The sequence below is a fragment of the Paenibacillus sp. FSL k6-2145 genome (genome assembly GCF_037976585.1).
Taxonomy (GTDB): Bacteria; Bacillota; Bacilli; order Paenibacillales; family Paenibacillaceae; genus Paenibacillus.
This window is the reverse complement of the sequence record NZ_CP150267.1, coordinates 5363219-5420889: the sequence shown is the minus strand read 5'-3', so window position 1 is coordinate 5420889 and position 57671 is coordinate 5363219. Positions and strand designations below refer to the sequence as shown.

The 57671-nt window shown below is 44.1% G+C and carries 51 protein-coding genes (2 of these 51 running past the window's edge); 14 read left to right on the top strand and 37 right to left on the bottom strand.

Features of this window, described 5'->3' with window-relative positions; genetic code table 11:
• From NZ043_RS24075 to NZ043_RS24060, 4 genes are all read right to left on the bottom strand, one after another.
• Nucleotides 1–137, bottom strand: the 5' portion of a protein-coding gene (locus NZ043_RS24075) for an ABC transporter substrate-binding protein (protein WP_339309417.1). 1558 nt of this gene lie to the left of the window's left edge; the window shows 137 of its 1695 coding nt (coding positions 1–137); the start codon lies at nucleotides 135–137; its stop codon lies off the left edge, out of view.
• A gap of 275 nt (nucleotides 138–412) precedes the next feature.
• On the bottom strand, nucleotides 413–688 hold the full coding sequence (locus NZ043_RS24070; RefSeq protein ID WP_091030540.1) for a barstar family protein: 276 nt from the start codon (nucleotides 686–688) through the stop codon (nucleotides 413–415).
• Between the two features lie 14 nt (nucleotides 689–702).
• Complete coding sequence (locus NZ043_RS24065; protein WP_091030542.1) at nucleotides 703–1137, bottom strand: ribonuclease domain-containing protein; 435 nt, start codon at nucleotides 1135–1137, stop codon at nucleotides 703–705.
• A 258-nt stretch (nucleotides 1138–1395) separates the two neighbouring features.
• A complete protein-coding gene (locus NZ043_RS24060) occupies nucleotides 1396–2157 on the bottom strand; it encodes an alpha/beta hydrolase (RefSeq protein WP_289392541.1) in 762 nt (253 codons plus the stop codon).
• A gap of 138 nt (nucleotides 2158–2295) precedes the next feature.
• On the opposite strand from NZ043_RS24060, the gene NZ043_RS24055 reads away from it, so the two are divergent.
• The 3 genes from NZ043_RS24055 to NZ043_RS24045 all read left to right on the top strand — a co-directional run bounded on the left by NZ043_RS24055 (nucleotide 2296) and on the right by NZ043_RS24045 (nucleotide 5206).
• Nucleotides 2296–2907 carry a TetR/AcrR family transcriptional regulator gene (locus NZ043_RS24055; protein WP_133384760.1) on the top strand — a complete coding sequence of 204 codons (612 nt, stop codon included), beginning with the start codon at nucleotides 2296–2298 and terminating at the stop codon, nucleotides 2905–2907.
• A gap of 28 nt (nucleotides 2908–2935) precedes the next feature.
• A complete protein-coding gene (locus NZ043_RS24050; RefSeq protein ID WP_339309416.1) occupies nucleotides 2936–3817 on the top strand; it encodes an AraC family transcriptional regulator in 882 nt (293 codons plus the stop codon).
• Nucleotides 3818–3925: 108 nt separating this feature from the next.
• A complete protein-coding gene (locus NZ043_RS24045; RefSeq protein WP_339309415.1) occupies nucleotides 3926–5206 on the top strand; it encodes a glycoside hydrolase family 27 protein in 1281 nt (426 codons plus the stop codon).
• A gap of 67 nt (nucleotides 5207–5273) precedes the next feature.
• Here NZ043_RS24045 and NZ043_RS24040 read toward each other — a convergent pair whose 3' ends face one another.
• The 7 genes from NZ043_RS24040 to NZ043_RS24010 all read right to left on the bottom strand — a co-directional run bounded on the left by NZ043_RS24040 (nucleotide 5274) and on the right by NZ043_RS24010 (nucleotide 13710).
• On the bottom strand, nucleotides 5274–6644 hold the full coding sequence (locus NZ043_RS24040; protein ID WP_339312849.1) for an MFS transporter: 1371 nt from the start codon (nucleotides 6642–6644) through the stop codon (nucleotides 5274–5276).
• Between the two features lie 71 nt (nucleotides 6645–6715).
• Nucleotides 6716–7306 (bottom strand): TetR/AcrR family transcriptional regulator, encoded by a 591-nt coding sequence (locus tag NZ043_RS24035; protein WP_133385963.1) that lies wholly within the window; start codon nucleotides 7304–7306, stop codon nucleotides 6716–6718.
• Nucleotides 7307–7423: 117 nt separating this feature from the next.
• Nucleotides 7424–8458 (bottom strand): NAD(P)-dependent alcohol dehydrogenase, encoded by a 1035-nt coding sequence (locus NZ043_RS24030; RefSeq protein ID WP_339309414.1) that lies wholly within the window; start codon nucleotides 8456–8458, stop codon nucleotides 7424–7426.
• Nucleotides 8459–8589: 131 nt separating this feature from the next.
• Nucleotides 8590–8952, bottom strand: coding sequence for a hypothetical protein (locus tag NZ043_RS24025; RefSeq protein WP_339309413.1), 363 nt, complete (start codon nucleotides 8950–8952; stop codon nucleotides 8590–8592).
• 138 nt (nucleotides 8953–9090) lie between these two features.
• The gene (locus NZ043_RS24020) at nucleotides 9091–9819 is read right to left on the bottom strand and encodes an amino acid ABC transporter ATP-binding protein (protein WP_091030560.1); all 729 of its coding nucleotides are present in this window, start codon (nucleotides 9817–9819) and stop codon (nucleotides 9091–9093) included.
• Complete coding sequence (locus NZ043_RS24015) at nucleotides 9812–11260, bottom strand: amino acid ABC transporter substrate-binding protein/permease (protein WP_076327609.1); 1449 nt, start codon at nucleotides 11258–11260, stop codon at nucleotides 9812–9814. Before NZ043_RS24015 ends, NZ043_RS24020 begins: the two co-directional genes overlap by 8 nt.
• Before the next feature lie 344 nt (nucleotides 11261–11604).
• Complete coding sequence (locus NZ043_RS24010) at nucleotides 11605–13710, bottom strand: serine hydrolase domain-containing protein (protein ID WP_339309412.1); 2106 nt, start codon at nucleotides 13708–13710, stop codon at nucleotides 11605–11607.
• A 284-nt stretch (nucleotides 13711–13994) separates the two neighbouring features.
• Between NZ043_RS24010 and NZ043_RS24005 the strand changes: the two genes are divergently transcribed.
• Together NZ043_RS24005 and NZ043_RS24000 are read left to right on the top strand one after the other, a co-directional pair.
• Nucleotides 13995–15425 carry a PLP-dependent aminotransferase family protein gene (locus NZ043_RS24005; protein WP_339309411.1) on the top strand — a complete coding sequence of 477 codons (1431 nt, stop codon included), beginning with the start codon at nucleotides 13995–13997 and terminating at the stop codon, nucleotides 15423–15425.
• Between the two features lie 44 nt (nucleotides 15426–15469).
• Entirely contained in the window at nucleotides 15470–16090 is a 621-nt protein-coding gene (locus NZ043_RS24000; RefSeq protein WP_133384754.1) for an SDR family oxidoreductase, read from the top strand.
• Nucleotides 16091–16228: 138 nt separating this feature from the next.
• Here NZ043_RS24000 and glyA read toward each other — a convergent pair whose 3' ends face one another.
• From glyA to NZ043_RS23955, 9 genes are all read right to left on the bottom strand, one after another.
• Entirely contained in the window at nucleotides 16229–17473 is a 1245-nt protein-coding gene (glyA, locus tag NZ043_RS23995; RefSeq protein WP_339309410.1) for a serine hydroxymethyltransferase, read from the bottom strand.
• Between the two features lie 25 nt (nucleotides 17474–17498).
• Nucleotides 17499–18704 carry a benzoate/H(+) symporter BenE family transporter gene (locus NZ043_RS23990; protein ID WP_091030574.1) on the bottom strand — a complete coding sequence of 402 codons (1206 nt, stop codon included), beginning with the start codon at nucleotides 18702–18704 and terminating at the stop codon, nucleotides 17499–17501.
• A 19-nt stretch (nucleotides 18705–18723) separates the two neighbouring features.
• Entirely contained in the window at nucleotides 18724–19467 is a 744-nt protein-coding gene (locus NZ043_RS23985; RefSeq protein ID WP_339309409.1) for a YggS family pyridoxal phosphate-dependent enzyme, read from the bottom strand.
• A 323-nt stretch (nucleotides 19468–19790) separates the two neighbouring features.
• Nucleotides 19791–20723: a ribose ABC transporter substrate-binding protein RbsB gene (gene rbsB, locus NZ043_RS23980; RefSeq protein ID WP_249910715.1), complete on the bottom strand. Its 933-nt coding sequence runs from the start codon at nucleotides 20721–20723 to the stop codon at nucleotides 19791–19793.
• Nucleotides 20724–20737: 14 nt separating this feature from the next.
• Nucleotides 20738–21709, bottom strand: a complete 972-nt coding sequence (rbsC, locus tag NZ043_RS23975; RefSeq protein WP_036670913.1) for a ribose ABC transporter permease — start codon at nucleotides 21707–21709, stop codon at nucleotides 20738–20740.
• 1 nt (nucleotide 21710) lies between these two features.
• The gene (locus NZ043_RS23970; RefSeq protein WP_339309408.1) at nucleotides 21711–23192 is read right to left on the bottom strand and encodes a sugar ABC transporter ATP-binding protein; all 1482 of its coding nucleotides are present in this window, start codon (nucleotides 23190–23192) and stop codon (nucleotides 21711–21713) included.
• A 14-nt stretch (nucleotides 23193–23206) separates the two neighbouring features.
• Nucleotides 23207–23608, bottom strand: a complete 402-nt coding sequence (rbsD, locus tag NZ043_RS23965; RefSeq protein ID WP_133384748.1) for a D-ribose pyranase — start codon at nucleotides 23606–23608, stop codon at nucleotides 23207–23209.
• Entirely contained in the window at nucleotides 23608–24486 is an 879-nt protein-coding gene (gene rbsK, locus NZ043_RS23960) for a ribokinase (protein ID WP_091030586.1), read from the bottom strand. Before rbsK ends, rbsD begins: the two co-directional genes overlap by 1 nt.
• Nucleotides 24479–25468 (bottom strand): LacI family DNA-binding transcriptional regulator, encoded by a 990-nt coding sequence (locus NZ043_RS23955; RefSeq protein WP_339309407.1) that lies wholly within the window; start codon nucleotides 25466–25468, stop codon nucleotides 24479–24481. The genes rbsK and NZ043_RS23955 overlap by 8 nt, the downstream gene beginning before the upstream one ends.
• 259 nt (nucleotides 25469–25727) lie before the next feature.
• Here NZ043_RS23955 and NZ043_RS23950 point away from each other — a divergent pair, with 259 nt between their 5' ends.
• The gene (locus NZ043_RS23950) at nucleotides 25728–26696 is read left to right on the top strand and encodes a DMT family transporter (RefSeq protein WP_339309406.1); all 969 of its coding nucleotides are present in this window, start codon (nucleotides 25728–25730) and stop codon (nucleotides 26694–26696) included.
• A 98-nt stretch (nucleotides 26697–26794) separates the two neighbouring features.
• On the opposite strand, the gene NZ043_RS23945 is transcribed toward NZ043_RS23950, so the two are convergent.
• The 3 genes from NZ043_RS23945 to NZ043_RS23935 form a co-directional block, all read right to left on the bottom strand.
• Entirely contained in the window at nucleotides 26795–27937 is a 1143-nt protein-coding gene (locus NZ043_RS23945) for a DUF4309 domain-containing protein (RefSeq protein WP_339309405.1), read from the bottom strand.
• 305 nt (nucleotides 27938–28242) lie between these two features.
• Complete coding sequence (locus NZ043_RS23940) at nucleotides 28243–29376, bottom strand: serine hydrolase domain-containing protein (protein ID WP_339309404.1); 1134 nt, start codon at nucleotides 29374–29376, stop codon at nucleotides 28243–28245.
• 216 nt (nucleotides 29377–29592) lie between these two features.
• A complete protein-coding gene (locus NZ043_RS23935; RefSeq protein ID WP_017688524.1) occupies nucleotides 29593–29787 on the bottom strand; it encodes a hypothetical protein in 195 nt (64 codons plus the stop codon).
• A gap of 166 nt (nucleotides 29788–29953) precedes the next feature.
• Between NZ043_RS23935 and NZ043_RS23930 the strand changes: the two genes are divergently transcribed.
• Nucleotides 29954–30625, top strand: a complete 672-nt coding sequence (locus NZ043_RS23930; protein WP_133384743.1) for a cyclase family protein — start codon at nucleotides 29954–29956, stop codon at nucleotides 30623–30625.
• A 74-nt stretch (nucleotides 30626–30699) separates the two neighbouring features.
• Here the strand turns inward: NZ043_RS23930 and NZ043_RS23925 are convergent, their stop codons facing one another.
• Nucleotides 30700–31572, bottom strand: a complete 873-nt coding sequence (locus NZ043_RS23925; protein WP_036670902.1) for a YitT family protein — start codon at nucleotides 31570–31572, stop codon at nucleotides 30700–30702.
• A gap of 90 nt (nucleotides 31573–31662) precedes the next feature.
• The gene (locus NZ043_RS23920) at nucleotides 31663–32019 is read right to left on the bottom strand and encodes a MerR family transcriptional regulator (RefSeq protein WP_091030600.1); all 357 of its coding nucleotides are present in this window, start codon (nucleotides 32017–32019) and stop codon (nucleotides 31663–31665) included.
• 111 nt (nucleotides 32020–32130) lie between these two features.
• Between NZ043_RS23920 and NZ043_RS23915 the strand changes: the two genes are divergently transcribed.
• Nucleotides 32131–32904, top strand: a complete 774-nt coding sequence (locus NZ043_RS23915; RefSeq protein ID WP_133384742.1) for an SDR family NAD(P)-dependent oxidoreductase — start codon at nucleotides 32131–32133, stop codon at nucleotides 32902–32904.
• 184 nt (nucleotides 32905–33088) lie between these two features.
• Here NZ043_RS23915 and nspC read toward each other — a convergent pair whose 3' ends face one another.
• The 5 genes from nspC to NZ043_RS23890 all read right to left on the bottom strand — a co-directional run bounded on the left by nspC (nucleotide 33089) and on the right by NZ043_RS23890 (nucleotide 38765).
• Nucleotides 33089–34216 (bottom strand): carboxynorspermidine decarboxylase, encoded by a 1128-nt coding sequence (nspC, locus tag NZ043_RS23910; protein ID WP_339309403.1) that lies wholly within the window; start codon nucleotides 34214–34216, stop codon nucleotides 33089–33091.
• A gap of 1 nt (nucleotide 34217) precedes the next feature.
• The gene (locus tag NZ043_RS23905) at nucleotides 34218–35456 is read right to left on the bottom strand and encodes a saccharopine dehydrogenase family protein (RefSeq protein WP_017688530.1); all 1239 of its coding nucleotides are present in this window, start codon (nucleotides 35454–35456) and stop codon (nucleotides 34218–34220) included.
• Between the two features lie 689 nt (nucleotides 35457–36145).
• Entirely contained in the window at nucleotides 36146–36289 is a 144-nt protein-coding gene (locus NZ043_RS23900; RefSeq protein WP_339309402.1) for a hypothetical protein, read from the bottom strand.
• 106 nt (nucleotides 36290–36395) lie between these two features.
• Nucleotides 36396–37655: a cytochrome P450 gene (locus NZ043_RS23895; RefSeq protein WP_339309401.1), complete on the bottom strand. Its 1260-nt coding sequence runs from the start codon at nucleotides 37653–37655 to the stop codon at nucleotides 36396–36398.
• A gap of 216 nt (nucleotides 37656–37871) precedes the next feature.
• Nucleotides 37872–38765 carry a TetR/AcrR family transcriptional regulator gene (locus NZ043_RS23890; RefSeq protein ID WP_091030609.1) on the bottom strand — a complete coding sequence of 298 codons (894 nt, stop codon included), beginning with the start codon at nucleotides 38763–38765 and terminating at the stop codon, nucleotides 37872–37874.
• 236 nt (nucleotides 38766–39001) lie between these two features.
• On the opposite strand from NZ043_RS23890, the gene NZ043_RS23885 reads away from it, so the two are divergent.
• Together NZ043_RS23885 and NZ043_RS23880 are read left to right on the top strand one after the other, a co-directional pair.
• Nucleotides 39002–39649, top strand: coding sequence for a TetR/AcrR family transcriptional regulator (locus NZ043_RS23885; protein ID WP_091030612.1), 648 nt, complete (start codon nucleotides 39002–39004; stop codon nucleotides 39647–39649).
• A 20-nt stretch (nucleotides 39650–39669) separates the two neighbouring features.
• Nucleotides 39670–41994: an MMPL family transporter gene (locus NZ043_RS23880; RefSeq protein WP_339309400.1), complete on the top strand. Its 2325-nt coding sequence runs from the start codon at nucleotides 39670–39672 to the stop codon at nucleotides 41992–41994.
• Nucleotides 41995–42101: 107 nt separating this feature from the next.
• Here the strand turns inward: NZ043_RS23880 and NZ043_RS23875 are convergent, their stop codons facing one another.
• Both NZ043_RS23875 and NZ043_RS23870 read right to left on the bottom strand, forming a co-directional pair.
• Nucleotides 42102–42857, bottom strand: coding sequence for a gamma-glutamyl-gamma-aminobutyrate hydrolase family protein (locus NZ043_RS23875; protein WP_339309399.1), 756 nt, complete (start codon nucleotides 42855–42857; stop codon nucleotides 42102–42104).
• A gap of 216 nt (nucleotides 42858–43073) precedes the next feature.
• Nucleotides 43074–44273, bottom strand: coding sequence for an MFS transporter (locus tag NZ043_RS23870; protein ID WP_339309398.1), 1200 nt, complete (start codon nucleotides 44271–44273; stop codon nucleotides 43074–43076).
• A 245-nt stretch (nucleotides 44274–44518) separates the two neighbouring features.
• Here NZ043_RS23870 and NZ043_RS23865 point away from each other — a divergent pair, with 245 nt between their 5' ends.
• Nucleotides 44519–45391: an AraC family transcriptional regulator gene (locus NZ043_RS23865; RefSeq protein WP_339309397.1), complete on the top strand. Its 873-nt coding sequence runs from the start codon at nucleotides 44519–44521 to the stop codon at nucleotides 45389–45391.
• Nucleotides 45392–45494: 103 nt separating this feature from the next.
• On the opposite strand, the gene NZ043_RS23860 is transcribed toward NZ043_RS23865, so the two are convergent.
• The 3 genes from NZ043_RS23860 to NZ043_RS23850 form a co-directional block, all read right to left on the bottom strand.
• Entirely contained in the window at nucleotides 45495–47480 is a 1986-nt protein-coding gene (locus NZ043_RS23860; protein ID WP_339309396.1) for a methyl-accepting chemotaxis protein, read from the bottom strand.
• Between the two features lie 243 nt (nucleotides 47481–47723).
• Nucleotides 47724–49250, bottom strand: a complete 1527-nt coding sequence (locus NZ043_RS23855) for a response regulator (protein ID WP_339309395.1) — start codon at nucleotides 49248–49250, stop codon at nucleotides 47724–47726.
• A gap of 16 nt (nucleotides 49251–49266) precedes the next feature.
• Nucleotides 49267–51030: a histidine kinase gene (locus NZ043_RS23850; protein ID WP_339309394.1), complete on the bottom strand. Its 1764-nt coding sequence runs from the start codon at nucleotides 51028–51030 to the stop codon at nucleotides 49267–49269.
• 206 nt (nucleotides 51031–51236) lie between these two features.
• Here NZ043_RS23850 and NZ043_RS23845 point away from each other — a divergent pair, with 206 nt between their 5' ends.
• The 3 genes from NZ043_RS23845 to NZ043_RS23835 all read left to right on the top strand — a co-directional run bounded on the left by NZ043_RS23845 (nucleotide 51237) and on the right by NZ043_RS23835 (nucleotide 54323).
• Nucleotides 51237–52550, top strand: a complete 1314-nt coding sequence (locus NZ043_RS23845; protein ID WP_289392504.1) for an ABC transporter substrate-binding protein — start codon at nucleotides 51237–51239, stop codon at nucleotides 52548–52550.
• Nucleotides 52551–52618: 68 nt separating this feature from the next.
• Nucleotides 52619–53491: a sugar ABC transporter permease gene (locus NZ043_RS23840; protein ID WP_036670879.1), complete on the top strand. Its 873-nt coding sequence runs from the start codon at nucleotides 52619–52621 to the stop codon at nucleotides 53489–53491.
• A 1-nt stretch (nucleotide 53492) separates the two neighbouring features.
• Nucleotides 53493–54323, top strand: a complete 831-nt coding sequence (locus NZ043_RS23835) for a carbohydrate ABC transporter permease (RefSeq protein WP_017688542.1) — start codon at nucleotides 53493–53495, stop codon at nucleotides 54321–54323.
• Between the two features lie 118 nt (nucleotides 54324–54441).
• On the opposite strand, the gene NZ043_RS23830 is transcribed toward NZ043_RS23835, so the two are convergent.
• Both NZ043_RS23830 and helD read right to left on the bottom strand, forming a co-directional pair.
• Nucleotides 54442–55146, bottom strand: coding sequence for an SDR family oxidoreductase (locus NZ043_RS23830; protein WP_036670878.1), 705 nt, complete (start codon nucleotides 55144–55146; stop codon nucleotides 54442–54444).
• A 221-nt stretch (nucleotides 55147–55367) separates the two neighbouring features.
• Nucleotides 55368–57671: the 3' portion of an RNA polymerase recycling motor HelD gene (gene helD / locus NZ043_RS23825; RefSeq protein WP_339309393.1), read on the bottom strand. 111 nt of this gene lie beyond the right edge of the window; only the last 2304 of its 2415 coding nucleotides appear in the window; the start codon falls outside the window, past its right edge; the stop codon is at nucleotides 55368–55370.

The following is a 57671-nucleotide window of genomic DNA, read 5'->3' as shown; positions in this document are numbered from 1 at the left end:
AAGAATGTAAATGTGATCGGGCTGTTGGGGTCACTCGTATTTGATTCGGAATTCTCTCCAGCGTTTCCGCAACCGGCGGAAACTAACACAACACTTGTTACGAGACATGCTCCTAGCATTTTTGAAACGGCTCTCATTATTTTCCTGCCCCCTAAATGGTGTTAGTCGTAATAACCAATCCAGACATTACGATGGTTCACTTTGAAATAGTATACGCTTACATATTCGACCGTTAATAAACGATTACAATCCTGCCTACCCTATTCCATGTTTAAAGTATAAGGAAGTCTAATCACCCCAACCTTGATTATTAAGCCATGAAAATAGCATGATCTAGACATAAGTCTCAGTAAAAATGTGAAGACCAAAAAAGCGATGGTTGCCCATCGCCTCATAAAGCCAAACCTACATTTCAATAATATAATTCCAACGTAAATCCTTGGATCTCACCTTCCACATCCCGCAACAATTCCATGAGTTGGTCAGCGTAATCTCCAAGAATCTCTTTGCTTTTCTCAAAACCAATCCATTGAACAGTAAGCGGCATACTTACAGCCCCAGTCAAGACATCCCATAGTGCGTCCAAATTGCCTCCATAGCTCTCGTCTAACTCAAGCTGGTTCTGCAAAATTTGATGAAGCTCTTCCTTGCTGTGAAAGTCGTTTCCGTTAATCTGAATGATGCTCATATCATTTCCTCCGTTTATTTTAACTGTTCAAATGACTTGTAATGATCTGTCGTCTGGTAGATTAAACCGTCATTCGAGTATAGAATTCGGTCGCTTCCGCGCCGTCCTCCTGAGTAATTTATATCCGCTTCGTACCATATCCGGCCTTTTTTGTTGGGGAGTAATCCTTCCCGGTTCCTGAACACGTCGCCGCCGATGCTTTTGCCTGGAGCGACTTCATGTAAATTCCCTTCACTTGGTTCCCAGCCCAATTCTCTGGCCTCTTTCTTGGTAATGTAATTTGGCGGGAGTTCATTGTGCTCCGAGATATAATTGGCAACCTCATCAAATCCCATATCCTCCGAAACTTGAGGTGATCCGAGATCAAGCACAGACTCTGACGTACAACCCGAGAACAATAATGCAGCGAGGATGATCACTAATGTGTAAGCAAATTTTCTGAAAAACATAATCTTTTCTCCTTTTGATGTTCTTGCTCTTGCTGCCTTCCGTTTTGCTGCTATTTCGATGACAACGCTTCTAATGTTAACGATTTGTGGTAATTAAAGCAATTCTATAAGTCTATTATGGAGTTGAAATTCAATCATTAAAAGCTGTTATCCTGCTCCATTGAAGCATTACTCTTAATTCTACAACAAAAAAAGTCGCTAAAATAGCGACTTTAATCGTACCACGATCATTACCATTCAATACATTCATTGAATACATTATTTTAATTTGCCCATCCAGTTCGCAAGGGCTATAACTACCTCTTCCAACTGCTTTTCTTCGGTAATTGCAGGTTGATTATCTCCTTTTTGCATGCCATATGAGCCAAATTGACCGTGATTTCCACCCTCAATACTCACATATGTCGTGTCTTCCGGAAGATTTGCTTTGGAGTTCTCCCAGTCTTCCCTGTTAAGCACTCCGTCATCCGAGCCTGTAATCTGTAAGATAGACAAGTCCGTATTCTTCAAGCTACCTCCTTCATCTGCATAAGAAGCCAAGAAAAAGACGCCTTCCAACTTCTCATTGTGCTCCGCAGCATACCGTGATGCAAATGACCCTCCCAACGAATGGCCACCAATAACAAACGCTTCGTTAGGATGTTCCTCGATAAAGGAATCAGCCTTGTTTTGACCGAAAATCGCCAAGTTTATTGGCATGTTTGCGATATATACGCGGTGCCCCTGTTCTGCCATTTCTCTGGCAAGTGGAGAATAACTTTCAGGTTCAACCAGACCACCTGGATAAAAAATAATATTCGGTTTGGTTATCTCTGTACCCACGGGTTCAAATCGGTAACCGTCCTTTATCTTAGTGACATTAACCTGAGCATCACTTGTCATCGCCGTTTCCGCTTGTTCAGAAGGACTATACGTAACCGAATTGAGATATACGAAAACGCCGGCCACGATGATAACGATGGACAGGATCGTCCACATGATTATCTTTTTCCATTTGTTTGTACGTTGTGCTGTTTTCAACCTTAAAACCACCTTAGTATGAGGATAATGATATGTCTTTTTTAACTCTTCATAATTATACTTACCGGTAAGTATAATTACAAGTTGATTTTGCTTACTATCGTTATTTGTCATAAAATATTCATGGAGGGAAGTCCAATGACAGAAAAATCACACAAACGATTGCCTGGAAGACCCAAACATAGCAACGACGATATCTCAATTCAGCAAACCATTATTCAAACTGCTTCAAAGTTATTCATGGAGTATGGCTACGAAACAGTCACGCTTCAGCAGATTGGCAAAACATGTAGCGTATCAAAACCAACCATTTATTATCATTTCACCAGCAAACCAGAGCTTTTTAAGGTTGCTTTTACAACAATGCTACAGAATGTGAGCCGGTTAACCTCGCATATCCTTGATCAAGCCGAGAATCTGGAGTCGGGGCTTGTGCGATTGGCAGAGGCCAGACTGGGCAATCCACATGCGGAGATTGAAACCATGCTCAGAGAAGCTGAGCCTTTTCTTGAACCAGCTCAAATTCAGGATATACGCAACGCGGAGCATCAGATTCACGAAGTGTTAGCCTCCCATTTCCAACGGGCAATGGATGAAAACAGACTGCGGACGGACGATCCGTTTTTCCTGGCAGAGACCTTCTCGACTATGATGTTAATGGGGAATCGGGAAGATAACCTTCATAAATATGGTTCCAACTTTTCGCTTGGCCAGAAGCTAGTAGATATTTTCATTCGCGGAGCGCAGTAAAAATTTCAGGGCAACAAGGAGAGCTGACATGAATATCCCTAGAGGAACCTATGGGTTTCGATTCGCCGAAGACAAGGAGCTCCAACTGTGTGTACTGTACGCGGCTGGATGTGATTCAATAACCGATCCTTCTTATCATTGGGATGGACTCGAACGTTCGGACGGGCCTCTCCTGTTATTCCAATATACAATCTCGGGTGAAGGTGTATTTGAGTCGAACAATCGCATTCATCATGTTACCGCAGGACAAGCTTTTTTGGCAGAAATTCCAGGAGTTCATCGCTATTACTACCATTCAGCATCAAAAGAACCTTGGGCGTTTCTGTTCCTGCTGTTCAGGCCCACTCTTATTCTGCCCCATTGGCGAAAATTTCTTCGGGAAGCTGGAGAAGTTCCCTATCTTCCCGCTGATTGTACACCTATCCGACTGTTGCGGATGATCGTGACTGATGCGGCGGCAGGCAGAATCACCGATCCTCTGATCGCATCATCCAGCGTATATCAGTTCATGACAGAATTAACCCGATTACAGAAAACAACGTTGCGCAACAGGGAGAATTGGTCTGAAAACATTCAAATAGCCGTTGAATACATAGAAAACAACTACTCCAAGATGATCAGTATCGATCACCTTGCGGAGCATGTTTCCCTTTCCAAATATCACTTTATACGTCGCTTTTCCTTCAGTACAGGTTTGACGCCTGGTGCTTATCTGACCCGTGTACGTACCGAGAAAGCAATGGAACTGCTGCGCGGAACTACGCTTAGCATTGAAGTCATCGCCGACCAAGTCGGTTATTCCAGCGGAAGTTATTTTATCAAAGCCTTTCGCAGCATAACCGGCGTTACGCCAGGTGAATTTCGTAGTGGAGGAGAAAGCCTTGTGTACCGTAAATTGTTCTTCGACTAACCGCAATATTTTGCTATTTTATACTCAACATTACTGTAGATATTAATAAAATCCTTTATTATGATGAATTGAGCGAGAGCAATAATTAATCCATAAAGGAGCATTCCCATGAATCATACGCTTGCAGCATCAACTCCACCGCTTGGCTGGAACAGCTGGGATTGTTACGGCGCGGCCGTTACGGAAGACGAAATTCGTGGCAACGCCGAGTATATGGCAGAACATCTTAAAGACTTCGGCTGGAGTTATATTACGGTCGACATTCAATGGTACGAGCCTTTGGCTAATTCTTCGCAATATCGTCCGTTCGTCCCACTCATCATGGATGAATATTCGCGGCTTATGCCTGCCGAGAATCGGTTTCCCTCCGCTGCAGGTGGACAGGGATTTAAGCCATTAGCCGACTATGTTCATAGTCTTGGGCTGCAATTCGGCATTCACATCATGCGTGGTATTCCACGTCAAGCTGCACATGCCGGGGCTCCGATCCTGGGTACAACCGCCACTGCACGTGATATTGCTCACCCAAACTCCATCTGTCCGTGGAATACGGATATGTATGGTGTTGATAGCTCAAAAGAAGGCGCACAAGCCTACTACGATTCGCTTTTTGAATTGTATGCACAATGGGGCGTTGACTTGGTGAAGGTCGACGATATTGCTGCTTCAAGGCTCTATGACACCCATCAGCCTGAGATCGAAATGATAGCCAAAGCGATTGAGCGCTCCGGTCGCCCCATGGTACTAAGCCTCTCTCCTGGCCCTGCCCCGGTGGAATACTCAGAATTCTTAGCTGATCATGCCAACATGTGGCGTGTCACCGACGATTTCTGGGACCTTTGGCCGCTGTTATTGGATATGTTCGACCGCTGCCGGACGTGGCAGGGCGTTCCCCAAGCAGGCTGCTGGCCAGACTGTGATATGTTGCCTTTGGGTCATATCGGTATCCGTTCTGTAGACGGTGGTGGAGCAGATCGTTGGACTCGGTTCACGCCTGATGAGCAGTTGACGATGATGTCGCTGTGGAGCATCTTCCGTTCCCCGCTCATCTTTGGTGGTGAACTGCGAGATAACGATGACTGGACACTATCCCTGTTGACCAATCGTGAGGTTCTGCGAATGCATCGCGAGAGTTATGGAGCCAAAGAAGCCTTACGTAAAGAAGATCTTATTGTGTGGACTGCCCAGCATGCGGATGGTTCCTCTTACGTCGCTGTATTCAACATCGGTGAGAATTCTCTACCTGTGGATCTATCCATTGATGAGGTCGGACTGTCCAGCATTACCGAAGGTACCGAATTGTGGAGCCGAGAAGCAGCTGAATTTACAGAGAATTCCTTAGTTACTACTGTACCTGCGCACGGCGTGCGTCTCTATCGGTTTTCCTAAGTTTGCAAAAGAAAAAGAGAGGTCTGTCGTTCATTAGACAGGCCTCTCTCTCATTTCATGTTCATCGTTAAGATGCACTCGAATGATAAACAGTTTTGGACTTACGCCCAAATTGCAGCATATATAGCATGGTCATCGCAATAACAAACAAAGCGAGCACAATAAAAATATTACTGTACACAAAAGCTGTCTTATCTTGAATCAAAGGGTTCAGTTGAAGCGTGGTTTTTCCCCCGTCAAGCACCTTTCCTAGGGCAGCAGTAGACACAGACACTGCAATGAAGTTAAACATGGATAGCAACCCCATCCCGATTCCAATTTGCTCTTTGGGAAGCGTCTGAGCAATGGTATTTGAGATCGCAATTTGCATATAAGACTGACCCAGAACACCAAAAACAAGAAAAAAGGAAATCAAGACAGGTGTAGCACCTACAACTAATGATAGGCTTATGAAACCAACAACAAGTAGTGAAGATGCCGTATACAGTAGAAAAGGATTCCCTTTTTCATCCGCAAGCCTTCCACCTTTGCGTCCGAGGAGTGCAGCTACGAGCGCAGAAGGGAGCATAATGACACCTGTCAATGCTGGGGATAGACCATGTACTTCCGAGAGCAATTGTGGCGTAGTAAATGGAATAGCAGGACTGATTGCGATCAGAAGGAATGCAATTCCCATTCCAGCTGAATATGCTTTGTTTTGAAAAACAGCGGGTTTCACAAACGGCACTTCCGCATAACGAATGCGCATGATGAACAGTATTAATAAGACCATCCCGATTAATAGGAACCATGCATTAGATTGGGTTAATGCGAGCAAAAGTGTAGCAACCGTTCCTGCTAGTAACGCTCCGCCCAAATAATCCATTTTTTCACTGCCGCCTCTTTCATCATCCATGTATTTTCGATAAAAAGGTAGCGCAGCAAGAGAAAGCAATGGGATTACAAAAAGAAATTGCCAACTTAAAGCACTCGATACAAATCCGGCTACGATCGGAGCAAGAGCATTTCCAAGAGCGATACCAATGGCGGAGGTACCCAACGCTTGCCCGCGTTTCTCCGGTGCGAAGTATCGAACGGGAATAATCATGGCCAATGCAGGTATGACCGCTGCACCAGCAGCTTGTACGATCCGTGCAACAATAACCATCCAATACTCTGTAGCCACAATCCCCAGAAGAGAGCCTGCTGCCAATATCCAAAGACCAAATGAAATTAGACCCTTTATGCTGTATTTATCGGTAAGTTTCCCGTAAGTAACTGTACCTATCGCATATACAATCAAATACCCTGTAACGATCCAACTCGCTTGAGAAGCAGTAAGTTGGAACTCTTTGCCAATCACAGGTAATACAACATTAAACATCATTCCATTCATGACTGATATGATCAGTGTGAAAACAAGAACACGGAGCAATAACGCTTCTTTATTGGTGTTCATCATACTCTCCTCAATTCTTTTGAATATAAATTGTCTGTCAGTACTTACTGTCATTAAAAACTTTAAAAAAACTAGGGAGTTAATGCCCTAGTAAACGTCCACACACTCTCTGTAATGATGCCTTCCAATGAGAGCCCTGGAAAAAGCACATCTTCTTCGAGATTATTTATGAATACGCCATAATTCAATGACATGAATGAAAAAGCTTGCAGTTCAGGATTGATTTGAACCAACTTTCCTTTATCAAACATGATATTAAAGTAATTGGTTAGAATCTCCAAAAGTTGTTGAGGATGCTTTACCGTTCTCTCTCTATAACCGGGTAGATGCTCTACTTCCTTCAGGCTAATCATAAACAATTTGCGGTTACGGTTCATGATATTATGATATGTCTTGCTGATCAGCAACAAATCTGTATACAGATCCCATACGAGTTTTTCATTGAAGATCCTTGTCATCTCTTCTGCATAATGATATTGGTCAAAGGCAGTCTCTAACAAGTTTTGTTTGGTTCCAAAGTGCCGAAACAAGGTTTTTTCACTTAGTCCGGCTGTTGTAGCTATTTCCTGTGTCGTCACACTTTTATAGCCTTTTTTTGAAATTAAATCGATGGCCGTCAACATTAATTTTTCTTTACTGCTTAGATTGCTGCTAATGGACATGTCTATATCCCCTCCTTCCTGAATGTCAGTAACCACTGTCATTGATGCAATAATAACTAAAGAGTTTTTTGTTGTCAAGGTACGAATCGACAAGCTACCTTCATGATGCCCTTCTGTTCATACGTCCGTTTTCTTGATGGAGACGACGGCTTTTCCTTTCACACGACCTTCTCCAATATCCCGAATGGCTTGAGCCGCTTCACTTAATGCATACTCCCGATAAACAATCGGCACGACTTGGCCTGATTCAACAAGTTCTTTCCACACTTCTTGATCCTCATGATTCGGTTTATGAATGAGAAGTATTATTTGCTTATAATTAAGCCTGGCAACAATAGGAGCTGACATCAGATTGAGAAGAATTTGCCACATTGGACCTCCAATCATCACATATCTGCCCCCCTTAACTAATGCACGTTTCACAGCAAAAACCGAATGCTTGCCAATAACATCCAGAATCAGGTCGTATTGTACTCCTTTTGCAGTGAAATCAGTTTTCCTATAATCCAACACATAGTCAGCTCCCACAGCGAGTAACATATCGAGCTTTTCAGCACTGTCAACGCCAGTCACCTCAGCCCCAAGCAATTTGGCATATTGGATGGCAAATGTTCCGACTCCGCCACCGGCGCCATTAATCAGAACACGCTGTCCCTTTTGCAGCTCCCCCCGATCACGTAGACCTTGCAAAGCCAGAACGGCTGCCTGAGGAATAGCTGCTGCCTGCACATAGTTGATACCCGCAGGTTTGGGTGTCAAGGCATTCTCAGCCGCACATACATATTCCGCGAATCCACCCCACCCGCAACCGGAAAGATCTCCGAACACCTTGTCTCCTGGTTTGAACCGTGTAACTGAAGCTCCAACGGCGATTACACGCCCTGCGACATCTGCGCCAAGAATTCGATAACGAGGCTGTCGGACCGCGCCGATGCGGTTAACGAATGGCTTCCCATGAAGGAGATCCCAGTCCCAGGAGTTTACCGAAGTGGCATGGACCTCAATTAACACTTCATGATCCTTGGGCATAGGGATGGCTAATTTCTCTAATCGAAGGACTTCTGGTGTTCCGTAGGTATCATATACCAATGCATTCATGGTATTATTTCCCCGTTCTTGGGGTAATCCAGCATTATTCGTTTTTTCGCCCATGATCAGTCTCCATTCGATAGACATATGTGTATCCAAGGTCCATTACGCATACCCAATCTTCCTGTCAAACAACGGATACGTTGAATATACTCAGCGGTTCCATTTGTTGAAGATTTAGAATGTTGAAATGATTAAATTGCGAGATCATCCATGGCTTGAACAGCTAGGCGGAAGGCTTTAATTCTTCTCTCCAGTAGAGTCTTTTGAGGGCTACCTTCTTTGGACTTGACATACATGCTCTCAAGGGATGGAAACAATCCAATCAAGACAAGACGGGCTTCTGCTATATCTTCCTTGGTGTATGAATGAGCTTTTTGATTCCAGTGTTTATCCAACAGTGCTAGACCGATGTAAAAAGCTTGGAGGCGTTTCTGTAACAATGTTGTGTTATTACTTTTCTGAGTCATATGCACTAAGGCATTTTCCGATTTGCAGATAGTTGATTGAAAGGCTTTAATGGATTCCAGTTGATCTTCTTGGGAAACGTTTTCCATGGAGTAATGACCTCTCTTTCTTCGCTTAGTTGGTTGGTCTTTCAAAGAAGGAGCGCTACCTATAATATCACCTCATAAATATAACAAAAAAAGCCGCTTAAAATAGCGACTTTCAATGTGTTCATTCTCGATTCAGTGCTAGAGTACCTTCTCCAAAAAGCTGATCGTCCGTTCATTCTTCGGATTTCCAAATATCTCTTCCGGAGTGCCCTGCTCGACGATATAACCACCGTCCATGAAGATCACACGATCAGCTACTTCGCGGGCAAAACCCATCTCATGGGTAACGATCATCATCGTCATGCCTTCGCTCGCGAGGTCTTTCATAACACCAAGCACTTCTCCTACCATCTCAGGGTCGAGCGCCGAAGTTGGTTCATCAAATAACATAACGTCCGGATTCATAGCAAGCGCACGAGCGATAGCTACACGTTGTTTTTGTCCACCTGACAGTTGAGTTGGGAAGCTCTCTGCTTTATCAGACAGACCCACACGCTCAAGTAATTTGAGTGCTGTATCACGTGCCTGCTGGGCATTTAATATCCCGAGTTCTCTGGGCGCAAACATGATGTTTTTAAGTACACTAAAATGAGGGAACAAGTTAAAATGTTGAAATACCATGCCAATATTTTCACGAGCCTTGTTCAGGTTGGTTTTAGGGTCATTCAGATCCTGATCATCCACGATAACCCGGCCTGCCGTAATGGCATCTAATTGATTGATGCAGCGCAAGAAGGTACTTTTTCCCGAACCGGAAGGCCCGATGACACAGACGACTTCTCCTTCGTTGACCGCCACATCAATTCCCTTGAGAACCTGATTTGTGCCGAAACTTTTCTTCAAACCTTCAACTTTTATTTTAGCCACGACGAACCTTCACCTCCAGATAATCAGCAATTTTGGTCAATGTGATGATAACAATCAGGTACATAACCGCAACCGTTAACCAAATATCAAAAGAGGAGAACGTTCTTGCAATAACAATTTTACCCGATTGTGTCAACTCTACGAGACCAATAACGGACAAGATTGACGTATCCTTCAACGTGATAACCATCTGGTTAATGAAGGACGGAATCATAACCCGCACTGCCTGCGGAATAACGATCTTTATCATCGCTTTGCGATAAGGAAGGCCCAATGAACGAGCAGCTTCCATCTGACCACGATCAATCGATTGAATCCCGCCTCGGATAATCTCGGTTACGTACGCCCCTGCATTCAGACTAAGTGTCAGAATAGCCGCCAGGAACAATGGCATCGTGAAGCCCATCGCCTGTGGAATCCCGAAATAAATAAAGAATGCCAGGACAATCAGCGGAATGCCGCGGAAGATATCTACAAATACAGTGGCAACACCACGAAGGAATTTGTTCTGTCCCACCTTCATAAATCCGAAAATCAGACCGATGATAAACGCGAAGAACAGGGACACAATCGTGTATAAAAGTGTGTTTCCCAGACCTTTAAAAAGTGCAGGAAGAGATTTCTGAATTAGCTCCCAGCGACCTTGATTAGCAACAGTCGGAGCGTTCTCACCAAGATATGTCTCGGTAATGCGTTTATACTCACCGTTAGCTTTGATATTGGCGAGACCTGTATTAAACATCTCCAGAAGCTCCTGGTTTTTCCCCTTGCTTACTGCAAAACCATAAGGAGCGCCATCTTCTTTGTCGGTAACAATTTTCAAACCGTTGTTCTGATTAACCCCATAGGCCAGTACAGGATAATCTTCAAAACAGGCTACGGAATTACCGGTTTTTACATCCTCATACATTTGGTATGACTCATCAAACGGAACGATCGTAAATCCATACTCTGAAGCAATGGACTCTGCAAAACTAAACCCTTCTGTTCCGGTTTTCACGGCTACCTTCTGCCCACGAAGGTCTTCATAACTCTTAATTGTGTCATTGTTGGCACTAACACCCATAACGACACCTGATTCAAAATAAGTATCAGAAAAATCAAATTTTGCTTTTCGCTCATCCGTAATACTCATCCCTGCGATCACACCATCGACTTGATTTGCCTCAAGTGCCTGTACAGCTGCGTTAAATCCCAGGGATTTGATTTGATACTTGAAATTTTGATCTTTGGCAATGGCATCCAGCAAATCCATGTCGATACCAACAAAATCACCATTCTCATCTTCATATTCGAATGGAGCAAATGTGACATCAGTTCCAATAACATAGGTTTTACCGGAATCGGACGCTGCTGCAGCGTTCCCTACCCATCCTGATAGACCGCTCACCAGGAGCAGCATCAGTGAAAGTATAAAAAATGAGATCTTCGTTGTTTTCATGTGTCCTCCCCGTCTCGGTGTTGTCCGAATAATCATTATTTTCTTTGGAATCGGTATTACTGTTATGCTTTTTGTCGTTCTTCTGCCCATTTGATTGTTATTATTTACTGTATATTAACAATCAATGCTTTGCCTTTCCACTTGCAACATTTTCCTCCATCATTTTTTTCCAACCAGTAAAAGTCCTCTTAATACTTACCCTTTAGGTAAGCTTTGCGAAACCCAATATTACATTGTGAATCTGAAAAAAGGTACATTTACTTTAAAACGTATTATTTAAAATTTAAAACTCAAAAAAAGCCGCGATTTCCGCGACTTTTTGTTATACAGTTTTTTATCATCCATTAATTTGATCTGGTTGTCAATACAATCTCGAACTTCGAACCAGCTTCACCCGCGAACACAATGGTTCCGTTCTCAGGCAGTACAATTTCGTTTTGTCCACTGACCACTGTATGATTCATGCCTACACCCGCTTGGTTGTATACAGAAAATGCGCTGTTTGCAGGCATCTTGACGGTCATTTCTTTACCTGCAGCTGATGCTGGAATCGAATACCATGTGGCATGACCATTCGCCTGAATCGTTGTCTTCGATTGTTTTCCCGCGTAGATCGGTTTGATGATGTCTTGAGCAGCATAAACGTTGCCTCCAGCTGTAACATATTCCACGCCATTTTCCTCATAGAAATTAAACTCCATCGTGTCACGGCCCGCTAATCCAGGAATTTGCAATTGGTTCACAGCTTGGTTAGCTCCAACGATTTTATTCGTGTAGACATAACCCGGTAGCTCATTAAAAGTATGAATGGGAATCATCGGCATCGCTGCGTTGTACAGTGTTGATGTGTATTTTTCATTGACCAACACGTAGGCTTTGCCTTCCCGTTTCTGCCATGCGGCCTTTACTTCTTCCGACAATTCATTGGTTTCAAGCTTTTCTGCCTTATATTCAGAGGAGGCAACTTGCCCAAGCCCAGGAACGGACTGATACGAGCGAGACCACAAATATGTGTTCCCGTTGACTTCCTGAACGAACTTCAGCTTTTCCGTACCTGAATCACTAACAAATGAGCCATCAGGGGTGTACGTATAGGTCTGATCAGGACTGTTAGGAGACGACAGATTAGATAGCGTTAATTGCCCATTATCTTTTACGTCCATCTTCATTAACATGTTTGCCCCACCAGCGTACATGCCTGTGTGCTGTGTAAGTTCCTTCGGCATGGTTGTTTTCCCCGGTGCATCATGTGACTTCTCCGGCTTACGCTCTGGAATGATATTTTTCTCCTCAAGCGCGCCAAGCAACAGCTCAGTTGCCAGCAATTGATCCGTTGAGCTATGACCACCCGAAGAGGTTACGGCAGCAGCCATATTATACTCCGGAAGTACAATCAAGGAGGAATGATAGGTTATTGTATTGCCGCCTTTGCTTACTGCCTGGATGCCGTAATCATTAAAAGGAAACAGGTTCACGCTTTCCCAGCCCAGGCCGTAACCAATAGACGAATCGCCTTCTTCCGGCCACATACCTCTCTTGTATTCTTCTTGCTCCATGGCCTCTACGGATTCCTCCGAAAGAACACCTTTAACCTCACCTGTAAAGATTTTCGAGAACTGAACCAGATCTTCAGCAGTGGAATAGATGCCTCCCGAGGCAATCATATTTGTAGTCTCTAATGGGAGTTGCTCCTCATGCAAAGGGGCATATGATGCTGCCATCTGGCTAAGGTCCACAATATCCTGCGGTGTTTTGGTATGCGCCATACCAAGAGGTTCGGTTATGTACCGGTGCATGAAAGTTGTGAAGCTCATGTCACTAACCCGCTCAACCAGAATCTCAGCTAATGTAAAACCGTCATTACTATACACCGAGTATGCGCCAGGATCGGCCTTCAGATGTTGCGTCGCCAATTGTTCCAGTAACGTATCATGCGCGTAGGTATCATTATCTCCAAACAGTATTGCACTGTTACTTGACGTTCCGAGAAGTCCGGATGAATGATTCAGTAACATGCGTGGTGTAATCTGTTGGTAACGCTTGTCTTTCATTTTAAAGTCTGGAATATACTTCACGACAGGCTCATCAAGATCGATCTTGCCCTGATCAACGAGCTTCATTACGGCGGTGGTGAGCACCATTTTACTGGTTGAACCAATGCCATACATGGTATCTGAAGAAAGCGGGATGTTGTTTTTCAGATCATTTTTGCCTGCCTGACCGGAGATCACAATCTCGCCATCATCCATCAGCGCGTACTGCACACTTGTCGTAGCGTATGATTCAGTGAGTACCTTGGCCTTTGCATTTACTGCTTTTTTAGTTAGATCATACGTAGGGCTACTACCGTTACTGGTAGCGGGTGTGGCCATGGCCGACATTGGGGACATCATTGCAAACACCAAAGTTATGGCGGCGATAGAAGTTCGTTTCTTTCGTGTCAATCTCATCTTCTCCTGTCTAGTCTATGGATTAGGAATCTCTGTGTTCGTACTCCCGTAGTGTAACCGAAGAAGATGAACTGTCTGTGGCTTGAATATGAATCGAGTATGAACCAAGCAGGACCAACCCAAATAGGTTGGACACACGGTAAAAATCGCTTTAGTCCAGCTTTTTTTGTTTGCAAATTAAACTTTTGCTATAATGGTATATCAATCAATGGAGTGCCAATAACATGGCTAAGTACATAAATAAATGCAGTCCATAATTCAGCATGAGTAATGGAGTTGAAGCAATGCTAAAAGTTAATCGGAATGACCAACGCCCGATCTGGCAGCAACTTTTGGATCAAGCGATTCATAATATCACAACCGGGAAATGGCAACCAGGCGAATTGCTACTCCCCTCACGCGAACTTGCTCAATTAATTGGTGTTTCACGCTCAACCATACAGATTGTGTACGAGGAATTATTCAGTCGAGGGTATACGGTAACCTCCCGACGAGCCGGGACAAGAGTTAGTGATTGGACATATGCACCTCGTTCATCAGAAGACGTCACGATGCAAGGGCCTATTCCGCCCGAACTGCCTACACTAAACGAATCGATTGGTCATCTGCATAGTTGGTTTGGCAATAGAGACAATCGCAAAATAGAAATTGATTTTAATCCCCACGAGCCTTATCTGGATGAAAGTTTCACAAAAGCCTGGAGGCAATCCTTTTTACAAGCTTCCACTGAACCTAATCTGGATCTTTGGGCTTATGGTGATGCCAGAGGGTTACTGGCGTTAAGAGGACAGATTCAGCGTTATTTGTCACTTGAACGAGGCATTCATATCGATGTTAATCAAATCTTGTTAACCTCAGGTGCACAACAAAGTATTGATTTAATTGCCCAGGCACTCTTAAGTGAGGGAGACAGAGTTTCCGTAGAAGATCCCGGCTTCCCAGCCGCTTGGATGGCGATGAAATACCGCCGGATGCAAGTCGATCCCGTTCCGGTTGATGAGTATGGATTATGTGTAGATCATATTCACCCACAGACAAAACTTGTATTTGTCACACCTTCTCATCAATGCGCCGTTGGTGTTATTATGTCGGAGCCACGCAGGCAACAATTGATGCACTTGGCAGCTCATCACCGATATTGGATTGTTGAGGATGATTACGATAGCGAATTTAGGTACCGTGGAGATCCGCTTCCGACTATATTTAGTCAGCAACCTCAGAATACGCTTTATATGATGAGTTTTTCCAAAATGGTTGCACCAGGCATTCGACTATCCGCTATCATTGGCCCCAAAATAGCTATCGATCGCCTTACTCAAGTTCATGAATTAACCTATCGTCATCTGCCGATTATGGAACAATTAACGCTAACTCATTTTATTGAACGTGGTCATTTCATGCGCCATATGAGAAGAGTTCGGAACATATATCGACGCAGACACGAAGTCATGACCAAAGCCATTGTTGCTTCTGGGCTAGGCTCACGATTTACATTAAGTGGTGTGGAAACGGGATTACATATGCTTCTTGAATCTGAAACGTCATTTGACGAAGAAGCGCTGAAGAATGCTGCCCTCGATCAAGGTGTACGCGTGTATCCGCTTAGTAAATATTGCTTGGATAGTCACCGAAAAGGATTGATATTAGGTTTTGCGAAAGTGGATGAGAAGCAGATTGAGGAAGGCATACACCGGCTTGCAAAGATTGTACTATGATGGAGAACATGCTCTCCACTCGGATTCGAAAGGATGTTTTTGTAATGAAAATTTTAGTATTGGGAGCCACCGGACGGGTTGGAAGTCATTTCGTCTCTAATGCCCTACGTTCCAATCATCATGTAACTGCACTGGTTAGAAGCCCGGAAAAGGTACAAATCAGCGATGACAATTTTGTTCTGCATCAAGGAAACGCTTTAGTCAAAGAGGATATTCATCACGCCATACAGGGTGTGGATCTCGTTGTTAGTTCCTTAAGTACCGACGGAACGACTACATTATCGCAATCCATGGGACATATTGTTGAGGTTATGGCTCAGGAGCGTATCAAAAGAATCATTACCATTGGTACAGCAGGAATATTGGAAAGTCGAACGGATTCTGGCTTGCTACGTTTTCAATCCCCTGAGTCCAAACGTAAGTCCACGCGAGCCGCTGAGGAGCATCTGGAGATGTACAACATTCTCAAGGCTTCAGAGTTAGAATGGACCATCGTGTGTCCTACCTACTTATTTGATGGAGAATCTCTCGGTAAATACCGGGTTGAGCGTGACTATTTGCCTGACGGCGGAACTTCTATATCTGTAATCGATACTGCGGAGTTTGCTTATCAGCAATTAATGTCTGATGACTATGTACAGTCTCGTGTAGGTATAGCCTACTAAAGAGCGTGTCCTAAATCTCACTTATGGTACATCTCTACTGTTCAAAAAAGTAAGTTTTAATCTAAGCAAGCAAAATAAGAGCCTGCAATTGTTATCCAGTGGTAACAATTGCAGGCTCTATCTGTGTCTGCTGTTGAGCTATTTAAGCCCTTCATATAAAGGGAATTGCGAAGTGATTTCGCGGACACTGCCTAATATTTGATTTTTTACATCCGAGTTCTTTGGATTTTTAAAAGCAAGCCCTATCAGCTGAGCAATTTCTTTCATTTCCCTGGATCCAAGCCCTCTTGAAGTCATAGCCGGAGTTCCAAAACGAATACCGCTTGTAACCAAAGGACTTGCCGTATCGTGAGGGATTGCATTTTTATTCGCCGTAATCCCTACTTCATCCAGTAAAGCTTCGGCTTCTTTGCCTGTAAGGCCCATAGTTCGTAAGTCAACCAACACGATATGATTATCTGTTCCTCCAGATACAAGAGTGAGCCCTTCATTCATCAAAGTTTCTGCCAATACATTGGCGTTATTCAGAACACCTTCAATATATGTTGTGAAATCGGATTGCAATGCCTCGCCTAATGCCACCGCTTTCCCCGCGATAACGTGCATGAATGGCCCACCCTGGGTTCCCGGGAATACAGCTTTGTCGATCGCCTTTGCCCAAGAGTCACGGCACAAAATGGCTCCCCCTCGTGGTCCTCGTAAGGTCTTGTGTGTGGTAGTTGAAACAAAATGGGCATGTGGTACCGGGTTAGGATGCAAACCTGCCGCAACAATTCCTGCTATATGCGCCATATCTACAAAGAAAAGAGCTCCCACTTCGGCGGCAATCTGGGCAAATAATTCAAACTCAATGGTCCGCGGGTATGCACTTCCACCTGCAACAATCATGCGTGGACGATATTTATAAGCAAGTTTACGTACTTCGTCAAAGTCAATGCGGCCCGTCTGTGCATCGACACCATATGGAACAAAATTGTAAAACCTACCTGAAAAATTAACAGTACTTCCGTGTGTTAGATGACCACCTTGGGATAGATTCATGCCAAGTATTGTGTCCCCAATCTCAACCGAGGCAAAATATACTGCCATGTTGGCCTGAGAACCGGAGTGAGGCTGCACATTCGCATGTTCAGCGCCAAAAAGTGATTTAAGGCGGCTATTTGCTATCTCTTCGACTGTATCGACATGCTCACACCCGCCATAATATCTTCGGCCAAGATACCCCTCCGCATATTTATTGGTCAATATCGAACCTGTTGCTTCCATCACAGCTTGACTTACAAAATTCTCTGAAGCAATCAGTTCTATCGTATCCCGCTGCCTTGCAAGCTCTTGCTGGATAGCATTTCCTACGACTTTATCTTGCTTCTCCAAATGTTTCATGAACATCTTCCTCTCAATATTACGGTTATCTATTCGTTCCAAATTGTTTTTTGGGAAATTTACTATTCATCAGTAGATGTGCCATCATTCCTGCAAACAGTCCCCAAAATGCACCACCAACACCAAGCAAAGTCACATTCGCTGCTGTCGCCAAAAAAGTAATCAATGCAGTTTCACGTCCCTTAGGGTCCGTTAATGCATTGGCAAGACTGCCACCGATGGTTCCAAGTAAGGCCAATCCCGCTAATGTTGCAATAAAGGTAGCAGGAAGAATCAAAAACAGAGCAGCCAATGTTACGCCAAAAATACCGACAAAAATATAAAAAACACCACAGGCAATACCTGCAATATACCGCTTCGTTGAATCCTCATGTGCATCTTTCCCTGTACAAATCGCTGCTGTAATAGCTGCCACATTAAAAGCATGTGATCCGAATGGGGCTGCTAGAAGCGAACCCAAACCTGTTACAGCTAAAATGGGATTGGCACTTGTCTTGAATCCATCATTACGCAGAACAAGCATTCCGGGCATATACTGCCCTGTCAAGGTAATAATGAACAGCGGTAGCGCAACGCCAAGTAAAGCATTTAACGAAAATGCTGGAACAACAAATACAGGCGATGCTACAGCCAATTGGATTGTACTGAAATCTGTTTTCCCCATGCATATCAAATAAATCAAACCGATTGCCAATATGCCAACAATGGCGTAACGGGAAGTAAACCTTCTTAGCACGATATAGCCTGCAAACAGTACAATCACAAGCAAAGGATCTACCTTCGCCCCTCCAAAGGCCGATATTCCAAACTGTAGCAAAATACCTGCTAACAATCCGGAGGCGATGCCTGGGGGAATAAGTCGAACGAAACGTTCAAACATGCCTGACAAACCTAAAATAATAAATCCGACTGCTGAAATCATGTAAGCACCAATAGCTTCTGGATAAGGGGTTACCGCTAATGCTGAAACGAGAAACGCCACACCCGGTGTAGACCAGGCTGTAATAATCGGTTCCTTATATCGATAACTGAGCCAGATTCCTGTTACTCCTACCCCAATCGAGATGGACCAAATCCAGGAAGCGGTCATTTCCGGGCTTAAACCAGCCACTTTTGCAGCTTGAAAAACAAGGATAAACGTACCCCCGTAATTAACAATTACGGATATTAAAGCGGCGATCACCGGCGATATCAAATCACGGCCACGTAACGAAGGGGATGCTGTCTTCATATTTAACACTACCTCTCACTTAATCATCGATGCGTGTGTTTTCATTCCAGTAATACTCGTCCGGTAAATAGCGTTGACCAAATACACTTGTCCCTACACGTATCATTGTAGCTCCTTCTTCAATGGCGACTTGGAAGTCACCAGACATACCCATCGATAAAATATCCATTTCTACGCGTGGAATATTTTTCTCTTTAATCTGTGTACGGATCTGGTTTAACAATCGAAAACAATGTCGTGTTTCTTCGTTTGTCGCATTCAGTTTTCCAATGGTCATTAAACCTTTCACATTTAATGTCTCGAATTGAGACAACTGTTCTACAAGCTTGACGGCTGTTTCTGGAGAGGCACCAAATTTACTTTCTTCGTAGGACGTATTAATTTGCACAAGAATGTCTAAGGTCTTATTCTCTTTGAGAAGCTGGTTATGTAACGCTTGACCCAGTTTCAGACGATCTACGGAATGGATGAGCGTAACATATTTAACAACGTCCTTTACTTTATTTGTTTGCAGATGTCCGATAAAATGCCATTCCACCTGCTTGCTTTGTTCCATGAGTGGGAATTTGTCTCGGAGTTCTTGAGCTTTGTTTTCTCCAAACAGGACCTCACCTGCTTGAATAGCTATTTGTAATTTCTCTAACGGAACCGTCTTGGTCGCGAGCAACAACTTGATATCCTCTATGTTGCGACCTGAGGCCTGGCAAGCCAGTGCTATTTGCTGTCTGACCGATTGGAGATTTTCTTCTACTAGATGTTTCATGTCAGCCACCTTCTTTCTATTCCAAAACAGGAATGAATCAATGAGATTAGCTCCTCCTTATGTATTGTGAAGAATGTGTGGAACGTCATGCTAGTATAGCAACGGATGGATTGGTTATAAATATCCAAAGACTCTATATTGGAGCAATCCAAAACTACAAAATGGACTACAATTCAATTGGGTACCTTTCTGTTGCTATTAAAAGCCAATAATCTGTTTGATATGATGCCCACGCACTTTGAAAATGAAAAAAAGCCGCTATATTAGCGGCTTGGTTTAATTCTAAGTTTATTTCCAAAACGAGAAACATGTTTTATGAGGATTTACTCGTTCGCATTTTCCTTGGTTACCAGCTTCAATTCAGCGGGAATCGAAGACTCCACCTGCTTACCACTGAGCACATCCAGAGCAGCTTGCAGCGCCAGTTGGCCAATCAGTATAGGCTGCTGAGCGACTGTTGCCGTCAATTTCCCATCCTGAATGGATTTGATTGCATCATCATTGCCATCGAATCCGATGACCGGAATGTCTTTACCTGAGCTTTGAATCGCTTCAATCGCACCAAGCGCCATCTCATCATTATGGGCAAATACTGCCTGCACGTCAGGATTACCCTGAAGCAGATTCTCCATGACATTTAATCCTTTGGACCGATCGAAATCAGCAGATTGTTTGGAAACCACATCGAGTTGCTTGTCAGCCACTTCATGGAAACCTTTACCCCGTTCTCTTGTTGCGGAAGCGCCAGGTACACCCTCAAGTTCAATGACTTTTGCTCCCTCACCCAGTTGTTCAACAAAGTATTCAGCTGCCATGCGTCCGCCTTTAACGTTATCAGATGCCACTAGTGCCGCCACTTCGCCTTTATCTGCGGAGCGATCCAGCGTGATTACAGGAATGCCCACACTATTAGCGGATTGAACCGCTGTGGAGATCGCTGCAGAGTCCGCAGGGTTAATCAGAAGTGCACTAACGCCTTGCTGAATGAGATCATCCACATCATTGGTTTGTTTGGCCGAATCATTCTGCGCATCCACCACGATGACCTGTACTCCCTGTTTTTTGGCTTCAGCCATGACTCCATCCTTCAGTGATACAAAGAATGGATTGTTAAGTGTAGATATCGACAAACCTATTTTCTTCTGTCCGTTACTTTTGTTTGGGTTAGGTTTGGCCCATTCCGGTGGCTCCAGAGAGCACCCGGCCAGAACGATGATCATCAGCATACTTATGAGTGTTACAGTCCACTTTTTCATATTCGCTTCTCTCCTTATGCTGTTTTCTTGCGGTCCAGCAGGACAGCAATGGCAATGACGATACCTTTTACAACCATTTGATAAAATGAGTTTACTTCAAGCAAGTTCAATCCATTATTCAACACGCCGATAATCAGAACACCGATCAGTGTACCAACGATGCGTCCTCGTCCTCCAGCAAGACTTGTACCACCCAATACAACCGCTGCGATCGCATCCAGCTCGTAGGATGTACCTGCCGTTGGTTGCGCTGAATTCAAGCGTGATGTCAGAATTGCACCTGCAAGAGCAGCGAGCATACCTGTCAGGGAGTAGATCATAATTTTCACGCGATTCACTTTGATACCTGAGATAATGGAAGCTTTCTCATTACCGCCGATAGCGTACGTTTTGCGGCCAAAAGCCGTTTTATGCAAAACAATCCATAGAATCATGAAGGTAATCAGCATCGTAATTGCAGGTACGGGAATGCCAAGCAGGTAACCACGGCCGAACAGTTGGAATAACAGGTTATCCCCGAGTCCTGTAATTGGATTACCGTTCGTGTACACCAACGTCAGTCCTCTGAATATCGTCATCGTTGCCAATGTAGCGATAAACGGAGCCATTCTGCCTTTGGTAATCATCAGTCCGTTCACCATACCCATGACACCACCGAGCGCTACACCGATAATGATGGACAAGATCGGGTCCAGTCCGGACAACATCATGTTTGCTACAAAAGCACTGGATAAAGCCAGGATCGAGCCGACCGACAGATCGATTCCACCCGTCAGGATAACAAATGTCATACCGAAAGCAATCAGCGCATTAATCGAGACTTGACGCAATAAATTTAAGATATTAAGCGGTTCCAAGAAACTTGGATTCAACACCGATACGATGAGAATAAGAATGATTAAACCGAGCAGCGGTCCTAATTTTTGTATCACACTTGAGAAACGGAAGCCGCTTTTAGCCGTTTTGTTTTCCTGCATTGTTGTCATATCACTGTCCCCCTGTGGCCAATGTCATAATGTGTTCTTGTGTTGCTACTTCCCTTGCAACCTCGCCACTGATGTGTCCTTCATGCACAACTGCGATTCGGTCGCTCATGCCAAGCACTTCAGGTAGCTCCGACGATACCATGATGATTGCAACACCGCGGTCTGTCAGTTCATTCATCAATTCATAGATTTCGCGCTTCGCTCCGACATCCACTCCGCGTGTGGGTTCATCCAGGAAAAGTACGCTTGGACCGATACCAACCCATTTCGCGATAACCACCTTTTGCTGGTTACCCCCAGATAGATTCCTTGCTGCCGTTTCGGAGGATTGTGTTTTGATTTGTAGACGTTTGATCAATGTATCTACGAAGTCTTGTTCTTTCGAAGCTGAAATGAAACCTTTGTTTGAGAAACTGAACAGATTCGTCAACGCCATATTTTCTCGAATAGAAAAGTCTAACACCAGCCCCTCATCCTTGCGGTCTTCTGTAATAAACCCGATTCCATGTTTCACTGCATCTGCCGGTTTACGAATGTTTACTTTTTTGCCGCGGATGAAGATTTCACCGCTATCCAACGTATCCAGACCAAAGATGGTTCTCATGATCTCTGTTCGTCCCGAACCCATAAGTCCTGAGAAACCGAGGATCTCCCCCGCTCTCACGGTGAAGTTAATATTCTCGAACAACCCTTTGCTGCTTGCATTCCTTACTTCCAGGACAACTTCACCATAAGAAGGATTCCGGACAGGGTAACGCTCGGTAAGTTCACGACCTACCATTTTCCGAACGACTTCATCAAAGCTTGTCTGTGGAATGGCTTGGGTGTCTACCGTTCTTCCGTCACGCATGATGGTAATCCGGTCACAGATCGTGAATATCTCCTCCATTCGGTGAGAAATATACACGATGGATACGCCTTCCTTCTTCAGCGAGCTGATTACACCAAACAACTTCTGGATCTCGCGCTCCGTAAGTGCTGCTGTTGGCTCGTCCATAATGATGACCTTGGCATCAGTCATTAGTGCTTTGGCAATCTCGATCATCTGTTGCTGCCCGACAGAGCACTCTCCCGCAGGACGTTCCAGTGGTATGTCTACAGAAAGTTTAGCGAACTGTTCTTTGGCGAGCGCTTTCATTTGTCTTGTATTAAGCAACCCGATGGATGATGTCAGTTCCTTACCGATAAAGAGATTATCCAGCACCGTCATTTCAGGCCATACGTTCAGCTCCTGATGTATGAATGTGATACCCAGTTTCTCGGCTTCCTTTGGACTTGCAAAATAGTTTTCTTCTCCGTCTATGGTGATGATTCCCTGATCACGCTGATGAAGACCAATCAGAATGTTCATCAGCGTGGATTTGCCGGCTCCATTCTCCCCCATCAGGGCATGAACCTCACCATCTTTTAGTTCAAAATCCACTCCGCTCAGCACCTGATTCGTTCCAAACGCTTTATGAATGTCTTGCATCTGAATGTGCATTACGTAACCTCCTTTTAACCGAAATGGACTCCCGATTGTAAAATGCAATTGGCATAGGGTGTGGCTTCACCTGTGCGGATGACCGCTTTCACCTGCCGAGTTAATGCTTTGAATTGTTCATGGCTGACGGAAGCATCGATGGCTTCTTCACCGAATTTCTCCGTGATGAATTGCATAGCTGCGGGATTGCCTTCGCGAATTTCTTCTGCCACAATAACTTTCTCAATAACCATATCTTCTGCGATAACCTCTACCACTTCGCGAAAACTTGGTGTTCCCAATTTAAGGGCTAGATCGATTTTGATTACCCCGTCAGGTACCGGTAGACCTGCATCCGCAATCGCAATCATGTCCGTATGGCCCAGATCAGACAAAATCTTGGAAATGTGACTATTCAACATGCCATTTCTTTTCATTACAAGCTCTCCTCTACTTCATCACGCGTTGGCATACCGCCCTGCGCTCCGAACTTGGTGACGGACAACGATGCAGCCCGATTGGCGAAGCGTATACTCTCTTGCAACGCTTTTCCTTCAGCCAAAGCAACTGCAAATGCGGCGTTGAACGTATCTCCTGCCCCAGTAGTATCGACAGCCTCAACTTTATAAGTTGGGACTAGAATTTCCTCAGTGCCATCAAAGTAACGTACACCTTTACTGCCCTCCGTGATGAACAACTTGTTAGGATACTGACGTAATGCCTGTGCCGGACTCATACCCTGAAACAAAATCTCGGCTTCATGCTCGTTCGGCGTGATATATGCGGCATTGTCGATCACTTCTTGCGGTAATGTTCTCGCCGGTGCGGGATTAAGCAACAGCGGTGTTCCGAATTCTGCACATAATGTACTTACATGAACAACCGTTTCCTCCGGAATTTCCTGCTGAATCAGCACGATATCTGCGTTTCGAATTACTTCAGCTGCCTCATCGACATATGCAGGAGTGACTTCTCGATTGGCCGCTTCAACCACTACGATACTATTATCACCTTCTGCCAGAATGATATGAGCCGTTCCGCTTTCTAAATGTGTAACCGGTTTCACATTTTGCGTATTTACAGCATTTGCTCTGAAGTTCTCTAAAATATCTTTGCCAAAAGCATCGTCGCCTACCCGGCCGATCATCGCAACCTCGGCACCCAGTCGTGCAGCGGCAACAGCCTGATTGGCTCCCTTACCGCCAGGGACCGTTTTGAAGCTGTCGCCAAGAACGGTTTCACCCGCCCCCGGCCGTCTTGACGAAGTAACAACCAGATCCATTGAACTGCTTCCTATTACACATATTTTAGCCATCTGATTTCACCTTTCTCGTAGTGCCCCGTTCGATGAAACTTACGGGCAACTGTATGTTTTTATTCTCTATTGCAGCTTGTTCGACAAGCTGGATAAGTAATCCCGCCGCTTCTCTTCCCATCTCGTATGCTGGCTGATGGATGGTGGACAATGCCGGCGATAACAGGCTGCTCATCGGAATATCATCGAAACCAATCACTTGTACGTCATCAGGAACTTTTTTTCCGATTCGTGATGCCTCATGCAGTACTGCCATGGCTGCGATGTCATTGCTGGCAATGACCCCGTCTGTGTCCGCGTACTTCCTGAATAATTCTTCAGCCCATACACCCGCCTCGTTAATTGAAAATGAGGTTGTCTTGATTACCCGGTAGTCTAGCCCAGCATCACGGATGATTTCAATCGCTCCTTCAAAGCGATCCTGAGCCGGTCTGATCTGTGACGGTCCTTGCATAACCGTGATCCGGCGACTGCCACGTTTGATAATCTCCCTTGCAGCTAGTCTTCCACCTTCCCTGCCATCCGCATACACGGATGGACGATCCAATGAAGTTCTGTCCAGAAACACGACGGGAATCTTCAGTTTTTCATATATTGAAGAATGAGGGTAGTTCGTTGAAGAGATCACACCGACCACATTGTTCTGGATAAACGTCTGGATGTAATCATGCTCCTTCCGTTCATCCTCATCACTATTTCCGAATATCAGTCTGTAATCCTGTTCCTGCATCCGGTCCTCTACCCCGCGGGCCAACTGCGGGAAGTAAGGGTTGGCAATATCCGGCAACAACAGGCCTATCAGTTTGGACTTGCGCTTATATAATGAGCGGGCCACTTCATTTGGCGAAAAGTTAAGCGCCTTCACAGCATCTTCCACTTTCTTGCGTGTGTCGGCATGAACATAACCTCTATCATTAATGACTCTGGATACGGTGGCAACAGATACGCCAGCCAGTTGAGCTACGTCTTTAATTGTTGTCATAAGTTGCTCTCCTCTATGTGTAACCGGTTACAGACATTAAATTATCATATTATTTTCAATTTGACAAGCGTTTTCATTCTGGAAATTTCTCCAAGTATACATGAATGTGCACTGGAATCCATCTGTATCATGGTTTCTTCCTGTCCTGGAGAGCGGTTTATTAATTATCATTACAAATAGTTGCGATATGTGATATGGTCAGTGAGGATATTAGATACGTACATACATATGTGCATGAAATGTGAGGAGAAGATCGAAAGTGATAGAGAGAAATACCCTTGAGAAACCGAGTAAATTTAGTGATCCCATTTTTGTCATGCTCGTGGCAAGCCTGTGTTGCTTGTTATGGGGAAGTGCGTACCCATCCATCAAACTTGGATATATCGCGTTTAACATTCTTCCGGAAGATATTGCTTCCAAGTATGTATTTGCAGGATACCGATTTACACTGGCGGGCTTGCTGCTCTTGCTCCTGTCTCGTATCGTTAGAAAAGAGAAGCTCCAATTGTCCAGACCTCAGTGGACAGGCCTCATCATGTTAGGTATATTGCAAACCGGTTTGCAATATATGTTTTTCTACGTTGGCGTAGCCAATACGACGGGTGTCAAAGGCTCCATTATGAACGCTACTACAACCTTTTTCAGTGTTGTTCTGGCCCATTTCATCTATAAAAATGACAAATTAAGCAGAAATAAAATCGTTGGCTGCTTGCTCGGATTTGTCGGTGTAATCATCGTAAACTTCCATACGGATCTGCTTGCTTTTTCCTTTTCATTCACAGGTGAAGGGTTTGTTATTATAGCTGCTCTTGTTTTTTCCGTTACGGCCCTTTACGCAAAACGTCTCACCGCTACGATCGATGTTCTGATCATCACAGGTGTCAGCTTATTCGTCGGGGGACTGGTACTTACGCTGTTAGGTCTATCGCTTGGCGGTCGGGTCACCCATTTCACCTTGGAATCCACCAGTAACTTAATCTACCTGGCTTTGCTGTCATCCGTCGCATTTTGTCTATGGAATCTGCTTCTCAAGTATAACAAGGTCGGAAGAGTTTCAGTCTATAACTTCCTAATCCCTGTGTTTGGCGCATTGTTATCAGCGTTATTCCTGGGGGAAACGATCTTGGAACTGAAAAATCTGGCTGCATTGCTGTTCGTGTCGGTCGGCATTTATTTAGTCAATCGTGTGCGTTCTGTGCAGAGCTCTAATAACACTCCAATAAAATAGACTACCGTCCATCTCATGGAAATCAAAAAAGCCGCTATTTAGCGGCTTTTTTTTGTAATAAGAATACGATACACTTTTGTTTCTTACGATGTTATAGCTTAATATATACTCGTAAAGTCAATCAAGTCCTCTTCTTCCTCATAATTGAATACAATGGCGTGATTACCCAATTGGTATACCATCTCATAACCATCAACGACTTCATTGTAATACTCTGAGGAAGGTTTCCCCATCCATATTTTCACATTCCATGGTGACAGATTCTGCTTCTCATTGTACAAATCAAAAACGGCAATACGTGATTTATTGGTAAGCTCGTGCATGTATGAATCAAATCCGACGCCGAATTTAGAATAATAATAGAACGCTCCCCATTCCTCATTTGAACGAGAGGTTGGTTTCCCCAGCTTTTTTTGCGCATTTTGAAGCGTCATGCCAATCTTGATGTCCGTCCGGCCCGGTAATGCACCCTTTAAAGCAGCTTCCTTCAAGCTTTTCAGGTAAGCGCGATCGCCAACACCCGAGTTCGGCCAAGCTTTTGAACGGAGGTTACGCGTATCTTCCAACCGCAACTCCGATTTGTTTACATTCAACTTAAACGTATTAACTCCATAGACGAATTGCAGGTTGTTGTAATTTTTGAACTGTACTCGGGCACCTGAAAGAGTACGGATTCCATCATCTCTGCTTGCAGAGTAGGAATCGTCGATTTTTTTACCCTTATTATCGACATATGTTACACGGCGCAATTCCCCGGAACGAACAATATAGGTTTTCACCTCATTAAAATTAGAAGTTCCCCAATCGGTAATCATCAGCATGTCTGGTGTACTAGCCTCTTTGTTTTTCACAACGAAGTTCCAGGTTTGCGGCAAAATAATCGTATTCAGATCCAATTTTGCTGCTTGGACTGTTCCGTATGCTGCACCTTTTTTCAGCAAGGCTGCACGATACGTTCCTGAATAACTCTTGTCGCCTTTTTTATTGTTTGTCCAACCATTTTCTTCGGTCAGCGTGCTCTTCTGTTCATCATAAGCGAAAATATAAACGGTGTAAGCCGTTTGTTTGGCATCACGAAGCGTAAATGAAAGCCGGCTCATACTTGCGAGCTGTTTGGCGGAGATTTGCTCTCCTTTGGCAGCAGCATTAGTAGGTAGCAGGAGCAATGCGCTCAGAACATAGCCGATTAAAGTAAGTAAGGCCAGAGAAGCCCATTTTGCGTTGTGTTTAGGGTGTATCATCGTTGACTCTCCTTTTAGTGTAAAAATAAAAATCTAGCAGCTCTTTTCTAATTTTAAATCGTATACAATCTCCAACTTTCACACAGGTACTTGCTAGAGTCCTAATCTTGATCAAGCTATGTAATTAATATATGTTCAATAAGCATATCCTCCTACTAGTACTATTTTCCTAAGAATGATAACATACCCTTTCTAATAAAGAAATATATAACAATCTAAATCAATAGTTTTCGATCTATATAACATAAAAAAAGCCGCTAATATAGCGGCTCTTCAAGTAACTGTAACTTCAAATACGATATGATTTACAGGCAGGAGTACACCACATTACGTAAGCGTCGTTGAACATATGGTTCCTGACTGTTGAGCAGATGCTGGGCATACATGACCGTAAGCTCTGAATCCGGATCAATAATGGCCATACAACCAGCAGCACCACTCCATCCAAATTCACCCAGTGGGCTCAGCGAACCACTGCCTGCTTTCGAGATATGTGTACGAACACCTAGTCCATAGCCGTATCCATACATATGATCCCACGAATAATCACCGCGAGTCATCTCGTTCAGGTGATCCGTTCGCATCAGTTCCACTGAAGCTTGTGACAAAATGCGTACACCTTCAGGACTTGTACCAAGCCCAGTAAGTGCGTTCAGAAAACGTGCATAATCACTAACGGTTGACAATAACCCAGCACCGCCGCTCTCCAGCTCGGTACCCACACGGAATCCATTACCATCCATACGTACAGCCTTTTCAAGCTCATCATTATAAGCATACTGCGGAATCAGACGCTTCTGCTGCTCATCGTTCAGATTAAACGCTGTATCATTCATACCCAGTGGTCCGGTGATTTCGTCCCGGAGATACGTAGCAAAGCTTTTACCACTGACCACTTCAATCAAGGCTCCCAGCACATCATGGCACATGCTGTAATTCCAGTGTGTTCCTGGTTCAAACAGCAGTGGTTCTTTCGCAAGCGCTCTCGCAAAGTCACGTGTCGGCAATGTTCCGTCGGTTCTTTTGACGGCTTCCTGAATGCTTGGATTACCCACGTCATAGGAGAAACCGGCAGTCATGGTGAACAAATCGCGCACTGTAATGGCTCTTGTCGCCTTTTCCAGCCGAATCTCACCGTTCGCCATCGTTTTCTTCACCGTCATATCAGCATATTCTGGCAGATAATCGGACAGTGGATCACTTAACAGCATTTCACCTCTCTCTACCAGTTGCAAGCCTGCAACGCAGGTCATGATTTTGGTCATGGAGTATAGATTGAAGATCGCTCCATCACCAATGGGCGTTTTCTCCTCCAGATTGGCGTAACCATTACGATAATGGAAAACGGTATCATTTCGATGCATCACCAGCACCTCTGCCCACGGAATGCGCCAGGATGTCATGCGGTCAATAAATGAAGCAAGCGGTTTAAAGTCCATTTTTTCCCGTCCTTCTATGTAAAATCGTTTATCATATTGCGATGTGGTCCATATTCAATCCCACAATCGACATATTAATAATATACGACCTTTTACAACGATTGACCACCACCTATATACTCTCCTATGTGCAATTACAATACATATTCTTTGTTCATCACACTGCTCCACACGAATAAACCGATCCATGAAAGGATCGGCTTATGTTGTAACGTTTTAGACTTCGCCGCGTCTGTTCTCAACCGATTTCATACGGTTTTGATCATCTGGTACCCGGTCAACACTGAACTCTTGACCAGCTTCAACCTCACCATGACCAGAAATATTCCGCGAAAAATTAGTGAACTGTCTTTTTTGTTCATCCAGCTCGTGTTTTTGCTTCAAAAGCTCTTGCGGGTCTTGTTTTGTCACTATGCTAACCTCCCATACATGAAATCATGCATTGTATTCGCACTATAGAAGTTTTCCATAAGAGAGCTGTACTTATGCATGAAATACCGATTCCTTTCATAATATGAGTCCATACATTCACCAAACATTATATAGAAACTGTGTGACATAAAGGAGAGAACAACAGATGAAGCGGATCCTCTTGTCCTATCCTCTTAGTGTAAATACTCCCGTTTATAAAGATAACCCTCCTGTTGAGATTCAGCAGCAGTCCAGCATAGATCAAGGAGATCTGTATAACCAATTTATCATCACATCTCTCGACCATAATGGAACTCATATTGACGGGCCTTGGCATTTCAATCCGCAAGGTCTAAAAATAAGCGAGATTCCAATAGACTACTTTATCTTTACTCATCCAACAATCCTCGATATCCCCAAAGGTGATGATGAACTTATTACAAAAGCTGACCTGGAGCCGTATGAACACCAGATTGCTGGCTCTGATCTACTACTCATACGTACAGGTTTTGGAACTTTTCGATCATCTGACCCTGTTCGTTACAGTAATCATAACCCAGGGTTTGCAGCAGATGCTGCAAGTTACCTGATGGTTTTTGATTCATTGAGAGCAGTTGGAATGGATATGATCTCTTCTGGCTCTGTGATTCATGTGGATGAAGCTATCACTTTTCATCAGATTATGCTCGGGAAAGGTCGGGTTGATGGCAAGTTCATTCTACTTATAGAGGATATGAATTTAAACCATGATTTATCTGGAATTGAAAAGGTATATGCTGTTCCATTGTATATTGAAGGTGTTGACAGTAGCTTCAGTACAGTTTTTACTGAAGCTTGATTTTTTTTATATACATATGGTAAAACAAAAACGCGCTAGCAAGAGTATTTCTCCTGTCAGCGCGTTTTTGTATGTTAGTGAATATCTTTCTTTTTGAAATTACCACCTCTGACTTCAGCTACATCATATACGACTACAAAAGCAGTTGGGTCAATTTCGTGAATGATATCTTTAATTTTACTCTCTTCCATCCGGTTAATGACACAAGTGATTTCCTTGAACTGTTCATTAGAATAGCCACCGTACGCCTCAGTGTACGTTGCACCACGACCTAGACGGTCACGAATAGTTTCAACCATAATCTCAGGTTGATTCGTAATAATTTTAAACGTCTTGGAGCCGCTCAAGCCCTCTTCAACAATATGTATCACTTTAGAAGCAATGAAATACGCAAGTCCTGACAAGATCGCGCCTTGCAGACCAAACACGGTAGAAACGACAATAAATACAAACATGTTAAGGAACAGAATGAGATCACTGGTTCCAAAAGGTACTTTTCGCGAAAGGAGTACAGCCAGCATATCTATGCCATCTAATGCGCCACCATTACGTAATGCAAGTCCCATACCAAAACCGATAATAATCCCGCCGACAACCGTAACAAGCAAGGTATCACCTTCAATGATGGTTGGTACATGGTGCATCAGACTGGTGCTGATTGCGAGTGAAGCAATACCGATGATCGAATATAACGCAAAGCTTTTTCCGATTTGCTTGTACCCGAGCCACACAAATGGAATGTTAATAATCCCGATGAGCATCCCCAGTGGTAATCCGAACAGCTGTGATCCTACGATACTCAGACCTGTGACACCACCATCTGAGACATTATTCGGGATCAATATGGCTTCAAGACCATATGCCGTTATAAATCCCCCAATGATAATCAATAATACTTTGGAGAGAATCTTTAACTTGTTTGACTTTTGTTTTCTGTTTTGATGCATTGCATTTCCCCCTTGATGAACAACCGATAAAAAACAGTCTATAATAAAAATCACTGTTTTGGCAATAGATCGTCATTTGTGTGTGTTAGTTCATTGTCCGATGAGCGTGCGATACGACGAAATTTTATGCTCAAGCATCTCATCTGCTGTGTTAAGTATGTGCATCTGTTTTTGAATCGACTCTTTATGCTCCTCCAGTAACTTCAAACGATCCGCCGCCGTATGCTCCCCTTCCTGAAACAAAGACGCATACTTCTTAATGGTAGCAATGGGCATCTGAGTCTCTTTTAATTTAATTACAAATTGCAGCCATTTCAGGTGTGACTCGTTGTACCGCCTGTCTCCACTCGCATCTCTGAGAGGAGTTACAATCTGTTCCTTCTCATAATAACGCAACGTATGTGCACTGATATGGAGTAATTCTGCCACTTCCCCAATGGTATGCATGGTTAGCCTCCCTTCCATTTTTCCGCTTGACTTAGAGTAAGCTCTAATCAGTATAATCAACTCGTGGTCACATCACAATAAAAAATGAAATCAGATCCAGGAGGAATTCCCATGAAATACACAGTGATTACCGGTGCCAGTTCGGGCATTGGATATGAAGCGGCTTTAGCTTTTGCAGCTCGTGGCAAAAATATGATCCTGGCAGCACGCAGAACCGATGAATTAGACAAATTAAAAGCAAAAGTAGCTGAAATCAATCCTGATCTGGATGTTGTCATTCGTACAGTGGATCTGTCCATTGCCACTAATGTGCATGATTTCTATGAGAGTCTTCAAGCTTACTCCATTGAGACGTGGATTAACAACGCCGGATTCGGGAATTTTGCTTCCGTGGGCGAACAACACCTGCCCAAAATTGAGCAGATGCTTCATCTAAATATAGAAGCTCTTACGATTCTTTCTTCCCTGTATGTACGTGATTATGCAAATGTTGATGGCACACAGATCATTAATATCTCCTCTGGTGGTGGATATACGATTGTAGCCGATGCAGTAACCTACTGTGCAACCAAGTTCTATGTTAGTGCCTTTACGGAAGGGCTGGCGCAAGAGTTGGAAGGCAAGAACGCAGCGATGCAAGCCAAAGTGCTCGCTCCGGCTGCAACCGAGACGGAATTTGCGAAACATTCCTTTAATTTAGAGGAGTTTGAATATGAGGGCAGAGTTCCCAAATTCCATACGGCGGAACAAATGGCTGGTTTTTTGCTGGAGTTGTATGACAGTGAGAGCGTAGTCGGCATTGTGGATGGATTGACGTATGACTTTAAGCTCAGAGAACCGATCTTTCCATATGCAGCAAGAGCAGCCTCGAAACCACAAAATTAACCCGAAAACTGAAGTCGAAGCTAAGTCGGCTCAATACCGGTAAACATTCATCTAACCTCACTGATAAATATCATTAATTCTAATCATTAAACATCAATTAACGTTAAAAAGGGAACCTGTCTCCAGGTTCCCTTCTTTGTTTTATTTTCAATTCTATATTAATGTTTACTATATAATGAAGTAATTATGCCAGCCTCATTTTGAAATCCTGATATCCGAATTCGCGAACAACTTCGCAATCGCCGTTTTTTCTTTTGACTGCAATCGCTGGAAGCGGCATGCCGTTGAACGTGTTGGTTTTCACCATGGAGTAAATCGCCATGTCCTCGAATACCAGACGGTCGCCTTCTTGTAAAGGCTGATCGAATGAATAGTCCCCAATTACGTCACCAGACAGACATGTTTGTCCTCCAAGACGATACAGATGGGCTTTCTCGCCTACTTCTCCCGAACCGATCAGCGGCGGGCGATATGGCATTTCCAGCACATCCGGCATATGGCATGTAGCTGAAGTATCCAGAATAGCGATGTCCATTCCGTTTTTATGGAAGTCCAGCACAGAAGTCACGAGATAACCCGCGTTCAGCGCAACAGCTTCTCCTGGCTCCAGATATACTTCTAGGCCATAGTCGTTCTGCATACGCTTGATGCAAGCTTCCAACCTTGGAATATCATAATCTTCACGTGTGATATGGTGTCCACCACCGAAGTTGATCCATTCCATTTGCGGCAGCCATTGTCCGAACTTCTCAACTACTGCGTTCAACGTAGTCTCCAGATCGTCGGAATTTTGCTGACACAGTGTGTGGAAGTGCAGTCCGGAGACACCTTCCAACAGATCTGCTTGAAAATCCTCTTGTTTCGCGCCAAAACGCGAACCCGGAGAACACGGATCGTAGATCTCGTGTCCTTCTTGGGTAGAGCATTCAGGATTGACGCGCAAACCGACCTTACGGCCAGCTTGAAGCGCCTTATCCTTGAATTTGGCAAGCTGTGAAAAAGAATTAAAAATAATATGGTCGCAGATGGAGAGAATCTCGTCGATCTCTTCTGCGCGATATGCCGGAGCAAAGACATGGTTCTCTTTGCCCATTTCCTCGTGGCCCAGGCGTGCTTCATACAAACCACTCGCCGTAGCGCCGCTCAGGTATTCTCCAATCAGCGGATACATCGCAGTCATGGAAAATGCTTTTTGAGCGAGCACGATTTTGGCACCTGTACGCTGCATAACACCGTTCAGGATTTTCAGGTTTCTCTCGATAAGCGCCTCGTCAACAACAAAACATGGGGTCGGTAATTGCTCGAACCGCATTTTAACGAACAAGCTCCGATTCTTTAACTTCTTCTGGCAGCTCATCAACGAGTACCGGGTTGAAGTCTTCTACCCATGGGAGGCCCCATTTGTTCAACTCTTCCATGAATGGATCTGGGTTGAACTCTTCTACATTGTATACGCCTGGTTTGTTCCATTTGCCTGTCATGACCATTGCTGCACCGATCATAGCTGGAACGCCTGTTGTGTAAGAGATCGCTTGGGAACCCACTTCTTTGTAACACTCTTGGTGATCACAGATATTGTATACATAATATGTTTTGTCTTGACCATCTTTTTTACCTTTGAAAATACAACCGATGTTTGTTTTACCTACAGTACGTGGTCCAAGGGATGCTGGATCAGGCAGTACTGCTTTCAGGAATTGCAGTGGAATAATTTGTTTACCTTCATATTCAATAGGCTCGATTGAAGTCATGCCTACATTTTCAAGAGCTTTCAAGTGAGTCAGGTAGCTTTGACCAAATGTCATGAAGAAACGGATACGTTTAAGACCTGGCATGTTTTTTGCCAAAGATTCCAGTTCCTCATGGTACAACAGGTACATGTCTTTCTCGCCAACTTCTTTGAAGTCGTAGACACGTTTGATTTCCATCGGTTTTGTTTCAATCCATTCACCATTCTCCCAGTATCTTCCGTTCGCAGATACTTCGCGAATGTTGATCTCAGGGTTGAAGTTGGTTGCGAACGGATAGCCGTGATCGCCGCCATTGCAGTCCAAAATGTCGATGTACTCAATTTCGTCAAAGTAGTGCTTCAGGGCATAAGCGGAGAATACGCCTGTCACGCCTGGGTCAAACCCACTACCGAGCAATGCAGTGATGCCTGCTTGTTCAAAACGCTCTTTGTAATCCCATTGCCAGCTGTATTCAAACTTCGCTGTATCATGTGGCTCATAGTTTGCTGTGTCCATGTAATTTGTTTTAGTTGCAAGGCAAGCATCCATGATTGTCAGATCTTGATACGGCAAAGCAAGGTTCATTACGATATCCGGTTTAACTTCGTTGATCAGAGCGATCAGTTCGTCAACATTATCAGCATCTACTTGTGCTGTCGTGATTTTTGTTTTTCCGCCGTCCAGCTTGGCTTTGAGCTCATCACATTTGGATTTTGTACGACTCGCGATGCAGATTTCCTCAAAAACTTCGCTGTTTTGAACGCATTTGTGTACTGCCACGGAAGCAACGCCGCCGGCGCCGATGATTAGTGCTTTTCCCATTTTACATTCTCCTATCCCAATATGTATTTTTTTTTATTGGTTTAATACGATGACAACAACAAGACAACAAAAAAAGCAAGGTGAAAAATGCCCGCAATCGCGCATCATCACACTTGCTTATCGATATACATCATAAAAAAGACGTGAAGTCTCCATGACCAAAAAAGTTCACAAGAACTCCTTTGGCGGAAAGCTCCTTCATGTATATCAATATTGGATCAGAGTCTATATAGCAAATAATTCGCCTTTACCACTCTTATTGACCGTTTCACAAGTTGATGTGCAATTGCACTGGTTGTAAAGTAACCAACTTATAAAATTTGAGCTTTGAACTCAATCAATAAAGCAACGTAAGTTGCCAATCGGCGTTTGACCCGGCTGTCCGTATGGCCTTAACTTCCTGGTGAAGTGGTCAAAATTATCTGCTGGAAAGCTCTAATTCATATTGATAAATTAACTTCCCAAAATCACAGGTCTTACACTATCAGACGTTGAAAAAAAAATCAAGCAATTATCAAAAATTATTTTTTTGACCGGATTACGACTTGGAATGAAATTGATATCCCTCGAAGACTTTCAAGCCCTCTGTATTAAGTAATTCCCCTGTTACTTCAGGCTTTTGAGGACTTTTGTCAAATACTTCTTCACACGCGATCATGATGTTGCCACCAGCAATTTCCGCTAATTGATCATGGGCCGAATGGTTCGTTTCCTTCTTTGCGAGCTTGCAGAGCAATTTCAATGGCTTTATGCATGAATTGTTCATCTTTATTCATAAGGTTTACCTCCACAACAAAAATTATGTACTCCACTTTATCTTTTGCATTAAGCATGTTCACTCCATGAGATGCTTCTTGTTCATCCCATTCTATCATCATTACAAATAAAGAGTATGACGAAAATTCGTCATACTCCAATGGGTCGTACTAAGTTTATCTATTAAAATTTCACAGGCAATGCTGCCAATCCCTGTGATGACAAAGCAGAGTGCCAATGAATCTCTTCCTGAGGAATACTGAGTTGAATATCCGGTAACCGACGTAAAAGCGTAGTAAACGCCACGTCCCCTTCTACACGAGCAAGTGGAGCACCGAGACACATATGGATGCCGTGTCCAAAGGCCAAATGCCGTTTTATTTTGCGTTCGATATCCAACTCTTCGGGGTCAGTGAACTGCTGCTCGTCCCGATTCGCTGATTTCAGAAGAGGAATTACGACATCTCCCTTTTGAATCGATTGTCCATCCAACTCCGTGTCCTGTGTTGCATAACGAGGACCTGAAGAAGTGGCTGGTCCGTTATATCGTAACAACTCCTCCACCGCAGAAGGAACCAGATTCAAATCTTGTTTCAGTTGTTTCAGTTGTTCGGGATGTGTCAGAAGAAGATAAGAGCCGGTTGCAATCAGATTGGAAGTTGTCTCATGCCCAGCAAATATTAATAACGTGATCATGGATATTAATTCATCTTCATTCAGTCGATCACCCTCCTCCTCAATCGCAATCAATTGACTGATGAGGTCATCTGAAGGTTCTACTCGTTTGTTCGCCACAAGCTGTGAGGTGTACTCTGCAAATGATCGCAAGTGCTGCGCTACTGCAGGGTCCTGTTTACCAAAACCAAGACCTTTTGCAATGGCTTCAGACCATACATGGATCTGAGGTCGGTCTTCCTGAGGTATACCCAACATCTCGGAAATAACGTTGATTGGGAATGGATAGGCATAGTCTTTTACAAGATCCATCTCTCCTTTTCCTTCGAATTGGTCAATCAACTCATCGGCAATTTCCTGGACGCGTGGACGCAGGCTTTCCATATATCTTGGAGTGAACGCTTTGGAAACCAGGCTACGCAGTCTACGGTGATCCGGTTCATCAACAAAGAGCATCGACTTTCCGGTAAAAAAAGTCTGGGGTTCCGACGAACCAAGCTCGCCTGAGAGATTCTTTCGAATATCATTGCCACTATCAATAGAGTTCATATCTACCGTAAATCGAGAGTGATCTTTCAGCACTTCCATGGCAACGTCCATCCGAGTTACAATCCAGGTTCGCCCTGCTCCACCCATTGGATTAGGTATAGGAACAACGGAACCTTTGGCACGCATCTGTGCAAACATGGCAAATGGATCTTTACTATTTTCTTCGCTAAATAAATTAAATTCTACTTTTTCTGAGGTCTGGTTATTCGAATGATTCATTATAATCTTCCTTTCGAAGTGAAGTTATTCAAATCTATGGAAATATATGTTCATTTCGATTATATACTACTCGTCTATTTATTTTCAAATATCATAAATTTAACGGCAGTAAACAACTGTTATAACAATATTTCATTTATATACGATTAGTATAATATTGATAATTACAAGCATAAAAAGTATAAAAAAGAGGTCGGCTATTAGCCAACCCCCATATTAATTACGTTGTTTCACCAGTTCCAAATACCACCAACAGGCTTCGGTCACTCTATTGGCTTCCGATTGAAACGCACTGGACTTGTACTCTTTGTGAAACGCTTGAAGTACCACTTCGATTACAGGAATATTTAAATCCTCTTGATCCTGTAATAACGCTAAAAGCCCCTTCGAAAGTTGCTTCAATGCTGCAGATTCCTTGGATTTTTGAACACGGTTGTTGAACTCATCAAATTCGATCAATACATTATCGATGTCCAGACCCATATCATGGTTACGCTCATCGGCATTCAGGAAATAGAGAGACTGAAAGTCGAAAATATGTTCATTTCTCTGGTGCATTGTTCTTAGGATCACTTCAATGTACGTTAGTACTTTTGGAACCACTTCGCTCCATACCGGTTTTTGCGTATTTAGACTTCTTGATGTGTTGGCAATCTGATGTAATATGCCATAGCACAATATTGCCCCTTCGTTGGCATATAAGCTAATATCGTTTCCGTACACCTGAATCAAGCGTGTGGACAGCCATTTTAGGTGAACTGTAGCCAGTTTGGCTGAGTTGATCTCCCCAGAATAAAAGCCCGTCCAATATAATTCCCATACTCGCTCTTTATTAGGTACAGACATAGGAATCGCAATCTGGTCTACGAGCAGATCATAATCCGATGTATAGTGATTTTGTTCAAGTTCTTTGCGAATGAAAACATCCTCTTGCATGCGCTGATCAATAATCGAATATAAACAGTCTTCTTTGGAACTGAAGAATTTGTAGAATGTGCCTTTGGATACACCTGATTGATCCAGGATCATCTGGATTGTTGTATTTGCATAGCTATGCTCTAAAAATAGTGCAAGTGCTGTTTCCAATAAACTTTGTTTACGACTACTCATGTCTCGTTATCGCCCCAAGTTTTTCTATTGATTTTAACATTCATTCCTCAGGAGTTGAAGCATTGATTCGCACTATAGCCGTCATATAAAATAATTGCACAATGAGTAAATTTGCACAATGGGCAACTTGTTGTTATGATAAACCTCACAAAGTGCATATTCAGTAAGTGTGCTCTTCTTAAAAAGAATTAAACCATAGTCATTGGTGTTGGAGGTGAACGCATAAGCGGAGAATAATGATTAAAAGAAACTTGCGACATTTGAAGAAAGAAGCCACTGAAAAAGCACTTGCTGGTGCTGCATTTGAACTTACCCTTGAACATGGGCTTGATGGCTTTACGGTCGAAGATATCGTGCATCAGGTGGGTTGTTCACGTAGAACATTTGCAAACTACTTCACATGTAAAGAGGAAGCCGTAGCAAGAGGTGCAATATCCGTTCAGAATACAACGGAACTCGAAGAGTTACTTACCGAAATGCCCGACAACGTCTCCTTGCTTGACGTACTGTATAACCTGATCAAGATGCAGCTTACAACAGAACTAATTGGAAGGCTTCATCAGCTGCTCTCACTATCCCAGACTTATCCTGTGCTTGAACCGCATTACCTTGGAGCCATGCACCGGATGCAGACGCAGGCACAAGATACCTTATTAGACTTATCTAACGGGAAATATGACGAGATCTATACTTATCTTCTGATTAACGCACTATATGGATCGATACTGCCATTAATTGATGGAAGACTCAATGTGTTGCTGCCCGGACAAGTCATTACTGAAGATACCAAGCCCGGCGCTTTAACCTTCGATCAATTTTTGGAAACCACGTTTAATCATTTACGGGCAGGATTCGAACATGCCAACCATCCACATTCATCATAGAGGGAGTGTAAAATAGAGAAATGTCTACATTATTATACAGAGTGGGGAAAACCGCTTTTAGCAAACCTGCCTACTTCATCATTGGCTGGGTTTTAATTCTGGGAATTGTCATCTCCATGATCAGCATCAATGGTATTCACATCAGTTCTGAAATGAAGATTGAAGGCACAGAGTCACAGAAGGTTTTGGATCAATTGGCAAAAGAACTGCCAGCCGCCTCCGGCGGTCAAGGAAGTGTTGTGTTCAAAGCTCCAGACAACGAGCGTTTGGATACGCCTGAACGTTTGGCGGCCATGATGAAAGGTGTTAATGAAGTTTACGGATTAGACAAAGTCATTAACCCTGCGGACTATGCAGCTGAAGCAGGTAATTCGGGTGCTCAGGCGGAAATGGCTCAGAATGCTCAGGCTACTGATACGGCGCAATCCGCAACAACCACGCCTCCTCCCTATGGACCTTTGATGGTGGATGGTGTTCCTGTACCTGGAATGCTGATCTCTTCGGACGGCAGCATTGCACTGTTCCAGTTCCAATTTACAATTGAGCAGTCTGCCATAACACAGGATGTATTTGATTCCGTTATTCAATCTGTTATGACGGTAGAGCAAGGAACCAATATTAAGGTGCTGCCGGGCGAAACGCTCAAAACGGTATCGATTGGAGTCGGCTCGGCAGAGATTGTCGGACTGGTCATTGCTGTCATTGTATTGCTGATCACCCTTGGCTCCGTTGTTGCAGCAGGTCTACCTCTGATCACTGCACTCCTCGGTGTTGCCATTGGAGTTGGTGGTGCGTTCTCCATCTCCAAATTCATCGAAATGCCTAGTGTCACTTCCGTCCTAGCTCTCATGGTTGGATTGGCTGTCGGAATCGATTACGCTCTCTTCATTGTCAATCGTCAACGTCGAATGATTATTGATCAGGGCTTGAGTGCAAAAGAAGCAACAGCAAGAGCCATTGGCACATCGGGCAGCGCAGTATTTTTTGCCGGATTAACCGTCATTATTGCACTGTGCGGTATGCTTGTCATCGGTCTCACATTCTTGTCTACGATGGCTTTGGTCGCAGCTGCCACCGTACTCATCAACGTATTCGTTGCTTTAACCCTGTTGCCAGCTTTACTCGGATTGGTAGGAGAACGCATCTGTTCCGCCAAAGCTCGTGAGAAAAGCACGAAACATCCTAAATCCACTAGCCGCGGAGTCGCGGACAGATGGGTGAAATTCGTTATCAAAAATCGTTGGGCTACCATTATCGCCATCATCGTCATTCTTGGTTTTGCCGCGACGCCGATTACCAAAATGGAAATGGGTATCCCTGGCGCTTCCTCAGCGAATCTGGATACAACAGCAAGACAAAGCTATGATGCCATCTCCGAAGGCTTCGGAGAAGGATTTAACGGGCCACTTATTCTGGTCGCAGAGCCTAATCAATCATCCGCAAAAGTTACACCGGAACTCTTGGGCGGTCTGGTGATGGAACTCCAAGGACAGAATAACGTTGCACAAGTCACACCGCTTGGTATGACAGAAGATTTAGCTATTTTCAGTCTCATTCCAAAAACGGGTCCTAACGATAATCTCACTAAAACACTGGTCACTGATCTACGCGCGGCTGATTCCAGCATCGCACAGACCTATGATGTGAAACTTGGAGTTACTGGACTTACAGCTGTAAACATCGATATGTCAGCCAAACTGGCGCAGGTGTTCCCTATTTATGTAGGTATCATAATCTTGCTCTCGCTGATCATCCTGTTACTCGTTTTCCGTTCGATCATCGTTCCCATCAAAGCAACGATTGGTTTCCTGCTTAGTATCCTGGCTACATTCGGGATCACAACTGCTGTATTCCAATGGGGCTGGCTGCATTCGCTCTTTGGTTTCGATACAGGCGGCCCGCTGCTGAGCTTTATGCCGATCATCGTGACAGGTATCCTGTATGGCCTGGCGATGGACTATCAAGTCTTCCTTGTTAGCTCCATGCGGGAATCCTATGTGCATGGTCATCGCGGGACCGAATCCGTTGTTCATGGATACAATCAGGTAAGTCGCGTGGTTGTTGCCGCAGCAGTGATTATGGTCTCTGTATTTGCAGGCTTTATCTTCACCGATGATGTCATGATCAAGCAGATTGGTTTCACTTTGGCTGTAGGCATTCTGATTGATGCTTTCATTATCCGAATGGGATTGGTCCCTGCCATCATGGCTATTTTTGGAGACAAAGCTTGGGCACTTCCAAAATGGCTGGATCGCATTCTGCCAAACCTGGATGTTGAAGGCGAGAAGCTGATTGCTTCCCTGAATGCTGAAGAGCATGCCAACACGAAGTCTGGATTAAAATAATCCTACCAATAGAATGGTGATACCACGATTAATATCACGACTACATTCACCAATACAAAGACCTCCTCTGTTTTTATAAACAGGAGGTCTTTTTTCTTTTTCACATTTTATGCGGTTATGTCTTCAATATGGATAGTATAGGACGGGGATTTAGAAGCATTAACAAACGCCGCAAATAACGTTTGACTATAGTCATCTACTTTGTAGCTGTACTCTGGATGCCACTGCACTGCCAAAACAAATGAACGGTTTGGCATGACCACGGATTCTACGAGTCCATCTTCAGCGACTGCCACGGCAGTTAACTTATCCGACAACATTTTGATTCCCTGATGGTGATAACTGTTCACTTTTATCGTATCTGTTAGCAAAATATCGTATAGGATATTATTTTTCTCAATATGTACATTATGTACAAGATTCGTATACGGCGGACTTTGCTTATGATTAACGAACTTGTTCCCATGAAGTTGAAAACTAGTCGGAATGTCTTGATACAACGTTCCACCCAACATAACGTTAAATAGCTGTAGTCCACGGCATATGCCAAAGGCAGGCTTATCAAGCTCAATTACCTTTTGTAATAATATCGACTCCATCATATCGCGCTCAATACACAACTCTCCACAGGTAACCTCTGCATGCTCATGATACAGCTCAGGATTGAGATCATGTCCCCCGGTGAACAGGAACCCATCGAACTCATTAGCCAGCGTTGCTATGATCTCGGTATCCGTTGTCAAAGGCAGCATAATTGGAATCCCACCTGCTCCTTCTATCGCGTTCATATATTCTGGAAGCATCCAGTAACTTTTTTTGTCAGTATCATATAAAGGCAGTACACCGATCATGGGCTTTTTCATAGCTTTACCCCCCAGCTTTTCATTCATTTTATCAGATCTCTTCATATATAAATTCACTGAATTATTGCATTATCCTACCTCTATCATCTACGAACCCGTTTCATCCGGAATGCTGGAAAACTAAAAAAAACAAACAAAGCCGCATAACAGCGACTTTGTTTGTAGTTCCAATCCCATATATATGCATTCATCCGTTTAGTTTAAACATCATCTCATCTAGGCTGCTTTTACAGTGGTTGTTTCGTCTGAATTCACTTGGATGGAACGTTGGCATATCAGGGTAACGACAAAAGCCAGCAAGGCAAGCATCACAGCAACTGGAGGCACCCACTGGACACCACCCATATTGACGGCAATTCCCCCGACGCCGGATCCTAACGCTATACCCACATTGGCCGCCACAGGCAACAGTGTAGATGCAAATGCTTTGGACCCCGGCGCGATCGCTCCTGACACATCAAACAAATATAACTGGGATGCCGCGCTCATGGAGGATGACAGACATCCAATCAGGAACAGAAAAGCCAAGCCGATCCACAGATTGGTAACGGTAAAACTCAGCCCTAGGAAGATGATGGCTTGAATTACGAAAAGTCGCTTGAGCTTGGGCAGGAAGTCACCCTTGGCTATTTTGGCACCAATCCAGTTACTCAGGATACTGCAGGCTCCATAGATCAGGAGTATGGCACTAATCCATTGTACTGGCACACCCATCGTCTCACTCAGGAGTGGCGTAATGTACGTAAAAACGACGAAAATACAGCTGTTTCCCAGTACAGGGATCAGACATGCCAGCAATATCCGTGGCTTCACAAAGAGAGACATCTGATCACTGAACGAACCTGCAATCGTTGTTGTTTGGCGTGGCAGAATACGGAACATGAACACCAGCGGCACAACACCTATGCATGCCGTAACAACGAATGTCATGGACCAGCTCAGATGTTGTCCGATAAAAGTACCCAGCGGAACACCTAGCACATTTGCGATTGAAAATCCGCCCAAAATCCAGGCGATAGCTTCCCCTCTTCGCTCCCGGTTCACTGCGTCGCTTACAATCGAGATCGAAAGCGATATCGTCAGTCCACAAGCAACGGCCGACACGATGCGAATGGCCATCAGAGAAGAGAACGTTGTTGAGAACACGGTCAATAGATTTAGTGCTAACACGATTGCAAATCCAATCAATATGGAACTTCTTCTGGATATTTTGGCTAAGAGGGCCACAGCAAATGGTGTACCCACTGCATATGCAATCGCAAAACCGGAGACAAGCATACCCGCGGCAGCAAGTGATACTTTCATGTAACTTTCAATTTCCTTCAACACACCCACGATGACATACTCGGTTGTTCCCAGTACAAAGCTAACGAGCGTAAGCGTGAAAATAAGTAGGTTCTCTCTATTTCTAGTCATAAATCAATACTCACTAATCCTTTCTATTGTTGCAAGCGCTTCATTTCTGTTTACAATCATTAATTCATGTATTTTCTTCTTTCCCATCCCTTCACTTTCGATATATAGTACATTTTGGATAGTGAAATTGTACTGTCAGATACGCTATGCCGACAATCAAGGTTGTTGTGGTTTTATTGCAAAACATTATATATGTTGTCATTTCAACACAGACTTTCATTACAGATTCTGAAGGGAAGACATAGATGAATACACACCACGAATTCGGCCAACTACATCCAAATCGAGATTGTACCATTATTTATGTAGGAAAACTGGCCGACAATCCCCATTGGAGTTTTCCGACGCATAAACATGACGATCTGCATGAGATTATCTACGTAACTGAAGGCAAAGGATTGTTCACCATTGACGGCATCAAACACTGGGCTCAAAAAGGGGACATGCTCATATATAACAAGGGTACTCTTCACGAGGAGAAGTCCAATCCTGAATTCCCGTTATCCACTTTTTATTGTGGCTTTCGTTTTACAGAAGGCACCCACACCCTTGAGGATTGGGTCATTCCTCCCTCTAACAATCCGATCATTCGAGCAAACCGATATTCCGATGAGCTCCATTCGTTAATGCAGACCCTCTTCAATGAATTTTCGATTCGGGAACATGGTTATGAGTCTATCTCTGGGCATGTCCTGAAAGCCATACTTCTGATCATCGATCGGCAGTCCCGTCAACAGCTTCCTAGTGGGGAGACTATTGGGAGTAACAACCTTGCCGAGAGCATTAAAGACTATTTGGATACCCACTATCGGCAAAACATTAAACTCAAAGAATTGGCAGATCAATTTCATATCGATTTCTATTACTTAATTCATATGTACAAAAATCACTATGGCACTTCTCCTTATCATTACCTGATTCAACGAAGAATGGGTGAAGCTACCCGATTATTAGTTTCAACTAACAAAAAAATATGGGAAATCGCCAAACTGGTTGGTTACGACAACCCCAATTACTTTACAATTTTATTTACCAAAACGGTTGGTGAATCACCACGAAATTTCCGAAAAAAGAATCAAAAGGATATGTTCGGGGATGAGGCCTCACATTCTTACTAATCTCTCTAGTCTCTCTAAGCGCAGAAAGGCGCTCCATTTGGGGAGCGCCTCTAGGCCTTGCACATCTCTTACATATCTCTTTACACACTTACTTACTTCTACTCTAGAGCTTAAACCGACGAACCAGTTCTTGCATATTCTCAGCTGTTTTGGATAGCTGTGCAGATGATGCGGATATCTCCTGCATCGCCGCCATTTGCTCTTGGGCTGCTGCTGAAGTTGTCTGAGCACTATCAGCCGACACTTTAGAGATATGACTCATCGCGGCAACTGTAGCCGAGACTTCTTCCGTACTGGCCGACAACTGTTCGGAGACAGCGGAAATATCCTGAATTTGATCCACGATATGCGTTGTATATTGTTCAATGTTCGATATGGTTGCTGAAGCTTCTTGGCTGATCCGCATACCTTCACCGACTTGATTACGAACTTTATCATTCATAAGAGATGTGGATTTGGCAATCAGATCAAGCATTTTGCCAATGGTAGCGCCAATGTCATCCGCACTTTGTTTGGATTGCATGGATAACGTGCGCACCTCACCAGCAACGACAGCAAAACCTTTTCCGTGTTCTCCTGCTCTTGATGCTTCAATAGAGGCATTCAGTGATAGAAGGTTGGTTTGCCGAGAGATATCCGCAATCGCTTCATTCATTCGATTGGCTTCGGCGGATAGACTGGACAGCTCATTAATCAATGCCGAGGTTTCTTCAACAGCTCCGAGAATATGTTCCATTTGTTCTCCGACCTGGTTTATGGTTTTTCCGCCATTAGCAACAGCGCGCTCCGTCTCTTCAGCCGAATCCACAATCGCACTCGCAGATTCTGCAATTGTACTGATGCCTCTCGCCATCTCTTCTACGGCGTTTGCGGTTTGTTCCGAATTTTCCGCCCCAACGATAGCTGATTCAGCAGTCTGGTGCATCGTTTCAGCCACATGTTGAACCGATTGGGTGGTTTGTTCTGTACTTTCCTGAATCATTTGGGAAGAGTGGCTTAACAACGATGACGTCTGATGAAGTTCAGCAACCACCGATTGAAGGGAGATGGTCATTTGGTCAAAATCATTTGCCAAAATACCAAATTCGTTTTCGGTTTTAAGATTCACTCGTTCCGACAGATTCCCTTCGCTTACACTGCGGGTGGCCTTTCGCAGTTTTTGCATAGGTGCAATAAAAGATCTCAGAATGAAGAAAATAATTACACCGGCAATCAATACAGATACAGCAATGACCGTTAGACTCGACACCATGATGGGTTTCGCTGCGGCGATAAAATCTTCATGGCCCATCAAAGCAATGACATTCCAACCCGTCAAAGCATTAACACCGTTATATACCTCCAGATCATACGCCAGATCCGTTCTGACAAATTGGGAAAATGCCATCGGTTCATCGGAACTTGAAGCCGTATTTGGATGGACTGGAATTCCCTCGATGAGTGCTCCGCCGAGCTCTCCTCCCCCACCTTTTACAATGGCACCAGACCAAGCCGCGATGGTTCGATTAGAGTCAACCACAATCAGACTCCCATTGCCTCCTACATCCACATTCGATATTTCATTTGCTAATCGCTCCAGATCAAGTTTAATACTTGCTACACCTTGAGCCTCTGAAAGAGCCTTTGAAATCTCTACATAAATCTTCGCGGATACCGGATCTTTCATAATACTCGAAAAATAGAGTGATCCATTGTTACTTATACCATTGGTGTACCATTCTGTGCTGCGTGGATCAAATGTTGCATCCTCTACTGCTGGAGAAGATATAACACTGCCTTGGTCGTTGCTTACGGTAATGGCAAGAATATCAGGATATGTATCAGCTAACTGGTCGATTCCTACTTGTAGTGCTTCGTTGTTCGCCTGACTGGGATCGGAGCCATACATGCTGTCTATGTAACTCAATAATTCTGCTTTTTCCCCTACCAGATTGTTAATATGTTGTCCGGTCATCGTTAATATGGTATTGATGGGATCTGTCATTTTTTGTTGTACCTGATCTTTAGCACTATAATATGAGAAATAACCGATAAGTGAAGTAGGAATAATAAGTACCGCGAGGAAAGCTGCAATGAGTCTAGTGCTCATTAATCGTAAACCGGCTCCTCCTCTCTTATAAAATGACCTTTTTTTCTTTTCCTTTTTCAATTTCAATCTTCCTCTCTTTATTCATTTTTGGTAGAATCAATCGGCCAGTAAACGCAAAAAAACCCATATATATGCACACCCAAAGAAACTTTGAGCATGTATATACATAGGTATTGCCTGAATGAATTCAGTAACAAGCCGTATTTGTTTAGTATTATAGCATAAGTAAAAAGGGTTTGTTAACTATGATTGGGTCTTTATACCAGACATCTGTTGTTTATAATCCGTAGGACTTAGCCCCGTATACTCTTTGAACACCTTCGAGAAATAGTGCTGATCGCTAAACGACAGCAAATCGGAAACCTCCTTAAACTTCATGTCCGGTTGACTTTCCATCAGTCTGCAGGCTTCCTGAATGCGAAGCTGGGTGTAATACTGAACAAACGTAATTTGCGTTGCATTTTTGATCACTCTGCTGACGTACGACGGGCTAACGTGAAACTTCATGGCAATGTCGTTGATTGACAATTGAGAGTATTTATTTAGTTTTACGTAATCGTCAATCTGTTCGAACAGGATCGCCTTGCTTTTTCGAACGTGGGATTGCAGCATATCAAAGCACTGTCCCGTCCATTCCGTCAGTTCCCGGCAAAAATCGGCATAGGACTGTGCCTGAGCGAATTGTCTTGACCGAAGCTCCAGCCCCAATCTCATGCCCGAGCCCTGTTCCTGGTATAGATGTGCAAACGTGTCTACAATCAATCCGATAAACCGCTCCACCTCGGTCATATGTACATTTTCCTCTGCCCATCGATTCAGCAATTCGGATAATTTAAGAGCAAATCGTTCTTTCTGCCGAGCCTGTATCATCTGTACAAAAGCAGACTCCTGCACCGGATCCAGACAGCCTGTCTCAGATCTGGCCATCGACACCGGATTCCCGGTATCCAACACTATTCCTTGTTTCAACCGTTGCTGCTCAGACAAAATGGACGACATGCGGTGATAGAGCTCCGGCAGATTACCAGACTCAGCGAATAGAAGTTGTCCTCCAATGATCGCATCGATGTCATGCGCAACCAAATGCCGTCGCAACGATTCAAGACATTCATGTACGGAAGAGTACACCTCAAGTGCACTCTTGTTAACAAAAGCAACAAATTGATATGGGGTTTGACTGGTGTACACACGACAAGCATGGAATGCAAAAAAATCCTGCACTATACCCTCAAGTTCCACCTCCACCCATCGTTCATGCCCTGCGGTAAAAGGCTGCTTGCTCATAATGATCATCATCTGGCTGAATAAAGGCGGAAACTCCTCCCCCTGTTTCGGCGTAGTCTCACATTGGGGATGAATGATTTCCTGCAAATCCAGCAGTTCCTTGGACATCTGTTGATCAAGTTGGTCAATTACCCGACCCATGACTTCTTCAAGCGCCTCTCGCTCGACAGGTTTTAACAAATAGTCAAACACTTGCAGGTTCAATGCTTTTCTTGTGTATTCAAAATCGCTGTAACCGCTAATCAAGATGACCTTCAGATCCGGATTGGCAATTTTGGCTTGCTCAATCAGGGACAGGCCATCCATTTTTGGCATTCGAATATCTGTCAACAGCAGATCAATCGGTGACTGCTTTATCGCTGCCAAGGCTTCCTCTCCATTCGTTGCCGTAGCCGCTACACGAATCGGGAAGTTGAGCGTTTCCAAGAGCATTTTAATATTACGTAATATCGGTTTGCTATCCTCAACGATCATAACGTTATACATCGCCTATGCCTCCTAGTTAGTAAAAATCCTTTGTCAGTGAGCCGATGATTTGAATTGTTGCTCCATGTTGCTCTTCCGCATGATTGTTAAATATATTAATAAAGAGCCGGTTGTTATACATTAGTTTGAGTCGATTGACACTATTGATAATCCCCATGTTACCAAGGGCTGTGGCACGATTGGCAGTCTGGTTCATTCCGGAACCCGATGCCTGAATATTGGCTAAAATCTCCTGGATCTTATCAGGTGGAAAGCCCTCTCCATTATCTTTGATCTCCAAAGCCCATAATCCGTTATATTGCTTCACGGTAATCTGGATACGCCAAGGCGGCGCGGTGTTGGCAAAGGCATGTTCAATGCAGTTTTCCACAAACGGCTGAATGACCAACCGTGGCAACCGGATTTCGTTCGCCAGCTCGTCTGCATGGATATCCCACTCCAGATCCTCTTCGTACTTTTGTTGTACAAGGGATAGATAATGTCTTGTATGTTGGAGCTCCTCAGCCAAAGTCACATGCGCGTATGGTGAAGAGACAATATAACGCAGACTGTCCGAAAGATGTTTGCACATATCCGATACAACTTTGGTCTTCCCCTCTTGGGCGGCAATACTGATCAGGTATAGAACATTATGAATAAAATGAGGTGCAATCTGGGCTTGCAGCGCAGAATTACGCGCCTTTACTTCTTCATGAAGCGCCGACTTTTCCCGGTCAATCGATTGCTGCAGCCTCTCCATCAGATCCTGAAAGGCTTCATTCAGCAATAAGAGATCGTTATTCTTGGGCGTTTCATCCACTTTCAGATTCATATTGCTGTAGTTCATGCGCCAGATCTGACCGCGCAGCTTGCGGATGGGTAACAGCAGGTTACGTGTCGACAGGAAGATATACACAAATGAAACCAGCATCAGTGCTGTAATCAGCAGAATGGACATCGTCTGAACCGAATGGATCGAGCCCAGAACGGATTTTTTTGGCGTTATGATATACGTGATCCAACCTGTATTGGGTGAAGTGGAATGTGTGATATAATTATTGTCTTTGTCCACATCTAGTCCCTCGTCTGATGAAGGTTTCGTCCAATTGGCAAATGTCACACCGTCTGCCGTGCCTGTCATCTGCTCCCCATGTTCATTCAGAATATAGACATCCCCTGCTGTGATACCTTCCGTAAGGTTCTGTATATAGGCCTGTTCCATCTGAATGCTAAGATAACCGTACACCTTGCCGTTCTGATCATTAATCGTGCGCACAAAGGAGATCGTATCGTCTTGACGCAGCAGAACAAAACCACTTTCCGTCCAATCTCGTCCGATCTGACTACTCTCCATCATGGTGTTCAGGATTGCGGGAGGATTGTCCGAACCCAGATATGATGTCAGGAGAACCCCGTGATTGTCGTAGATGGACATGTCCTTGATATTCATACTCGGCCCGATGGCCTGAAACATGATGTCTTTGATGATCCGAATCTGCTTCAGCCTTTCATAATTACTATGCGCTGAGGAGCTCTTGTCCATGGCTGCAAATATATTTTTGCTGGATAATATTCGCTGTGACATCTGGTTCTGTTGTTCTACGTAGAGATCAACTTGCTCTCTTACCTTTGTAGCTGTAACGAGCGTATCCTGCTCTGTTTTCAGTTTGAGCGGGCGGACAACGATCACATTCACATAAACGATAAAACAGCCCAGCACGAACAAAAGCAGAGCCAGAAATGTCAAAAACACCTTTGTCTGCAAACTGAATTGAGTTGCTTTATGTATGAGCTTTGCCATTCTCAGAGATGCCCTCCTGTTCTGACATGATGTGAAATCCCTTACATTCATGTCTACTCTATCACGGTACTTCATGAAATGATAGCGATTTCAAGTTCAGGATTTTACACATCAACGTTCAAGCACAGACATGTACCGGGGCGAGAAAAGAATCTATAATCGGACTTGTAAACGGATTCACTAAACGTTTTAGAGGGGGATTTGCATTGAAAACAATAAAAAGAAAAAAGGCGATTTCTATTATTCTGGCCAGTTTATTATCGGTCTCATTAACGGCATGTGGATCAGGAGGTACGGATTCCGGCACAGCTGCTGGCGGGGACAGCAAGAGTGGCAAAGTTACATTGGAGCTGGCCATCTCTAAAAGTTCTCAGGACTCTGCTTTCATCCAGCAGGATATTCTCGATGCATTCGAAAAACAAACGAACATTCGTGTCAATTTGCAGCTGATTCCAGCGGAACAAACAACAACGGTACTGCAAACCAAACTGGCTGTAGATGAAACGCCTGACATTATTCAGTACAATCTGGCGAGCGCAGTCACAGACCTGAACCTTGAACGTAACTTCGAGATTCTGGATAACGAGCCTTGGGCGAGCAGAATTGTGAACAAAGACGTCCTCTCTTCTGGCGGTCATCTCTACAGCTTCCATGTCAGCCAAGATACGGGGATGCAAGGGGTCGTTTATAACAAACAAATCTTTGAAGAACTCGGATTGTCGATTCCAACCAACTACGAAGAATTTCTGGCGATCTGTGAAAAAATCAAAGCAAGTGGCATTACGCCTGTCTTCATGCCTTACAAAGATGCCTGGGCTGCCAACATCTGGCCTGCTGCAGCTTTTGCCGATTTTGTAGCCAAAAATGAACCGACTTTTTTTGATGAGCTGAACAGTAATAAGAAAAAATGGTCTGATATCCCGGAATTCAAAACATTCCTGGAACAACAATATGAGATTTACACCAAAGGTTACACCAACACGGATGTGCTTAGCGACAGCTATGACATGGCCGTAGGTAAATTCCTGAACAAGGAAGTTGCCATGATGTTTATGGGCGATTGGTTAATTGAAGGCGTTGCCGAGCAAGATCCAAATATGGAACTTGGCGTATTCCCGATTCCATCGTCGGATAATGCCAGTCTGGGTGCAAGTCCACTGGGCGGGCAACTGTTCATTCCGAAAAAATCCAAACATTTGGATGAAGCCAAACAGTTCCTGGACTATATTGCTTCCAAGGATGTCGCACAACAGATCGTCGATTCCAAAGGATACGTATCCAATTTCAGTGACGTCACCACACCAGAATTGCCGGCTTACAAGCAGGATATTGTAGACAACTATATTACGCCGAAGAAAACCGTGCTGACAACGGATGCATACATGCTGGTTGATCGCAGCGAACTGTACCGATTGTTGCAGGATCAATTTGCAGGTGGATTGTCACCGGAAGAAGTACTGAAATCCTGGGATGAGAAGTTCAGTCAGCTGATGCAGGATAAAGGTGTAGAAGGTTTCTAAAGAGTGAAATATAAGGCAGCATAACAGGATCGACCGTTATGCTGCCTAGTTATAACGGAGTGTGAGACATGAAAAGGACTAAAAATCTGTACTCGTATTATATGATATTTCCCGCACTGATTATCTACTCCATCTTTTTTGTTGTGCCTGCTCTCGCCGCTTTCTATTATTCATTCACGGATTGGCGGCTGGATCGGCTGGAGCTGAAGTTCATCGGATGGGATAATTTCCAGAAAATTTTCTCGGACAAAACGCTTATTCTGGCGCTGAAAAACACGGCGATATTTGCAATCGTCACCGTTGTTGGCAAAAATGTCATCGGTTTGTTGCTGGCTGTAGGACTTAACATGCGATTAAGAACAAAGAACCTGCTGCGTGCGATCTTCTACTCCCCTTCCATTCTCAGCATCCTTGTGATCAGTATTCTGTTCACTCCCATGTTGCGTACCGAAGGTACAATCAACAATTTGTTGGAATCTGTAGGGTTACATTCATTAAGCCAAGCTTGGCTTACCAACCCATCGATTGTTATCTGGACAATTGCCATCGTCTCGATCTGGCAGAGTGCCGGGTTCCAGATGGCTATCTATCTGGCTGGTCTGCAGTCCATTTCTCAAGAATATTACGAAGCCGCCAAGATTGATGGCGCAAGTTCGTGGAGAAGTTTTTTCAAAATCACACTCCCACTCTTGCTGCCCGCGATTAACATTAACTTGATGTTGACATTAATCGGTGGACTCAAAGTATTCTCAGAAGTGTACGTCATGACCGGTGGTGGCCCAGGTAACGCTTCCCAGGTCGTAGGTACGATCATTCTGCGATCTTTCGGCGAAGGCAACTGGGGACTCGGTACCGCGGTCAACACACTTCTGTTCGTGGTCGTTACCATTATCGCTATACCGCTATTGATCTTCATGCGGCGTAAGGAGGTTACGGAATAACATGGGCTATACACGCAAACTCGCCATCCGCAACTATATCGTGGAAGGTTTCCTGATTCTGGCCTCTCTTATCGTTCTGTTGCCGCTTGTCATTCTGATCTTTGGTTCATTCAAAACCAGTGCTGAAGTACTTAGCTTCTCCTTGAGTTTTCCGGAAACATGGCAGTTCTCGAACTATGTTCGTGTCTTCCAGGAAGGCGGACTGTCGCGAGCGTTCTTCAACAGCATTTTGATTACTGGCGTATCTTCCATCATTAATATCGTTGCTTCTTCGGCAGCGGCATTCATTCTGGCACGTCGGGAAACCAAACTATCCGGCACGATCTACATGTATTTCTTCATGGGATTGATTGCGCCAATGTCGATTATTACGACCATACGTGTTGTACAGGGATTGGGATTCTACGGCAGCATCACAAGTGTTATCCTAATCTACGCCGCGTTAAATACAGCCTTCAGTGTATTCTTGTATAGTGGATTCATCAAAACCATTCCACGAGCACTGGACGAAGTGGCATTTCTGGAAGGAGCAAGTGTGTTCGGGGTGTTCTTCCGCATCGTCACACCGCTCATTCTGCCCGTTAACGCAACGGTAGCCATCATGGTGTTCATGTCCGTCTGGAATGACATCACGATTCCGGTATACTTCCTGACAGACAGTTCCACATGGACGATGCCACTGTCGATCTACAATTTCTACGGCAAATATAGCCGGGACTGGAACCTGATCTTTGCCAATCTCGTGCTCACTTCGTTGCCTGTATTCATTCTGTATCTATTTGGGCAAAAATATATTGTCAGCGGCCTCACAGCCGGTGCAGTTAAAGGCTAAACCTTATATTCTCACCGTTCTTGAGGGAATAGAATTGGAGTATTCATGACGTACTCAACCCCCACCATATCTGGTGGGGGTTGTTTTATTTATAACGAGAAAATGCATCTACGCCTCTTTATTTTTGAAACAATTGCGGGTAAAGGGCAGCCACACCACCAGCAAGACCCTGTTGTACATTCCGACTGGTATCATCAGCAATAATCTCGTAGAGATCCGCTTCGATGGAATCTATTGCAATTTTGGCAATATCCGTTGGGCTCGTTTTTGGTGCGTCGATACCTGCCGTCATATCCGTATCCATGAACGCTACGTGCAATCCGGCAACACTAACGTTCTTAGGGGCTAATTCCAGACGTAATGCATTCGTTATTCCCCACTGAGCGGATTTTGCAGCTGAATATGCACCTGAGTTACCAAGGCTGAGCCAAGATAGAGCGGACAGGATATTCAATATCGAACCGCCCCCATTCTTCTCTATCACCGGTGCAAACGCACGAATCATTGAGAGCGTACCGAATACATGTGTATTGAATTCCAAGTGAATATCGTTCAGCTCACCCGTGAGCAGAGAAGCACCCGTAGCGGAACCAGCATTATTGATTAGAAGGGTTACATCACTGGCTACCTCAGCTGCAGCCATGACAGATTGTGAATCAGTAATATCGAGTTGCAGTGGAATTGCCCCCGGCAGATCAATTGATTCAGGGTTTCGTGCGCCAGCATACACTTTGGTTCCCCTCGCCAACAGTTCAAGAGCAAGTTCCTTGCCCAACCCTCGATTAGCCCCACTTACAATAGCAACTTGTTTGGAAATATTCATTTATTATTACTCCCTCTCATTGAGAATGTATTTATTTTTGAGCTGTTATGGGAATGATCATTCTCATAACTCCCAATAACAATTTATCACATCGGGAACGATCAGTAAAGAATAACTTTTATGATTCATGTCTTTATAAAAAGAAGATGCCCGATAACCTTTGAAATAAGGCTCCGAGCATCTTTCTTTGGTCCTTCATTGAGAACGGATTTACATAAGGATTATGATTTTATGTCATACAGATTCGCAGGTAACGCCTGCACAAATGGTGACCAGTCACTCACTGTATATAGATGAAGTCGGTGCATGGCCCGTGTGCATGCCGTATACAGAAGCTTGCGATCATATTCCTGGCTGTAAGCGACGGGTGAAGCATCATAGATCAGGACAGCATCGAACTCAACGCCTTTGGCGAGATACACAGGAATAACCATGATTCCTTTTTCAAAAATCTGTGTATCCTTTGTTATGAGTTGTATCCCTTCGCCGCCTTGACTTTGCAACCTTGCATAGGCATCACGACTTTCAGCCGCGGTTTTCGTAATCACAGCGATGGAATCAAACCCCTCCGCCTTAAGCGCGGCGATGTCTGCGAGAATCTGTGTACCACGCAGATTTTTGTCCTTCAATTTTGTTAAAAGAGGCTTCTGATCTCCCCTTTCAAACGGTCTTATCTCTTCTCCCCCTGGTAACATCTGTCTCGTGAATTCAACAATCTCTTTGGTTGAACGATAACTACGTACAAGGCGTATCAATGTAGTTTCGCCTTTTCCGTAAAGGTGAACCAGTGGCGAGTTGGATGCTGCCAAATCCGTAGCCTGCATAAAGATCGCTTGCCCGAAATCCCCCAGCACCGTCATGCGGGCACGAGGAAACAGCTTTTTAAGATATTCATATTGAAACGCCGAATAATCCTGGCCTTCATCCACGAAGACATAACGAATCTCCGTGTTTGTTCGGACGCCTTCGATCATCTCTTTTACATATAAATACGGAGTAGCATCCTCATGGAACAGCTTGTTCTGAAAAATCATTTCTTTGGTCTGTTTACAGATCTCAGGCCAGTGCTGCGGGGGGATTGCCCCATTCATTTGTTCTCGATAAGCGGCTTCATCTACAAATAGTTGTTCGTATATGCCTTTCACATCCACGAACTGGAATTTCCGCACACTCTTCCTTAAAGGTTTAAACATGTCTTTCACCAGTTTCTGACGAAGCAACTCCTCTTCCTGCACAGCAAAGTTAAAGGCACCCTCATCTTGCATTGCACTGTTATTCCCGTTATCTCGTGCTGCGTATTTTTCCGCCACATCAAACACAGGCTTTTCTTTGTGCAACATGCGGAAAGCTTCCACGTACTCTTCTGTGTCCAGATAATTCAACTCCTCCAGAACCCAGTCTGCTTCCCGTTCCAGACGTTCCAGCGAAACAAGTTCTCTCAGCAGCCATTCCTGCAAAAGAAGTATGCGGTTGGACAAGGTAAGATTTTGATCCAAACTGTAAAATTGGGTCTTGATTCGATCTGAAGTGATGAATTCACGTCCCCGAAATTGAATGCCGTTGAACCGCATGCCCTCCCGCCCCAGCCACTTACCGTAGTTTTGGAGCACTTGCAGGAATGTCTCGGAAGCTTTGTACTTAATCGCCTCCAGTCGAGCTTCATATCCCGGATCTTCTTGGGCTGTCAGCACATATTCAATCTGATCAAAGGCATCCTCTGGTCGTAAGGAGGAATCCAGCCAATAATTCAGATATTCCTGGAAAGTCGTCTGCTGCATATTTTCTTCGCCAAGTTCCGGGAGCACGGTGGAAGTATAACTGGTAAACATCGGATTCGGGGAGAAAAGTACAATCTGATCTGCTTTGACGGTCTGGCGATGTTTGTATAGTAAGTAGGCCACTCGCTGTAACGCAGCGGACGTCTTGCCACTGCCAGCTGCCCCTTGAACGATAAGCATTCGGCTTCGGTCATCACGAATAATGGCGTTTTGTTCCTTCTGGATCGTTGCTACAATGCTCTTCATTTGTGAGTCTGCACCCTTGGCGAGCACTTGCTGCAACAATTCGTCACCAATCGTCTCAGTTGAATCAAACATGCTATGAAGCTGCCCATGTTGAATCTGAAATTGACGCTTGAGCTCCATCTTTCCTTCAATTCGTCCTGAAGGTGTGTCATAACTTGCTGGCCCGGGAGAGTGATCATAGTACAGACTCGCAATTGGCGTACGCCAGTCATAGATTAGAAAGTTCAATCCATCTTCATCCATGAAGGATGATACGCCGATGTAGATCTGTTCAGTCAATGTCATGCCTTTTTCCTTATAGTCGAAACGGCCAAAATACGGCGTTGGAAGCAGTCTCTTTGTATTTTTCCATTGTTGTGTTAACAGCTTGTGCCCGCGCTCCCTCTCGGCCAACACTCTGGACTGCTGATTAATGGTATAGAATGCATCTTCAAAATCACTGTACGAACTCGTATTGATCGTCACTTCTTCCCAGAACCGTTTACGAATTTCGGCAGCCTG

Bases quoted from the DNA above. Each gene is read 5' to 3' on its own strand.
- NZ043_RS24070 (WP_091030540.1), bottom strand. From the start codon at position 688: ATGAGCATCATTCAGATTAACGGAAACGACTTTCACAGCAAGGAAGAG.
- NZ043_RS24065 (WP_091030542.1), bottom strand. From the start codon at position 1,137: ATGTTTTTCAGAAAATTTGCTTACACATTAGTGATCATCCTCGCTGCA.
- NZ043_RS24055 (WP_133384760.1), top strand. From the start codon at position 2,296: ATGACAGAAAAATCACACAAACGATTGCCTGGAAGACCCAAACATAGC.
- NZ043_RS24050 (WP_339309416.1), top strand. From the start codon at position 2,936: ATGAATATCCCTAGAGGAACCTATGGGTTTCGATTCGCCGAAGACAAG.
- NZ043_RS24045 (WP_339309415.1), top strand. From the start codon at position 3,926: ATGAATCATACGCTTGCAGCATCAACTCCACCGCTTGGCTGGAACAGC.
- NZ043_RS24040 (WP_339312849.1), bottom strand. From the start codon at position 6,644: ATGAACACCAATAAAGAAGCGTTATTGCTCCGTGTTCTTGTTTTCACA.
- NZ043_RS24035 (WP_133385963.1), bottom strand. From the start codon at position 7,306: ATGTCCATTAGCAGCAATCTAAGCAGTAAAGAAAAATTAATGTTGACG.
- NZ043_RS24030 (WP_339309414.1), bottom strand. From the start codon at position 8,458: ATGGGCGAAAAAACGAATAATGCTGGATTACCCCAAGAACGGGGAAAT.
- NZ043_RS24025 (WP_339309413.1), bottom strand. From the start codon at position 8,952: ATGGAAAACGTTTCCCAAGAAGATCAACTGGAATCCATTAAAGCCTTT.
- NZ043_RS24015 (WP_076327609.1), bottom strand. From the start codon at position 11,260: ATGAAAACAACGAAGATCTCATTTTTTATACTTTCACTGATGCTGCTC.
- NZ043_RS24010 (WP_339309412.1), bottom strand. From the start codon at position 13,710: ATGAGATTGACACGAAAGAAACGAACTTCTATCGCCGCCATAACTTTG.
- NZ043_RS24005 (WP_339309411.1), top strand. From the start codon at position 13,995: ATGCTAAAAGTTAATCGGAATGACCAACGCCCGATCTGGCAGCAACTT.
- NZ043_RS24000 (WP_133384754.1), top strand. From the start codon at position 15,470: ATGAAAATTTTAGTATTGGGAGCCACCGGACGGGTTGGAAGTCATTTC.
- glyA (WP_339309410.1), bottom strand. From the start codon at position 17,473: ATGAAACATTTGGAGAAGCAAGATAAAGTCGTAGGAAATGCTATCCAG.
- NZ043_RS23990 (WP_091030574.1), bottom strand. From the start codon at position 18,704: ATGAAGACAGCATCCCCTTCGTTACGTGGCCGTGATTTGATATCGCCG.
- NZ043_RS23985 (WP_339309409.1), bottom strand. From the start codon at position 19,467: ATGAAACATCTAGTAGAAGAAAATCTCCAATCGGTCAGACAGCAAATA.
- rbsB (WP_249910715.1), bottom strand. From the start codon at position 20,723: ATGAAAAAGTGGACTGTAACACTCATAAGTATGCTGATGATCATCGTT.
- rbsC (WP_036670913.1), bottom strand. From the start codon at position 21,709: ATGACAACAATGCAGGAAAACAAAACGGCTAAAAGCGGCTTCCGTTTC.
- NZ043_RS23970 (WP_339309408.1), bottom strand. From the start codon at position 23,192: ATGCACATTCAGATGCAAGACATTCATAAAGCGTTTGGAACGAATCAG.
- rbsD (WP_133384748.1), bottom strand. From the start codon at position 23,608: ATGAAAAGAAATGGCATGTTGAATAGTCACATTTCCAAGATTTTGTCT.
- rbsK (WP_091030586.1), bottom strand. From the start codon at position 24,486: ATGGCTAAAATATGTGTAATAGGAAGCAGTTCAATGGATCTGGTTGTT.
- NZ043_RS23955 (WP_339309407.1), bottom strand. From the start codon at position 25,468: ATGACAACAATTAAAGACGTAGCTCAACTGGCTGGCGTATCTGTTGCC.
- NZ043_RS23945 (WP_339309405.1), bottom strand. From the start codon at position 27,937: ATGATACACCCTAAACACAACGCAAAATGGGCTTCTCTGGCCTTACTT.
- NZ043_RS23940 (WP_339309404.1), bottom strand. From the start codon at position 29,376: ATGGACTTTAAACCGCTTGCTTCATTTATTGACCGCATGACATCCTGG.
- NZ043_RS23930 (WP_133384743.1), top strand. From the start codon at position 29,954: ATGAAGCGGATCCTCTTGTCCTATCCTCTTAGTGTAAATACTCCCGTT.
- NZ043_RS23925 (WP_036670902.1), bottom strand. From the start codon at position 31,572: ATGCATCAAAACAGAAAACAAAAGTCAAACAAGTTAAAGATTCTCTCC.
- NZ043_RS23920 (WP_091030600.1), bottom strand. From the start codon at position 32,019: ATGCATACCATTGGGGAAGTGGCAGAATTACTCCATATCAGTGCACAT.
- NZ043_RS23915 (WP_133384742.1), top strand. From the start codon at position 32,131: ATGAAATACACAGTGATTACCGGTGCCAGTTCGGGCATTGGATATGAA.
- nspC (WP_339309403.1), bottom strand. From the start codon at position 34,216: ATGCGGTTCGAGCAATTACCGACCCCATGTTTTGTTGTTGACGAGGCG.
- NZ043_RS23905 (WP_017688530.1), bottom strand. From the start codon at position 35,456: ATGGGAAAAGCACTAATCATCGGCGCCGGCGGCGTTGCTTCCGTGGCA.
- NZ043_RS23900 (WP_339309402.1), bottom strand. From the start codon at position 36,289: ATGCTTAATGCAAAAGATAAAGTGGAGTACATAATTTTTGTTGTGGAG.
- NZ043_RS23895 (WP_339309401.1), bottom strand. From the start codon at position 37,655: ATGAATCATTCGAATAACCAGACCTCAGAAAAAGTAGAATTTAATTTA.
- NZ043_RS23890 (WP_091030609.1), bottom strand. From the start codon at position 38,765: ATGAGTAGTCGTAAACAAAGTTTATTGGAAACAGCACTTGCACTATTT.
- NZ043_RS23885 (WP_091030612.1), top strand. From the start codon at position 39,002: ATGATTAAAAGAAACTTGCGACATTTGAAGAAAGAAGCCACTGAAAAA.
- NZ043_RS23880 (WP_339309400.1), top strand. From the start codon at position 39,670: ATGTCTACATTATTATACAGAGTGGGGAAAACCGCTTTTAGCAAACCT.
- NZ043_RS23875 (WP_339309399.1), bottom strand. From the start codon at position 42,857: ATGAAAAAGCCCATGATCGGTGTACTGCCTTTATATGATACTGACAAA.
- NZ043_RS23870 (WP_339309398.1), bottom strand. From the start codon at position 44,273: ATGACTAGAAATAGAGAGAACCTACTTATTTTCACGCTTACGCTCGTT.
- NZ043_RS23865 (WP_339309397.1), top strand. From the start codon at position 44,519: ATGAATACACACCACGAATTCGGCCAACTACATCCAAATCGAGATTGT.
- NZ043_RS23860 (WP_339309396.1), bottom strand. From the start codon at position 47,480: ATGAGCACTAGACTCATTGCAGCTTTCCTCGCGGTACTTATTATTCCT.
- NZ043_RS23855 (WP_339309395.1), bottom strand. From the start codon at position 49,250: ATGTATAACGTTATGATCGTTGAGGATAGCAAACCGATATTACGTAAT.
- NZ043_RS23850 (WP_339309394.1), bottom strand. From the start codon at position 51,030: ATGGCAAAGCTCATACATAAAGCAACTCAATTCAGTTTGCAGACAAAG.
- NZ043_RS23840 (WP_036670879.1), top strand. From the start codon at position 52,619: ATGAAAAGGACTAAAAATCTGTACTCGTATTATATGATATTTCCCGCA.
- NZ043_RS23835 (WP_017688542.1), top strand. From the start codon at position 53,493: ATGGGCTATACACGCAAACTCGCCATCCGCAACTATATCGTGGAAGGT.
- NZ043_RS23830 (WP_036670878.1), bottom strand. From the start codon at position 55,146: ATGAATATTTCCAAACAAGTTGCTATTGTAAGTGGGGCTAATCGAGGG.